Origin of the sequence: Bradyrhizobium sp. LB11.1 (assembly GCF_040549385.1) — a bacterium.
Taxonomy (GTDB): Bacteria; Pseudomonadota; Alphaproteobacteria; order Rhizobiales; family Xanthobacteraceae; genus Bradyrhizobium.
Genome location: NZ_JBEPTH010000002.1, coordinates 54,539 through 111,166, shown reverse-complemented (window position 1 = coordinate 111,166; position 56,628 = coordinate 54,539). Strand labels below are relative to the sequence as shown.

Genomic DNA, 56,628 nt, shown 5'->3' with positions numbered 1-56,628 from the left:
GAAGAGCCGTTCGAGATGCTCCTGACCGACATCGTGATGCCGGAGATGGACGGTATCGAGCTCGCCCGCAGGGCCTCGGAACTCGACCCCGACATCAAGATCATGTTCATCACCGGCTTCGCCGCGGTCGCTCTGAACTCGGATTCGGACGCCCCCAAGAACGCCAAGGTGCTGTCCAAGCCCGTGCATCTGCGCGAATTGGTCAGCGAAGTGAACAAGATGCTGGCGGCGTAAATCGGCCCCCTTCCGTCCTTGCACCGGCTCCCCCGAGCCGTTATAGGGACCCGACCCGATCTAGACGACATCTAGGGCGCGTAGCTCAGCGGGAGAGCACTACCTTGACATGGTAGGGGTCACAGGTTCGATCCCTGTCGCGCCCACCATCCTTCGCTCGCGAAGCGAGTGAAGGATGTCACGCCGAAGCCCGAAGGGCGCAGGCGGACTTGTTGCCGCGAGCTACGGCTGGGCAAGCCACGATCCAACTAATCATGGCGAAGGGTGTCCGGCGAAGCTCGCAGAGCGAAGACGGACTGGAACGTCATTCTCCGCTACCTTGGAACACGCCACCACACCCGGCATTGTTCGGCCATGCCCAAACCCTTCAAGCGCGGCGATCACGTCAGCTGGAATTCCGAGGCCGGCCGCGTGCGCGGCCATATCCTGCGCGTGCACACCAAGGACGTCGACTACAAGGGATACACACACCACGCCACGGCGGACGATCCGCAATACGAGATCAAGAGCGACAAGACCGATCACGTCGCCCTGCACAAGGGCCGGGCGCTGCGGCTACTGCGCTCCTGATCTCCCGCCGCCGCACTCACGTCAGCGGCAACAGATGTTCCGGGATCGGCACTGGCGCAGCCGGCACCAGCGAGGCGACGGAGACGTGCGGCCAGGTCAGGCCGTTGAAATCCAGCATGACCTTCTGCGAATACTGGATCTGCGTCGTTGCCACCCGGACGCGGCCGCCGGCAAAAGCCTTGTTCGGCACGAACGGAAACGTGGCGACGAAGCTCGGCACCAGCGGCACCGTGCCCTTCTGCAACGGCTGGAGGATGACTGGCGGCTGGCCTGACGCGATGCGCGGCACATCGATGTCGTAGATGACAGTCTCGATCCAGAACACGGCATCCATCTGGAACGCGTTGGCGTTGGCGCCATTGCCGCCCGGCGGCGGCACGGGCACGCCCTGCAGGAATGCGATGTTCGCTATGCCGCCGGCGAAGTTCGGGGCCTGCGGATGTGGTCCAGCCGTTGGGACGGCCGGTAACGGACCGCCTGATAGCGGCGAGTTGGGTCTGGTCGAGGTCTCGATGATGATGGTCTGGCTGATGGTCTGATGCGCGATCTGGTTGCGCAGCACCGTGTTCGGATCGGTGATCATGGCCTGGGTGAGCTTGCCGGAGGCGATCAGCGCGGTGAGGTCCTGCGGCAGCCTGCGTGTCGTCTTGTTGGCCGCGGTCTGATTCTGGAACGTGAACTTGTTGGCTGGATTGCCGCCGAAGAACGGCGTGATGTCGACGGCCGCAATGGCCGGCTTGCCGGCGACGGCCGGCAGCGCGGTGCCTTGCGCGGTGATCGTCGTACCGTGCGGTATCGAGGCCATGCGCGCGACGGTGAACGGTTCGTGCGGATGGGTGCTGGACGGCACCGCGAGCCAGATGCCGGGCTCGAAGTGAATACCGATCGGCGTCCCCGTGGTCACGTCGTTGATGGTCTGAAGATACGGCACGCCGTTCAGGAAGCCATCCGCCTGCGGCCCCGAGCCCCGATTGGGAATCGAGCCGAGACTGTTCGAGAACGACATCGTCTCGTCGGTGAGGTTCAGCTCCAGCACGTTGTCGGGCGGGTCGGTGGTGTTGATCGGCCCCGGCATCTGGGTCGGCGTCGCCGCGCTGTCGGGCCGGAAGATCGTGTTGAATCCCTGTCCCGTGAACGTGCCGGTGAAGGCCGATAGCGGCCCGAGTGTGGGTGGCAGGGCGAGCGGCACCGCGGCGGGAGCGGCGGCGGCATGCGCGGCAACCCTGAACACGCTGTCGACCTGGTGGATGGAGAAGTTCGCTATTCTGTTGAAGGCGCTGGTGAGCGGCTTGGGTTCGTCCATGGGGCGTTCCTTGTCTTTGGCCGCAAGCGCGACTGTCGATGCCGTCGCATCGCCCGGGGTCGGCGAGACGTCGGAATTTTTCGAAACTGATCGCGATCTCTCGGGGCGCTGTTCGTCGCAGGGCTCGTTTGTCGCACCCTGCGCGGGACTCCAACTCTGTGCTCGAGAATGAAATAATCGAGGAATGGATGCGGGGGCGTACGTCGCGTTAGCCTTGGTTACATCTTGGATATGATACAACCTAGAGGGAGTTTCGAATGTGTTCCATTTCACAGGCGGGCTCACCCGTATGCAGACCATTGTGCAAGGCGCCGATCATTGCGACTTTCGCCACCGGCGCGTTGCTGACGGATAAGGGAAGGGAAAGTGAATGATGCGGACGATTTGTATTGCCGCGGCGGTATCGGCGCTGATGGCATCAAGCGCCGACGCTGCGATCATCGACTGGCAGGCGGAGCTGCAACGCTGCCGCGCACTGCGCGAGACCGTGGCGCCGCTGCTTCAGGCCGGAGAGGGGATATCCGCGGTGGGGCGCTCCAATCGATCCGTCCGTCGCTGCATCTGGATCCAGCGCATGGCGGTGCGCAAGAAAATTCCCGGCGCGGAGATGTGGTAGGTCCTTCCGTCGGGGCGCGTCGGAGCTCCACATTCCGTCATTGCGAGCGCAGCGAAGCAATCCAGACTGTATCGGCGGAGGGATTCTGGATTGCTTCGTCGCAAGGGCTCCTCGCAATGACGACGCTAGGTCGTTGTGCGCCAAAACGCCGTTTGCAGCGGCAATTGCTGCCGGATCATCGCGACACCATCGACGACCTTCAGGCCGCGGCCAGCGCAAGCTTCCATGAATTCGGTGCGTCGGCCGGCGATGATGTCGAATACGGCGCAATCCTTCGGCAGCTTGGCCGGGTCCATCGGCAGCGCATCGGTCGCCTTCAGGCCGAGCGAGGTCGCGTTGACACAAAGACCAGCATCGTCGAAGCTCGCCTCGAGATCGACGTCGAGATCGGGAAATTGTCCGCGCAACTTTGCGGCCAGTGTCTCGACCGGGCCGGGGACCTCGTTGAGAATACGCAGCCGCTTCAAGCCGCCCGCAGCCAGCCCATGGCAGATCGCGCGGCCGGCGCCGCCGGCGCCAATCACCACGATGCGGCGCTCGGGATCGAAGATACCGGCCTCGCGCGCGGCGTTCAGAAAACCCTCGCCGTCGTAGGACTCCCCGACGAGCCTGCCGTCGGCCAAGATGCGGATGGTGTTCGCTACGCCCTCGAACCTTGCGGCAGGTCCGACCTCGTCGCAGAGCTCGAATGCGGCCGGCTTGTGGGGGATCGTGATGTTGAAGCCGGCGGTGCTCGGCGATTTCGCTAATGTTCGGATGGTCTCGGCGAGGTGCTTCGGCGCCACGTCCATCACCACCATGTGCCAGTCGAGGCCCTGCTCGGCAAAATAGGGCGTGTAGTAGCGTGGCGCGGCGACATGGCCGGAGGGGTGGGCGAGGATGAAAACGGTGCGCGAGGCGCCGGTTGGAAACGTCATTGTCTCAGCCTTTGACGGCGCCGGCCGTGAGCCCGGAGACGAGATAGCGGCGCACCGCGAGCGAGAAGATCAGCACCGGCGCCATTACCAGTGAGCCGCCGGCGGCGATCTTACCCCATTCCCAGCCCTCGTAGTTCATGAAGTTGACGACGGCGACCGGCGCGGTGCGCGCATTGGTGCGGGTCAGGATCAACGCGAAGAAGAAGTCGTTCCAGGCATAGAGAAAGCACAGGATCGCGGTCGCGGCGATGCCGGGCGTCACCATCGGCAACACGATCCTGGTGAACACCGTGCGCGTCCGCGCGCCGTCGACCAGAGCCGCTTCCTCCAGCGAGACGGGGATAGTGTCGAAGAACGGCTGCATCATCCAGATCACCAGCGGCAGGTTGAAGCTGGTATAGACCAGCACCAGGCCGGTGATGGTGTCGAGCAGTCCGATCCAGCGATAGAACAGGAAGAAGGGGATGGTGAACGCGATCGGCGGCGCCATGCGCGTCACCAGGATGGCAAAGCTCAAACCGTGCTTGCCACGCCCGGACCAGCGCGACAACGCGTAGGCGGCGGGCACGCCGAACAGCAGCGCGAGTGCGGTCGAGAGCGAGGCGCTCAAAAGGCTGTTGACGAAGGAGGCCGAGAACGCGCTATGCCAGAGCGCGATGTAATTCTCCAGCGTCGGGGAGAAGATCAGCGGCGGCGGGAATTGCAGGATCTGGTCGTTGGTCTTGAAGCTCATCTGCAGCAGCCACAGGAACGGCGACAGCAGGATCAGCAGCGTGACCGTGATCGCGATCAGCCGGCCGGGCGTGGCCTTGCGGAGGGACGACGACTCGCTCATGCCAGCGCCTCCCGGCGGCGGCCCATCCAGACCAGGCCAAGGCTGATGCCGCAGACCAGGAGCAGCATCACCACCGTGACCGCACTGGAATATCCGATCTCGTTGGTGTCGAAGGCGAGCAAGTACGCATAGTAATTCGTCACCTCGGTGAGCGTGCCAGGCCCGCCGCCGGTCAAGAGGAAGATCAGCGGAAACGCCTTCACGCTGTCGATCAGGCGGAACATGCCGGATATGACGAGGATCGGCGTGATGAAGGGCAGCGTCACGTACCAGAAGATCTGCAGCTTGTTGGCGCCGTCGACGAGGGCGGCTTCCGAATATTCGTCGGGAATCGTCTGCAGCGCTGCCAGCACCATCAGGAAGGTGAAAGGCAGCCATTCCCAGGTGTCGGCGATGATGATCGACGTCAGCGCGAAATCGACGCTGGAGGTCAGCGCCGGCAGGGTGAAATGCAGTGCTTGCGCGGCGTAATAGAGCGGGCTGATGTCGGGCGCGTAGATCAGCTTCCAGATCACCGCGACGACGATCGGCGGCAGCACCATCGGGATCAGGAAGAAGGTGCGCGCGAATTCGACGAAGCGCGACGGCACGTTCAGCAGCAGCGCGAGCAGCATCCCGAGCAGCACCTGGAACAGCACGCTGGAGACCGAAAGCTTGGCCTGCACCCACAGCGAATTGACGAAGCGGGGATCGCCCGGAAGCAGGCGATAGTTGCGCAACGGCTCGCTGAAATCGGTGGCCGAGCCCGGAATCGTCAGCTGGAACGGCGTCAGGCTGGTCACGACGAGATAGATCGCCGGCAGCACGGCGACTGCGAACAGCACGATCAGGCTTGGGGTGAGCGCCCAGGCGATGAACCTGCGGCGCTCCAAGTCAATTCCGCTCTCGCTCAAAGCTTCGTCCCGGCGCGGCGGAGTGCGGCGATGGCCTGGTCCTGGGCCGCGTTCATCGCGTCCTTGGCGGGCAGCTGGCCGGTGGCGACCTGCTCGAACGCCTTGTTGAGGACGTCGCCGACGATCGGGAACTCCTTCGACGTGCGATATGCCATGTAGTTCTCGCCCTTGCCCGGCTGCTCCAGCACCTCGAGATAGAGCGCGCCGAGGTCCTGGCCGTTCACCGTGTTGAGCTTGCGATAGTCGTCGCTGGTGATGATCGAGCGGCGGCACACCGAGGAGTGGCCGTGCTCCCTCACGAGCTTCATCGAGATCTCACGGCTGAGCGCCCATTTGATGAATTCCCACGCAGCCTTCTGGTTCTTGGCGTTCTTGGGAATGCCGAGGCCCTGGCTGTTCGAGGCCGGATAGTCGTGCACCGGACCGGCGGGCGAGCGCACCACGCGCGAGGTCTCCTTCACCTTGCTCTCGTCGGAGAGCAGGATCGGCGTCACCCACGCGCTGGAGTGGATGAAGATGTTGGAGCGGCCCGTCAGCATCGATTGCCGCGCCTGGTCCTCGGTGTAGGTCAGCACGCCCTTCGGTGCGCTCTTCAGGAGGTTCGCATAGAACTCGACGCCCTGGATCGCCTCGGGCGTGTTCAGCGCCGGCATGACGTCGCCCGGCGGATTCTTGAAGATGTTGCCGCCAAAGCCCTGGATGTAGGGCGGCAGATTCCAGTTGTGCAGGAACCACGACACGATGCCGCTGACGCCATCGGTGCCGTTGATCTCGGAGCAGACATGCTGAAGCTCGGCGAAGGTCTTTGGGATCTTCAGCCCCTTCTTCTCCATCAGGTCCATCCGCGACAGACCCATCAGCATGGCGCCGCCTTCCCAGGAATAGCCGTAGGTCGCCCCCTTGGGGTCGCGATAGGGCACCTGCGCGCCGTCGACGAAATCTTTTGGATTCCACTCGGCCGGCGTCAGATTGGCGTCGCCCGTGAACTCGTCGAGATTGGCGAGCAGGCCTGCCGCGATCCAGCGGGTCGCGAGCGTGAAGGTGACGTTGACGAAATCATAGGCCGAGCCGCCAGAGGACAGTTCGAGATTGGCCTGCTGGTTGTAGACGGGCAGGGCCGAGAGCTGGAGGTCGACCTTCATGCCGGTCTTTTCCTCGAACTCGGGAATGTATTTCTGCAGCAGCGTGAAGAAGCGGTGCTGGAACGAGGCGCCGTGCAGCGTCACCCCGGCAAACGGTTTTGTCTGCGCGATCAGCGGTGCCGGGAATGCCGCCAGCGCCGCGCCTGCGGCACTTGCTTTCAGCAGTTTGCGGCGGGTGATCGAGCTCGCGCGTGATGCATTTGTCATGATGTCCTCCCTCAATATTGTTTGGCTTCAACGCGTCCGCTTGGTGCGAACGTTCCCGTCCTCAGCGTCTTTCTTCTTCTGACGCGACATGGCCGAGACGATGTTCTGTTCGGTGAGATCCATGAGCTTCTGCATGGCCTGGCGTGCGCCGTCGGCGTTGCGCGCCCAGATCTCGTCAAGCACGGTGCGGTGATACGGCAGGCTCTTGCGCGGCGCGCCCGGATTGGTGCTCGACAAATTGAACGACATTCGCAAGGCGGCTGCGACCGTCGCGCCGAAGGCGATCAGAAAATCGTTGCCGGTGGCAATGAGAATGCCGCGGTGGAATTGCAGGTCGGGCTCGGCATAGGCGACGCGGTCCATGCCGGCTGCATCCATGCCGCGATAGGCGCGCTCGATCCGCGCAAAATCCTCGTCGGTGCCGCGCACCGCGCAGATTGCGCAGGCCTCCGGCTCGACGATCCGGCGAACCTCCAAAATCTGCTTGGCGAATTCCTGCGTCGGCAGCGCCGACAGCGTCCAGTTCAGCAGTTCTATGGACTCAATGCCGCGCAGGACAAAACAACCGTGACAAAGCCCCACATCATCCTGGTCATGACCGACCAGCAACGCTTCGACACGATCGCGGCGACGGGCCATCCCCATATGAAGACGCCGAATCTCGATCGCCTGGTGCGCGAGGGCGTCTATTTCGACAATTGCTTCATCAACGCGCCGAGCTGCGTGCCGTCGCGCGCGGCGCTGTTCTCCGGCCTCTATCCGCACGCCTCGGGCGTGCTGAAGAACGGGCAGCACTGGCAGAAAACGTGGGTCAGCAATCTGGCCGAAGCCGGCTATCACTGCGTCAATGTCGGCAAGATGCACACGATCCCCTATGACGCGAAGGCCGGCTTCCATGAGCGCTTCGTGGTCGAGAACAAGGATCGCTTCCTCGAGGGGCGCTGGTTCGCCGACGAGCTCGACAAGGCTTTTGCCGCGCACAAGCTGACCAAGCCGTCACGCGCCGGCTATCGCAGCCTGCCGGACTATGGCGACCGCATGGGCGCTTTCACCTGGGAGATGCCGAAGTCGCTGCACCCGGACATCTTCGTCGCCGAGACCGCGATGTGGTGGCTGGAGACACGCCCTAAGCCCGAGGCGCTGTTCATGCAGATCGGCCTGCCCGGCCCGCATCCGCCCTATGATCCCTTGCCCGAATATCTCGAGCATTACCTCGCCCGCAACGACCTCCCGGTGCCGCAGCCGACCGAGGCGGAGATCGAGGGCCTGCCGGCCTACCTTAAGGAGAAGCGCCGCCACGACACCGAGGTCGACCACGACGCGGTGTCATGGAAGCTCGCACCGACGCACGAGGAAATGCGCCGCCTGCGCGCGCATTACTACGCCAACGTCACCATGATCGACGAGCAGATCGGCCGCCTGATCGATATGTTGGAAACCAAGGGCTATCTCGACAATTGCGTCGTGATCTTCATGTCGGACCATGGCGACAATCTCGGCGAGCACGGCCTCAGCCAGAAATGGTCGATGTACGAGCCCGTCACCCGCATCCCGCTGCTGTTCTGGTCGCCGAGCCTGTTGTCCGACGGCCGCCGGATCCGCGAAAAGTGCCAGCTGTTCGATCTTGCGCCCACCATTCTGGATCTCGCCGGCGCAGAGCATCCAAAACCGTTCCAGGCCCGCAGCCTGCTGCCGGCGTTGAAAGGCGAGGAGTGGGCCGGCCGCGACTTCGTGTTCTCCGAGCAGGCCGGCGACGTCGCCATGACCGGCGCAAGGCTGATCACCATGGTGCGCGACGACCGCTGGAAGGTCGTGTTCATTCACGGCGCCGAGGACGGGCAGCTGTTCGATCTCGCCAGCGATCCGCTCGAGCAGCACAATCTCTGGGGCGTGCCCGAGCACGAAGGCGAGATCAACCGGCTCAAGGACGCCTTCATCGACTGGCGCCAGAACAGCCTGTTAGAGACGATGGACCTGAACGCCGCGGCGCGGTGAGCGGGGCCTTCATGGTTCGAGACGCGCCGCAAGCGGCGCTCCTCACCATGAGGGTTTACTTTCCTGACCGCGCAACAAGACCTCATCCTGAGGAGCCTGCGAAAGCGGGCGTCTCGAAGGATGGCCGCAAGGATTCTTCTTAACTCACCAAATACTTCTTCACCGCCGCCTCGTCCCATTCAATCCCGTTGCCCGGCTCTTCGCCCGGTAGCGCAAAGCCATCCTTGACCTTCAACCGAGACGCCAGCACTGCGTCGGCCCAGTCCACATATTCCAGCCAGTGCGCGGTCGGCGTCACGCAGAGCAGATGTGCGCTGACCTCCGAGAACAGATGCGTCGACATCTCGATGCCGGCGGCGTGCGCGAGTGCAGCGGCCCGCAGCCAGCCGGTGACGCCGCCGATGCGCTGCACGTCGGGCATCACATAGTCGCAGGCCTCGGCCGCCAGTGCCGACTGCATCGAAAACGCGCTGTCAAAATTCTCGCCGATCTGGACCGGCGTGCGCAGTGCGTCCGCAATGCGGGCGCAGCCGGCGTAGTCGTCATGACGGATCGGCTCCTCGATCCAGGTCAGGCCTTCGTCGTCGAGCATCTCACCGCGGCGGATGGCTTCCGCCACCGTCAGAGCCTGATTGTAGTCGCACATCAGCGTGACCTCGTCGCCGACGGCCTTTCGCACCGCGCGCACCACGGCGAGATCGTCGTGCGCATCGGGCCGGCCGACGCGAATTTTTGCGGCATGAAAACCCTCGGCCAGCAGCTTGTGGGCTTCCTCCACCACGGCGCCAACAGGCATGATGCCGAGCCCTTTCGAGTTGTAGGCCCTGACCGGTTTTGGCGCGCCGCCAAGCAGACGGGCCAGCGGGAGGCTCCTGCTGCGCGCCAGCGCGTCCCATGCCGCCATGTCGATGCCGGATTGTGCCAGCCGCTGCAGGCCGGCGAGCCCGAGCAGCGTGAAACGCTGGGTCAGCTTGCGCTCGATCTCGAACGGCAGCAGTTCGTCGCCGGCGAGCAGCTCCGACATTTCCATGACCATCGCGGTCAGCGGCTTCAGGGCCGACGGCGTGATCGAGAACAGATAGGCATGCCCGACCGCGCCCTGGTCGGTCTCGCAGTCGATCAGCACCAGCGGTGCTTTCGCAACGGCCCCGGTGGAGGTCTTGAGCGGCAGGTTCATCGGCACGATCACGGGACGTGCGACGAAGCGCTTGATGCGAATGGTCTCGGTCATGAAGTCTCCCGACGGACTGAATGCAGGTTCATGCCCGATCTTAATCATTCGTCATGAAACGAAAAGGTGCTTGGCCCGACCACCATCAAATGCGGGTTGCGCAGGCTCGCGTTTGTTGGCTCTGCAGGGCGCAGGCTGTACCGCAAATCCCACGAATTTGCGACAACGCGAGGTCATTCCCTATTCGGTCGATGCGCTAAACGATGCGGCGGCGGAGAAAAGCCGGCGTGAGTCGCCTCACCGCGCCGCGCCCTCCGTGAACGCCGTCTCGATCACTGCGCCAAACGGCTGCCACGACCGGCCGTCGAATTGCACCAGCCGCATCTGCTTGATCGGCAGATAGCTGTCCGGCGAGGTGTTCATCCTGATATTGGGGAGCGCAACGGAGGGATGATAATCCCGCAGCGAAGCCGCCTGATGCATGATGTTCTCGTGTGAGAAATCATCGCCGCACTGCTTCAGCACCTGCGTCAGCGCCTCGGCCGCGGCGTAGCCATAGAGCGCCGCGCTGTTGTTGGTGCTTTCGACCCGATGGTATTTGTCCATGAAGGCGAACCAGTCCTTCATGGCGGGATCGTCCTTCCAGGCGGGGTCGCTCGGATCTTTCAGAAACGCCGCCGAGATCACGCCGGATGAATTCTCGAGGCCCGCGGGCGCCATCGCATTGGCGATCGAGGCGGAAGCATCGTTGACGATGAAGACCGGATGCCAATTCAGCGACGCCGCCAGCTGGATCACCTTGGCCGCCGTCGACGGCACGCCGAGAAAGACGAAGATGTCGGCGCCCGCGCGCTTGAGGATCGAGACGTGCCCTTCGAGATGCTCGTCCGAAATGTCGAAGGCGACGTCGACGAGGACGTGACGGTTGAGATCGCCGAGGCCCTCCTGGATGCCCTTGTAGAGCATGCGGCCGAACTGGTCGTTCTGCCAGAGCACCACGATCTTCTTCCGCGGATAATAGGCCTGGATATAATTGGCGTAGATGCGCCCCTCCGACCGGAACGGCGGTTGCCAGCCCATGGTCCAGGGAAACGCCTTGGCCTGGCTCAGCTCCTCGTCGCCGGAGGCAACGAACAGCTGCGGGATTTTCCTCTCGTTCAGATACCAGCGCGTGGCGAGATTGCCGGGCGTGCCGAACGATCCGAACATCAGCTGTATGTCGTCCTTTTCGACGAGATCGCGGGTCAGCTTCAGCGCGGCGGCGGGATCGGACTTGTCGTCGCGGGTGACGAAGCGGACCTTGCGGCCGTTGATGCCGCCGCGATCGTTGATCATGTCGAAATAGGCGGCTTCCGCCTTGCCGATGGCGCCGAATTCCGAGAGCGGTCCCGAATAGGGCACGATGTTGCCGATGCGGATTTCCTTGTCGGAACCGGGTTCGGAATTGGGCTGATCCGAATGCTGCTGCGACATCGCCCCCAATGAGGCGAGAGCGGCGATCAAAACAAACAGCAGTCTGCTGGTGACGCGCATGCTCGACACCTTGTCGTTGGTCCCCAACGAAGTCGGCTCAATCCGCACCGAGACAAGTTGATCTACGTCAAGCGTTTGGCAATCCTGTGGCCGCACTTTGGGACGCCGCATGGCTGCCTGACCGAAATGGCAGCCATGTTGACGCGCTGCTGCTTGAAAAGTGTGCCGGGTGACACCCCTCTTCCAGTCACAGCAGCCTAATCCCCGAACCAGGTCGTGAGAGCCTCCACGAGACCTTCGCTGTCGCCTGTGCTGACCCAGGCGACGTGCCCGTCGGGCCGGACGAGCACGGCGACAGGAGACGGAACGACACCGATCACCGGCATTTCGCAGACGCCTGTGAACGTCGCGCTGACCCGCCTGACCCGTTCGTCCCATCGTTTGGGAACAGCGCTCTCCAGCGTGCCGAGGTTGAGGAAGAGCGGCCGCGCATCGCGCATCAAATTGAACACGCGGGTCGGGCCATCCGCGGTGACGAGGTCCAGGTCGGGCATGCGCCTGCCGAGCAGAGGATGGCAACCTTCCGGGCCGTAGCGGACGTCGAGGCCGGACACCTTGGCGGAATACCATCTCCTGGGCCCGTCCATCTTCATCGTATTGGCGACGAAACCCCGGAGGGCCGTGGTGTGTTCGTCGCCACGGTTGAGAGCGGTGAGCGCCAGGGTGAGCTCGAGCAGCGCGGCTCCAACCGGGTGCCGCTCCGTATGATAGGTGTCGAGCAGGACGTCGGATGAGATCCCTTTCACCACCTGGGCCAACTTCCACCCGAGATTCACGGAGTCCTGCAGCCCGACGTTCAGGCCCTGTCCGCCCACTGGGGAGTGGACGTGCGCGGCGTCCCCGGCGAGCAGGATGCGGTTCTTCCGATACGCTTCCGCTTGCCGCGCCGCGTCCGTGAACCGTGACATCCACGTGACCTCGCGGACGCCCAGATCCGATCCGTAGCCAGTCTTGAGCGCCGCCCTGAGATCCGCTTCCACAGGGATTGCGCTCCGCTCGAGCCGCTCCTCCGTCACGATGCCACGCAGGCGCGGGCCGCCGTCGAGCCGTCCCAGGGCATACAGCCCCCGGTCCCCGTAGCGGATGCCAAGCGGCGGCTCATCCGCAATGTCGGCTTCGAAGATGAGGTAGCTCGCCTGAGGCTCCGATCCGGGAAAGGCGATGCCCGCGGTCTTGCGCACGAGGCTGCGGCCACCGTCGCAGCCGACGAGGTAGCTTGAACCGAGTCTGCGCCCGTCCGTCAGCTGGATGTCCACCTGCTCCGCGGTTTCGACCAAATTCGCCATCTCGCAGCCTCGATAGAGCGTCACGGCGAGTTCCGAGATCCACTCGGCGAGACCGCGCTCGATCTTTTCCTGCCAGAGCCCGAGCGTGTAGTTGTGACGGGTCGGTCGGTCGCGAGCCTCAAGGATAATCCCTGCGAGCGCGACCGCGTAGTGCTTGGTTCCTTGCGGGAGGAATCTGTCCGCTATGCCTCGCTGATCGAGAAGCTCGATCGCCCGTGGATGGAGACCGCTTGCGCGCGAGCCTTCGACGTCCTGGTTCGGACGCCTTTCGACGATCGCGACGTCCACGCCGGCCAGGGCCAGCTCTCCGGCCAGCATCAATCCAGTTGGGCCGCCGCCGACGATGATCACGTCATGTTCAGTCATTTGCCACCTCAGATTTGGTAGGGGCCTGACTTCTACGGGGGAGACGGGGTCTTGAAGCAAGAGCCTTGTGCTCCACATATATGATCTGAAGGACGCGCATGGCCTTGCGCGCACCTCCGCCTCTGCAACGCTCCCGATGCTCTGTGTTTCTCTGGCGTTTGCCGCCTCATCCACGCGACAGGAGTCCGTGGTCGTTCCAGCGTGGCTCACGCGAGGCCGCTGGCCGGTCTGTTCAGCCTGACCAACGTCACGCGCCCGCTACGGCAGCCCCCGCGCCTCCAACTGCCGCACCAGCAACAGTGTCGGCTCGGCAAGACTATCGCCTGAGCCATCCAGCCCGAACGCGGCCGCGATGCCGTCGCGGCTGCGCAGCAGCGTGGTGCGCGGGCAGTGTCCGGCGCCGCAGAGTGTCTTCTTCAGGGTTTCGCCCTGCGCGACGAGGTTCGCGGGATCGTTGGCGGCCCAGGCCAGCACGATCGGCGCGTCGACATTCAGGATGCCGGGAAACACCGAGCGCTTGTCATATTGAGCGGTATCGGCGCCGAGATAGGCCTTCTCGCTGTCACTGGCGTCCTTGCCGGCGCGATAGATGCCGGACACCAGCACCACGGCAGCGACATCGGCGCGGTCGGTCTGGAGCTCGGGATGCGCCAGCAGCGTCGCGACGTGGAACGCGCCGGCACCATAGCCGACTGCGACGATCTCGCGCGCGTCGCCGTTGAACAGATCGATATTGCCATGGATCCAGGACAATGCCGCCGCCACGTCGGTTGCGCCCATCGGCCAGGTCGCGGCCGGCGCCAGGCGGTAGTTCACGCGCACCCCGATCATGCCGTTGCGCGCGGCAAAGCACATCGCCTCGTCCTGGATGTCGCGGGACAGGTCCGGCGCGCCGCGGTCGCCGGCAAAAGTGTCGCCGGCCACGAACAGCAGCACCGGCCGGGGCGTGTCCGCCTTGGTGGCCTCGCTGATCGCGACGTCGAGCACATTGGCTTCGCTGTCGCCATAGCGCAGGCCACGCGAGAAGGTGACCTGCTCGCACAGGCGCGCGACGCCGCCGGCCGTCGTGTCGCTATCGGTGAGGCCGACCCGGACAAGTTCGGACGGCGCCGCCGGCCGCACCGGCACCGGGCCATGCGCGGAGGCCGCTGTCACGGTCAGAACAAGCAAAAATGCGAGACAATTCTTCATCATCGTCGGTGCCGGCCTTAAGCGCTTCATATTGGTGCGCCGGTTTGGCCTGTCTTTTCAATTCGCCTTATTACTTTGTCTTGTTGGTTCATCTTGCGGCGATTTCACGGCACCTTTGGTTCGCCTCGCACGCCCCGTTCAATTTGCCGGCTGGAACGTGCAATCCGCCCCGCTGCCGTCCTTCTGCCTGATCGCGTTGGGGTCGATCGTGCAGCTCAGCTTGCTCAGGCTCTCGAAATTCGATCCCGCCGCGCCATCGGGCGGAATACCGGCCAGCGCCTCGGTCGCGAAGATCTCATTGGCCGTGGATCCGTTCACGTTCCTGACCTTCTTGCCGAAGGCGACCTCGCAGTTGCGCAAGGTGATGTCGACATTGCTGGTGCGGCAGACGATCCTGTCCGCGGTCACCACGATCGGCTTCTTGTAGGGAATGTCGGCATTGGCGGCGAACAGCATCGCCACCGCCTTCTTCTCGGCGCCCGACAGGAGCGGCGACAGCGGCGCGATCACGCCCGCCAGCGCCAGCGCGGTGGAGCCCGAGATTTTCGAAGGAGCAGCACCGGGCGCACCCGCGACGTGTGAGGCGCCGGCCATAAGCATGGCGCCGGCGAGGCAGGCCGACATCGTGAGTTTCATGGGCGTCTCTCCCTGGAAGGATCGCGGCCGCCGCCACCCTGCGCGGCGGCAGGCAGGACAGCTGTTCGAAGGTCTGGCTGGCTATTTTCCGCGAAGCGGACTTCTTCTTGGCTGTCTTCTTCGCGGGCTTCTTGGCCGCCTTCTTCTTCGCCTTCTTCGCGGCCTTCTGGGCGATCAGATACGCCTCGACCTTTTTGGACGAATGGCCGGCGGCGGCGACGGCGGCCTTCAGCCTGGCCGGGGTGATCTTGAATTTCTTCGACCAGTAGCGCACTTCATAGGCTTCGCCGAGCGCGATCCGGCTCTTGTCGGCGGCGCGGTGCTTCTGGAGCTTGATGTACTCCTCGACCTTGCGTGCGGAGTGGCCGACTTTCTTGACGGCGTATTTCAGCTTGGCCGGCGTCACCTTGAATTTCTTCGACCAATAGGCGACTTCGTATTTCTCGGTGAGCGCAATCAGCTTGCGGTCCGCTCCGCCCCGCTTGGTCCTGTCGTCGGCCATGCTTTTCTCCTGCCCTGGATCACGTGCATCGTAGCATGCAATCGGATTTTGCGGCGCAAGATGCGGGGCGCACGGCGATTGCGCGGGCGGCGGTTTTGCTGCGTCAGGTCAAATGGTTGTGGAGCGCGACCGGCCTCGTGTCTGCAAAATCGTTCTACTGTGCATGGGGTTGTTTCGACTTTTTTGCCATTCGCGCGTCCGTGATGGAACCTAATGGCGGCTGAAGCGACTTATCCATGACGCGGGGAGTGAAGTGCGAGGCTGTCATGGCAGAGAAGCATACCGCCGATCCGGCAGAGATCATGCGGGCGACCGGTCATCCCGAGCTGGAATACGCCGCCGGCTGGACCATCGCCGGTCTGGTCACCATCGGCACCATTGTCGCCGCCTGGGTGTTTGCAATCTAGGCCGCGGGAAACTGAAGCTCGAAGGCGACGCCGACGTCGGTCGGCTTCAGCCTGATCGAGCCGCCATGGCTCGCCATCACCGCGCGCCCGATCGCGAGCCCGATGCCGGTGCCGCCTTGGTCGCGGCGGGCGGTGAAGAACGGGTCAACGATCCTGTCGACACGCAGCAGTGGATGCAGCCTGAGGAACTTCGGCAGGCGCGGGATGATGTGCGGCCCTGCAAGACAAACTCGACGCCCTCAAAGCCGACTTCGAGGGCGGTCGTTTCCCCCTCAAGCCAACGAGGGAGGCGCTGGACGCGATGCATCGTGCCACCGCCGAACTGATCGCGAGCGGTCAGGCGCAGCGCGCGAAAAAGGCCGGCGATGCCGCGCCTGAATTCATCCTGAAGGACCCCGATGACAAGCCGGCGTCCTCGCGCGACCTGCTCGCGAAGGGACCGCTGGTCGTGTCGTTCTATCGCGGTGTCTGGTGTCCATACTGCAACCTCGAGCTCCAGGCGCTTCAAGAGGCGCTGCCGGAGATCGTCGCGCGGGGCGCCGGCCTCGTTGCGATCTCGCCGCAGACGGCGCCGAACAGCCGCAAGTCCGAGCGCGACAACAAGCTGTCGTTCCCAATCCTGAGTGACGTCAGGAGCGAAGTCGCCGACGCCTTCGGCATCCGTTTCGCTCTCTCTGGCGAACTGGTCTCGCTCTATAAATCCTTCAAGAACGACCTGCCGATGTTCAACGACAATCCGGCTTGGGTGCTGCCGATGCCCGCGCGCTACGTCATTGGGCGCGACGGCATCATCGCCTACGCGGAAGTGAATCCGGACTACACGCACCGGCCCGATCCGTCCGAACTCCTGCCGGTGCTCGACCGGCTGCGGGCGGGCAAGGCGGCCTGATCGTTACGGCGTCACCGCTCCGCGTGGCACTGCGCGCGGGGCGGTCAGCTCTTTCCATGTCGAATTGGCGACATGCACCGGCGAGAAGGCGGGTCGCTCGATATAATGCCCGTCGCCCGCCTCGGCGCGCAGATCGCCATCCTTCCACACGATACGACCGCGCGAGAGCGCCGCGGCGGGTCCGCCGGTGCAGGCAAAGCCTTCGAACACATTGTAGTCGATCCGGCTCATCTGCCGCTTCGCGCTGATGGTCTTGCTCGCCTTGGGATCCCACACCACGATATCGGCATCCGAGCCGACGGCGATCGCGCCCTTACGGGGATAGATGTTGAGGATGCGAGCGATGTTCGCCGAGGTCACCGCAACGAATTCTTCCCTGGTCAGTCGCCCCGTGGCGACGCCGGCAGTCCATAGCAGCGCCAGGCGATCTTCCAGTCCGCCGGTGCCGTTCGGGATATTTCGAAAGTCGCCAAGGCCGAACCGCTTCTGCTCGGTGGTGAAGGCACAATGGTCAGTCGCAACCACTTGCAGCGAGCCCGCTTGCAGGCCCGCCCACAGACTGTCCTGATGTGATTTGTCGCGGAACGGCGGCGACATCACGCGCTGCGCGGAATGATCCCAATCCTTGTTCTGATATTCGCCGGCATCGAGCAGCAAATGCTGGATCAACGGCTCGCCGTAGACGCGCTTTCCGGCGGCGCGCGCCCTCGCGATCGCCTCATGCGCCTCGCGGCAGCTGGTGTGCACGATATAGACCGGCGCGCCAGTCATGTCGGCGATCATGATGGCCCGGTTGGTGGCTTCGCCCTCGACTTCCGGTGGCCGCGAATAGGCGTGGCCCTCGGGGCCGGTGACGCCGCGTGCGATCAGTGCTTCCTGCATCAGGGCGACGACGTCGCCGTTTTCCGCGTGGACGACCGGCATCGCGCCGAGATGGGCGCAGCGCGCGAACGAGTTGTAGAGCTCGTCATCGTTCACCATCAGCGCGCCCTTGTAGGCCATGAAGTGCTTGAAGGTGTTGATGCCGTAGGTTTTGACCACGGTCTCCATCTCGTCATAGATCTGCTTCGACCACGACGTCACCGCCATGTGGAAGCCGTAGTCGGTCGCCGCCTTCTCGGATTTGTGCCGCCACTCCTGGTAGGCCGCGAGCATCGACTGGCCGGGACTGGGCAGGCAGAAATCCACCACCATGGTGGTGCCGCCGGTCAACGCCGCCTTGGTGCCGGACTCGAAATCATCGGCGGTGACGGTGCCCATGAACGGCATTTCGAGATGGGTGTGCGGATCGATGCCGCCGGGAATGACATAGGCGCCGCCAGCGTCGATGATTTCCGCACCCGTTGGCGCCACGATCGAGGCGCCGACCGCAACGATGGTGTCGCCCTCGATCAGAACGTCCGCACGGCGCGAATGATCATGATTGACGACGGTGCCGCCGCGGATGAGGAGGGACATGGGAACTCCGAGGGAGAGGAGAGGAGAGAGGACGGAACGCGGCGAAGGCTAAGCGCGTCGCTCGCGATGCGACAGGCGAAATTTTAGTCAGTCGCCGCTCCCGCCACCAAGACCGCGATTCCGCTGGATGCGCCCGCCTGACTTGATACCGCGTTTGCGAAATGCAACCGAGCCATGACGGATCGCGCAGGCCCGCGCCCTTGCGCGTCGGCACCTGCCGGAGCACTCTGCCGAGGCGGCGCACAAAAAGAACGCCGCCAATAAAGATGAGCCCACAAGATCTTGGCGAGGAAGCATCCATGGCGGCGACGCGGATCGACTGCGACATCCACCCGGCGGTTGGTGGGACGCGTACGACGCTGCTTCCTTATCTCAGTGACCACTGGAAAGAGCAGGTGGTGAGCCGCGCCATCGACGGCCTCGACCTCACCTCCTATCCGCCGAGCATGCCGTTTTCTGGCCGCTCCGACTGGCGGCCGGCCAATGGCACGAAGCCAGGCTCTGATCTGGCGATGGTGCAGAAAGGCGCCTTCGACCAATTGGGCGCGAGCCACGCGATCCTCAACGTGCTCTACGGCGCCCAGGCCGTGTTCGATTCCTACATGGCGGCAGACTTCTGCAAGGCGATCAACGATTGGATCGCCGCCGAATGGCTCGCGCGCGATTCCCGCTTGCGCGCCTCGATCGTGGTGCCGATGCAGGCGCCTGACCTGGCCATCGAGGAAATCGAGCGCCGCGCCGGCGACAACCGTTTCGTCTCCATCCTGGTGCTGGCGCAGGGCGAGACGCTGCTGGGCCGGCGGCATTTCTGGCCGGTCTATCAGCTCGCTGAAAAGTACAAGCTGCCGCTCGCAATCCACGCCGGCACGCAATATCGACAGGCACCGAGCTCGGCCGGCTGGCCCTCGCATCGCTACGAATATTACTTTGTCGAGGCGCAGGCGTTTCAGGCGCAGATCCTGAGCCTGATCTACGAAGGCGTGTTCGGCAAATATCCCGATCTCAAGGTCGTGCTGATGGAGTCCGGCGTCAGCTGGCTGCCGGCCTTCATGTGGCGCGCCAACAAGACCTGGCGCGGCGTGCGCGTCGAGGTGCCCTGGGTGGAGCGAGAGCCCGCCGCGATCATCCGTGACAATTTTCGCGTCACCATGCAGCCGTTCGATGCGCCGGGCGACGCCAAAAGCGTCGAGGAGATCATCGACCAGATCGGCTCCGACAAGATGTTCCTGTTCGCGTCCGACTATCCGCACTGGCAGTTCGACGGTGACGATCCGATCCCGCCGCACTTGCCGAAGAGCATCATCGACAAGATGTGCGTCGACAATCCGCTGGAGACATTTCCGCGGTTGTCGCTCAACTAGTGCATGATCCGGAAAAGTGGAGACCGGTTTTCCGATAAGATCATGCGCAAACAAAGAACTTGGAGGTTCGCATGAATGAAGTCATCGACCGTCCGCTGCGTGACGACGAGAAACCCGCCGCCGCGCGGCTGCGCATCGTCGATTGCGACGTGCATCCGAGCCTGCATTCCTTCGACGACCTCAACGAGTTCCTGCCGAAGCGCTGGCAGCAGCATCTGAGGGAATATGGCAGCCATCTGCGCACGCCTTATCTGTTCACGACGCCCTATCCGCGCTCATCGCCGCTGATCGCGCGGCGCGATGCCTGGCCGCCGACGGGCGGGCCACCCGGTTCCGATCTTGCTTTCATGCAAAAGCAGCATCTCGATCCGCTCGATGTCGAGTTCGGGATCTTGCAGGTGCTCGATCTCTTCATTTTCTCGCAGCAGAATCTCGAATTCGGCGCCGCGATCCAGCGCGCCATCAACGACTGGCAGCCGGCGTTCTGGTCGCACCGGGACCCGCGCCTGAAGGCCTCGATCCTGGTCGGGCAGGACGGCACGGATCTGGCGATCGCCGAGATCGAGCGCTGCGCGAAAATCGGCGAATACATCCAGATCAATGTCTCGCCGCGCGCCAACGAGCCGCTCGGCCGCCGCCGCTACTGGCCGATCTACGAGCGCGCGCAGGCGCTGGACCTGCCGCTCGGCATCCATGTCGGAGGCTATGGCGGCCACGCGCCGACTGGCGGCGGCTGGCCGTCCTATTATGTCGAGGAGCACCAGTCCAACGCCCACACCATCGCGGCGCAGCTAGCGAGCCTCGTGATCGAGGGCGTGCCGGAGCGCTTCCCGAAGCTGAAGTTCGTCTTCATCGAAGGCGGCTTCGGCTGGATCCCGTCAGCGGTGTGGCGGATGGACCAGCATTTCGAGCGTTTTCGCAGCGAGGTACCGCATCTCAAGCGCAAGCCGTCCGAATATGTCCGCGAGCAATTCTGGTTCACGACGCAGCCAATCGACGAGCCGGACGAGGCGCGGCATCTGCGCTCGCCGATCGAATGGGTCGGTATCGATCGCTTGTTGTTTTCGTCGGACTATCCCCACTGGGATTTCGACGATCCGCGCTTCGCGTTCAAGACGCCGCTGACGGAGGCGGAGCGGAAGAAGATATTCAGCACCAATGCGCGTGCGGTCTACAAGTTCTGATCACCATGGCCCGTCACATCGTCGCGCGCACCACGGAGATCCCGCCCGGCGGCAACAAGGTCGTCGACATCGCGGGCCGCGATATCGTCGTGTTTCATGTCAATGGCGAGTTCTTTGCACTGCTGAACCGCTGCCCGCACGAAGGTGCGCCGCTGGAAAAGGCGGCCTGCGTGGCGCGGCTGACCTCGCCCGAGCCCGGAATCTACGAGCGCTCGCGCGTCGGCGAGATGCTGCGATGTCCCTGGCACGGCTGGGAATTCGACATGCGCAACGGCCAGTCCTGGTTCGATCCAAAACGCGTCAAGATCCGGTCGTATCCGGTTGCGGTGGAACGCGGCGACGAATTGCAGAAGGGCCCGTATGTCGCCGAAACGTTCCCAGTGCATGTCGAAGATAGTTATGTGATCGTCGAGGTTTGAGCCGGCATTGCCGATTGAGATTCGAACGCAGATGCGATATGGCTCTCGCGTTTTCAGAGGCGGAGACGAGCTTTGTCGAAACAATCCCTGCGTGAAGAGGCCGAGCGCCTGATCCGCGAATCGATGGAAAAGAAGACCATCGTCGTCAAGCAGGGCGCCACCCGCATCGAGGCCGTCTGCGGTAAGTGCGGCGCGCCAAACCGGATCCAGGCGGAAAAAGGCCAGAACCGCGTCAAGTTCGCCTGCAAGAATTGCGGGCACCAGCAGGAAACGCTGTAGGCTTCTTATTGCCGAGGCAGCCCTCACCACTCCCTCGCCCTGCAAGAACGGGGCGAGGGAGTGAGACAGCGGTGCAAGCCTAATCCCCCTTCACGAACCTGGCGAACGCATCCCCATAGTCCGGATGCCAGCGCGACAGCGGCGGGCGGTTCTCGACGATATCGCCGGCCGCCCAGAGCATGCGCTTCTCGTCGAGTGCGCGCGGCACGTCATTGTCCGGGCAGAGGATGTAGAAATCGCCGGCCTCCAGCCGCCCGATCATGAAATCGATGGTCTGCTCCGGCGTCCATGCGCCGGCGGGCTTTTCGGTGCGGCCCTTGGCGGTGAGCCCTGTGAACACGAAGCCGGGGATCAGCAGATGTGCTGTGATGTGGCAGTCTTTCGTGTTGCGCAGCTCGTGCTGGAGCGCCTCCGTAAACGCCTTCACGCCGGCCTTGGAGACGTTGTAGGCGGGATCGCCGGGTGGGGTGGTGATGCCCTGCTTCGAGCCGGTGTTGATGATCAAACCGGCCTTGCCGCGCGCGATCATAGGGGCTGCGAAGATGCGCGCGCCGTTGATGATGCCCCACATGTTGACGCCGATGATGCGCTGCCAATGATCCGGTTCGCCGAACAGTGTGCTGCCCGGCTGGATACCGGCATTGTTCATGAGCAGGTCCGTGCCGCCGAAATGCGCGCCCACGGCGCGTTCCAGTTCCGTCACGCTCTCGGCCCGGCTGACATCGACCACGGACGTCATCACATTCGCAGGCCCTGCGATCAATGACAGTTTTGTTGCGGCCTCTGCCAACCGTCCCTCGTCGACGTCGACGATGCACACTCTCATCCCCGCGCGCGCAAACGCTGTTGCCGCCGCAAGACCGATGCCGGATGCGCCCCCGGTGATCACGGCGACATTGCCTTTGGCGATGACGGGATGCGGCATGGCTGTTCTCCGGGACGGGCTGTGGTCGAGCTATAACATGGCGCCCGAGCGACCCTGCACAAGTCGGCATGGGAGGTCTTCGTTCCAGGCCGACTTTACGCCTTTCCGGCGCCGCTGTATTCTGTTTGACCTAACGATCCTGCCCAAATCGAACTCAATCAATCGTCTACCTAGGGAGTGCAGCCATGGCTGTGTCGCAGGCTATTCCGATCACGCGCCATCCGTTCGCCAACGGGTCCTACAAGCAGATGCTGATCGACGGGAAGTGGGTCGATGCTGCCTCGGGCAAGCGCTTCGAGACCCATAACCCTGCCACCGGCGAACTGCTCGCAACCGTCGCCGAGGGCGACAAGGAAGATATCGATCGCTCAGTCGCGGCCGCCCGCCGCGCGTTCGAAGGTCCCTGGAGCAAGGTCAAGCCGTTCGAGCGGCAGAACCTGCTGCTCAAGCTCGCCGACCTCGTCGAGAAGAATTTCGACGAATTGTCGCAGCTCGACACGCTCGACATGGGTGCGCCGCTGAGCCGCACCCGTGCCTATCGCCTGCGCGCCGTCGGCATGCTGCGCTATTACGCCGGCCAGACCACCGCGATCCATGGCGAGACCATCGAGAACTCACTGCCCGGCGAAATCTTCTCCTACACGCTGAAGGAGCCCGTTGGTGTCGTCGGCGCCATCATCCCCTGGAATGGCCCGCTCACCGCGACGCTCTGGAAGATCGGGCCTGCGATCGCGACCGGTTGCACCGTGGTGCTCAAGCCCGCCGAAGAGGCGCCGCTGACCTCGCTGCGCATCGCCGAGCTCGCGATGGAAGCCGGCATTCCGCCCGGCGTCGTCAACGTCGTGCCCGGCTATGGCGAAACCGCGGGCGCCGCGCTCGCCTCGCATCATGACGTCGACAAGGTTGCCTTCACCGGCTCCCACGTCACGGGACAGTCGATCATCCGCGCGTCGGCCGGCAACCTCAAGCGTGTTTCGCTCGAACTCGGCGGCAAGTCGCCGGACATCGTGTTCGCGGATGCCGATCTCGATGCGGCGGTGCCGGGTGCCGCGATGGCGGTGTTCGCCAATTCGGGCCAGATCTGCAGTGCCGGCACGCGTCTGTTTGTCGAGCAGTCGATCTACGAGGAATTCGTCGGCCGTGTCGCCGAGTTCGGCAAGAAGCTACAGGTCGGCAACGGCCTCGATCCCAACACCCAGATAGGCCCGCTGGTCTCCGAGCAGCAACTCGAGCGCGTCACCAGCTATCTCGACATCGGCCAGAAGGAAGGCGCCAAGGCGCTCGCCGGCGGCGGCCGTGTCACCGAAGGCGCGTTGTCAAAGGGCTTCTTCGTCTCGCCGACGGTGTTCGCGGGCGTCCAGGACAACATGCGCATCGCGCAGGAGGAGATTTTTGGTCCTGTGATCTCCGCGATCGCGTTCAAGGACATGGACGAGCTCGTCAAGCGCGCCAACAACACCACGTTCGGCCTCGGCTCCGGCCTGTGGACGCGTGACGTCACCAAGGCACATGCGGTCGCGAAACGCTTGCGCGCCGGCTCGGTGTGGGTGAATTGCTACCAGGCGATGGACCCGGCCGTGCCGTTCGGCGGCTACAAGATGAGCGGCTATGGCCGTGAGTCCGGCAAGCAGCACGTCGAGGAATATCTCAACGTGAAAGCTGTCTGGATCAAGACGGCGTAAGACCTATCCTCTCCTGCGTTCCGCGCGAGGGAATATCTGCTTTTGGTAGGGGCGGCGCCTTTTCCGGCGGCCGCCCCTCGCTATATGATCCGCATCCTTTCAAAGACATCCGGGGACTACATGAAATTCGAAGCGTTGTTTAGACCGTTGCAGGTCGGTCCGTACAAGCTCGCGCATCGCGTCGCGATGGCGCCGCTGACGCGCATGCGCGCCGAGCGCGAGAGCTTTTCGCCGCGGCCGCTCAACGCCGAATATTACGGTCAGCGTGCGACGTCGGGCGGTCTGCTCATCGCCGAAGCCTCGCCGGTGGTTTCGCACGGCCGTGGCAATCCGGCGACGCCCGGCATCTATTCGGAGGCGCAGATCGCCGGCTGGCGCAAGGTGGTCGATGCCGTGCACGCCAAGGGCGGCATCATCTTTCTCCAGCTCTGGCATGTCGGCCGCGTCTCGCACTCGTCTTATCATGGTGGCCAGCTGCCGGTTTCGGCCTCGGCGATCGCGATCAAGGCCGAAGGCATGAAGGCGATGACCGCCGACGGCAAACTCGCCGAATACGAGACGCCGCGCGCGCTGGAGATCGACGAGGTCAAGGGCGTGGTCGAGGCGTTCCGGCAGGGCGCGAAGAATGCGCTCGCCGCCGGCTTTGACGGCGTCGAGATTCACGGCGCCAACGGCTATCTGCTCGAGCAGTTTTTGCAGTCGCGCAGCAACCAGCGCACCGACCAATATGGCGGCTCGATCGAGAACCGGACCCGCCTGCTGCTCGAAGTGACACAGGCTGCGATCGACGTCTGGGGCGCCAACCGCGTCGGCGTGCGCCTGTCGCCGCACGGCATTGCGAACGATTCCCGCGAGCCCGACCCGATGCCCCTCTATACCCACGTGGTGAAGGCGATCGACAAGCTCGGTTTGGCCTATCTGCATTTCATCGAACCGCGCTCCAGCGGCGCGGGCCGCGCAGATGTCCATTGGGAGAACGTGCCATCCGCGATGGTGCTGTTCCGCCCGCACTACAGCGGCGTGCTGATGACAGCCGGTGGGTTCACCGGCGAAACCGCGAATGCCGCGATCGCCGACGGCCACGCCGACATTATCGCCTTCGGCCGCATCTTCATCTCCAACCCCGATCTGCCGCGCCGGCTCGAGCACGACCACCCGATTACGCCGTACAACCGCGCGACGTTCTATGGCGGGGAGGAGAAGGGGTATACGGATTATCCGGCTTATGACGAGCTGACACCGGCTTAGGGACCTTCGTAGCCCGGATGGCGCGCAGCGAAATCCGGGTTTCGTCCCGCGTGTCCAAGGCCCCGAATTGCGCTTCGCTCCATCCGGGCTACGGAGCTATTGTGGTGCTCTCGCAGGAAGACGGAGAGCAACGCACCATGGCCAAAGCCGCAGTCGCCGCAGGAATAGCTACCGGCCAATGCCTCTGCGGCAAGGTCACCTTCGAGATCGACATTCCTGCGCGCTGGGCCTGGCACGATCACTCCGCCGCCAGCCGTCGTGCCCATGGTGCGGCCTACGCGACCTATGTCGGCAGCTGGAAGAAGCGGTTTCGCGTCACCTCCGGCAAGACCGCGCTGACCCGCTACGAGGACAAGGCGACCAAGACCGCGCGCAGTTTCTGCGCCCATTGCGGCACGCCGATCGCCTATGAGCGCCCGCGCGGCCCGCATATGGTCAACATCCCCCGTGCGCTGTTTCGGGAGCGCACCGGGCGCCAGCCGCTCTATCACATCGCGATCGAGGAGCTGCAGGAATGGACCTATACCGGCGAGCCGCTGGTGCCGCTGAAGGGCTTTCCCGGCGTGGTCTGGCAGCGCTCGAAAAAGAAGAAGCGTGCGGGCGGCGAGGATCCGTTTGAGTTGGGGCGCGAGGAGATGTAGCGCGCCGTGCCCGCGCAACGCAGCCATGACCGCGCTTCCTTGCGCGCCTCCTACGATTTCGGCCATCATGCGGCGGTCCTTGCGGCAACGTCCGCTCCTGGAGGAAATATGAAGAACAAGATCACCGGCCGCTCCGCTTTTCTCGCGCTACTCAAGGACGAGGGCATCACGCATCTGTTCGGCAATCCCGGCACCACCGAGCTGCCGATCATGCATGCGCTGAAGGACCATCCTGATCTCACTTATGTGATGGCGATGCAGGAGAGCCTGGTCGTGGCGATCGCCGATGGCTACAGCCGCGCCTCCGGCAAGCTCGTTGCCTGCAACGTCCATGTCGCGCCCGGGCTCGGCAACGCGATGGGCTCGCTCTACAACGCCCAGTTCACGGGCACGCCGATGATCCTGACCGCGGGTCAGCAGGAGCAGGGCCATGGCTTGATGGAGCCGGTGCTGTATGGCCCGCTGGTGCGCATGGCCGAGCCGCTGGTCAAATGGGCGGTCGAAGTGACGCGGCTGGAGGACCTGCCGCGCATCGTGCGCCGCGCCGCAAAAGTTGCGATGACGCCGCCGACCGGACCGGTGTTCATCTCGCTGCCCGGTGACATCCTCAACAGCGAGGCTGGCATTGATCTCGGCCGCTCCACGCGCATTGACGCGCGCACAAAGCCGTCGGACGAAGCGCTGAGGGCGTTTGCCGCGCGGCTGCTGAAGGCCGAACGCCCTGTCATCGTCACCATGGACGAGGTGGTCAAGAGCGACGCGCTGAAGGAGGCCGCCGAACTCGCCGAACTGCTTGGCGCCGCCGCCTATCAATCCTCGACGCCTTATGGCTCGCACTTCCTCTCCGAGAGCCCGAGCTTCGTCGGCACGCTGGCCCGTGTGCAGAAGATCGCGCGGGATACGCTGGCGCCTTACGATCTGCTGATCGCGCTTGGCGGCGATCCCGTGCGCATGTCTGTCTATAGCGAGGTCGAAGCGCTGCCTGACGGACTCGGTATCGTGCAGATCGGTCTCGTCGACTGGGAGATCGCGAAGAACTACGGCGCGGAGATCGCGCTGAAGGCGGATTTGAAGGAAACGTTGCGCGCGCTGATCCCGGTGCTGAAGGAGATGGGTGGCGCGACACTTGCGAGCCGCGCCAGGCAGCGTCTCGCCGAGCTCGCGCCGAAGAACTGGACTGCGCGGCGCACCGCGCTGGTCGAGCAGATCGGCAAGAGCGCGGGTCGTGCGCCGATCGATCCGGATTTTCTGGTGCTGCAAATGGTCGATGCGATGCCTGACCATGCGATCCTCGTCGACGAAGGGCTCACCTCCAGTCGCCAGATCACCGCGCTGCGTCCGCACCGCGACCGCTATGGCTATCACGGTCTTGCCTCCGGCGGCATCGGTTGGGGCTTGCCGGCCTCGGTCGGCGCCAGCATCGCCAATCCGGACCGCCCCGTCGTGTGTTTCTCAGGCGACGGCAGCGCGATGTATTCGATCCAGTCGCTGTGGACCGCCGCGCACCACAAGCTGCCGCTCAACGTCGTCATCGCCAACAATGGCGGCTACCGCATCATCAAGCAGCGCTTGCTAGCGTTCCATGGCGACGACAATTACGTCGGTATGGATTTCGTCGATCCGCCCGTGGATTTCACCGGCGTCGCGAAAGCGCTGGGCTGCGAGGCGATCAAGATCAGCGATCCCCGCGAGCTGAAGGCGACGTTGGCGTCGGCGTTCGGCCGGCCGGGGACGAAGCTGATCGAGGTGATGGTGGACGGGAAAGTGTAGGGCAGTCTGCCCACCGCCGTCATTGCGAGGAGCCCGCGACAAAATTGCGAAGCAATTTTGCGCTGGTGCGACGAAGCAATCCAGGCTGTCTCTGCGGAGGGGCTTCTGGATTGCGTCGCTCCGCTCGCGATGACGAGGAGCCTACCCCTTCTTCCCCACCCGATACCCCGCCGCCGGATGCGGTGCATCGAGCCGCGCGCGGCCATCGCCGAACAGCTTCTCCCGCAGCGTGCCCTTCGCGTATTCCGGCTTGTATCGTCCGCGCTTGGTCAGCTCCGGCACCAGCATGTCGGCGATGTCCTCGAAATCGCCGGGCGAGATCGCAAACGCGACGTTGAGGCCGTCGACATCGGTCTTCTCGAACCAGTCCTCGATCTTGTCAGCAACGCTTTCGGGCGTGCCAACCACGACCGGGCCGGCGCCGCCGATGCCGACATGCTCGATGACGTCGCGCACGGTCCAGACGCGATCGGGGTCGCCACGGGTGACGTTGTCCAGTGCGCTGCGACCGGCATCGTTCTGGACGTGACGGACCTGCTGGTCGAGTTCGTAGCCGGAGAAGTCGATGCCGGTCCATCCCGACATCAGGGCGAGGGCGCCTTCCGGATTGATATGCGACCGGTAGTCGGCGCATTTCGCTGCAGCTTCGGCCTCCGTGTTGCCGAGGATGATCGTCATCATGTTGAACATGAGGATCTCGGCGGGGTTGCGGCCGAGTGCGGCGGCCTCCTGGCGGATCGCAGAGACGCGCGGCGCAATGATCTTGGCCGAAGGCCCCGACATGAACACGCATTCGGCATGCTTGGCCGCGAACTGCCGGCCGCGCGGCGAGGTGCCGGCCTGGTAAAGCACAGGCGTGCGCTGCGGCGATGGTTCGCTCAGATGGATGGTGTTGTTGATGCGGTAGTTCGCGCTCTCATGGTTGACGCGATGAATTTTGCTGGGATCGGTGAAGACGCCGCGCTTGCGGTCGCGCAGCACCGCATCGTCCTCCCAGCTTCCTTCCCAGAGCTTATAGACGACCTCCATATATTCGTCGGCGATGTCGTAGCGGTCGTCATGTCCGGCCTGTTTCTCCTTGCCGGCGCCACGCGCGGCACTATCGAGATAGCCGGTGACGACGTTCCAGCCGATCCGACCCTCGGTGAGATGGTCGAGCGTCGACATCCGCCGTGCGAACGGGTAGGGCGGCTCGAAGGAGAGATTGCTGGTGACGCCGAAGCCGAGATTCCTGGTCACCGCCGCCATCGCCGAGAGGAGCAGCAGCGGCTCGTTCGACGGCGTCTGTGCTGCATTGCGCAAGGCTGCGTCAGGGCTGTTGCCATAGACGTCGTAGACGCCGAGCACGTCGGCGAGGAACAACCCGTCGAAGCGGCCGCGTTCCAGCGTCTTGGCGAGATCGATCCAGTACGGCAGGCGGTTATATTCGGCGGTGCGGTCGCGCGGATGGGTCCATAGCCCCGGTGACTGATGCGCGACGCAATTCATCGCGAATGCGTTGAGCCTGATCTGCTTGGCCATGCTGGTCCCCCGGCGCCCTGTACTGAGCGCTCTTCGAATGATAGATGTGCGCCCCAACTTGGCGAAGTTCTTGCATATAACCGGCCCTTGGCAAGGGCAAAAAAATATAAAGGCTTCGATATTGGCAAGGCCAAAATCAGCGGCGCTTCAGGCCTTGGCAAGCCAATCTCAAGAGAGCAAGAACGAAATCCCAAGACGATCTAAAAGAACGACCCTACTCCCCGCCACTTTCGACGCGCAGTGTAGCTCGCTACGTTTGATCGCCTCGAAACCTTGAAAAGCAAACAATGACCAGAGACGACGCCATCGCCCGCGCCAGGGATGACTTCAAATCCGGTGCGTTCCTCGCTGAACTCGACCGCCGCGTCGCCTTCAAGACCGAGAGCCAGAATCCGTCGCGCGGGCCGGAGCTGCGCGCCTATCTGGAACAGGAGATGATGCCGGCCTTTGCGGCGCTCGACTTTACGAGCCGCCTGGTCGAATCCCCGAGCGGCAAGGCGCCGTTCCTGTTTGCCGAGCACCACGAGGGTGCGTCGCTGCCGACCGTGCTGATTTACGGCCATGGCGACGTCGTCGACGGCATGGAGGGCGAGTGGCGCGACGGCCGCGATCCCTGGCGCACGACAACAGCCGGCATTCGCCTCTATGGCCGCGGCACCGCCGACAACAAGGGCCAGCACAGCATCAACATGGCGGCACTTCGCGCCGTGCGTGAGGCCCGTGGCGGCAAGCTCGGCTTCAATGCAAAATTCATCGTCGAGATGGGCGAGGAGATCGGCTCGCCTGATCTGGGCAAGGTCTGCGACCTCAATCGTGACGCGCTCAAGGCAGATCTGTTCATGGCCTCCGATGGGCCGCGGCTGTCGGCGGATCGGCCGACGCTGTTTCTGGGCTGTCGTGGCGGCATCCGCATCCATCTCGACGTCAATTTGCGCGATGGCGGACATCATTCCGGCAATTGGGGCGGCGTGCTCGCCAACCCCGCGACCATTTTGGTCAACGCGATTTCAACGCTGGTCGACGGCCATGGCCGGCTTCAGCTCGATGCACTGAAGCCGCCGCGGCTCACCAACCAGATCCGCAGCTATCTTGCCGATGTGCAGGTCGTGCCGACCGAGGATGAGCCCGCGCTTGCGGAAAACTGGGGCGAAGACGGCCTGTCCGCGGCCGAGCGGCTCTATGCCTGGAACACGCTGGAAGTTCTGGCGATGTCGTCGGGCAATATCGAGAAGCCGGCCAATGCCATTCCCGGTCACGCCAATGCCGTGCTGCAACTGCGTTTCGTGGTCGGCACCAAGGTCGATGGCCTGATCGACGCTGTTCGGGCGCATCTTGTCGGACGCGGCTTTCCGATGGTCGAGGTGAGGGCGGCCCAGAGCTTTGCAGCCTCGCGCACCGATTTCGACAGCCCCTGGATCAAATGGGCAGCTGATTCAGTCCAAAACACCACCGGCAAGGTGCCGGCGGTGCTGCCGAACTTCGGCGGCTCGCTGCCGAACGATGTGTTTTCCGAGATTCTGGGCCTGCCGACGATCTGGGTCCCGCATTCCTATCCCGGCTGCTCCCAGCATGCGCCCAATGAGCACATCCTGCTGCCATTGACCGAAGAAGCCTTGACGGTGATGGCCGGCCTGTTCTGGGATCTCGGGGAGTTACCAAGGCCGCTGACCTCAGCCGGTTAACTTGAGCCGCGATCCAGCCGAAAGTTACATTCTATTTCGGCCTGATTTGTGCTTGCATCCCGCCGCATCATCCTGAAAGAGGAACAAAAAAGTGAGACATTTCCGTAGCATCGGGCTCGCGCTCGCCGCGACCTTCGCCGTCAGCCAGGCTGGGGCCCAGGAGCTGACCGGCACGCTGAAGAACATCAAGGACACCGGCGCCATCACGCTGGGCTTCCGCGATTCCTCGATCCCGTTCTCCTATCTCGACGACAACCAGAAGCCCGTCGGGTTCGCCATGGACATCTGCTACAAGATCGTCGACGCCGTGAAGAAGGAGCTCAAGCTCGACAAGCTCGAGGTGAAGCTCAATCCGGTCACCTCGGCCACGCGTATTCCGCTGATGGCGAACGGCACCATCGATCTCGAATGCGGCTCGACCACCAATAATGTCGAGCGCCAGAAGCAGGTTGCCTTCACCAACACCCACTTCCTGACCGCCAGCCGCTACGTCTTCAAGAAGGCGAGCGGACTGAAGTCGATCGACGACCTCAAGGGCAAGACGGTGGTCTCCACTGCCGGCACCACCAACATCAAGCAGCTGACCGAAGCCAACGTCGAGAAGAAGCTCGGCGCCACCATCATCCCGGCCAAGGATCACGCCGAAGCCTTCCTGATGGTCGAGACCGATCGCGCGGTCGCCTTCGTGATGGACGACATCCTGCTCGCCAGCCTCGTTGCCGGCTCGAAGACGCCGGGCGACTACGTCATCTCCAAGGATGCGTTCTCCAAGCCTGAGCCCTATGCCATCATGCTGCGCAAGGACGACGCGCCGTTCAAGAAGGTCGTCGATGCGGCAACCGCTGCGCTCTACACTTCCGGTGAAGGCCAGAAGATCTACGACAAGTGGTTCATGGCCAAGATCCCGCCGAAGGGTCTCAACCTCAACACGCCGATTTCGCCCGAGCTGAAGCACGAGTTCGCGAAGCCCTCGGACTCGCCGAACCCGGACGATTACAAGTAAGATCGAACCTCGACCCCTTGCGGTCGGGATCATGTCCGGCCACTCTTGACACCAGAGTGGCCGGACATTTGCATAGACGCCCAATAGCTCTCTGACGGGGCGCGTTCGCGCGGGGGACACGTGAACTACCATTGGAACTGGGGAATTTTCTTCGAGCCGAACCCGATGGGGACCGGCACCTATCTCGACCTGCTGCTGTCGGGACTGGTGCTGACCCTCGAAACCGGGGTGCTGGCCTGGATCATCGCCCTGATCACCGGTTCGATCGTCGGTGTGATGCGTACGCTCCCGTCGAAGGGCGCTAACTGGTTCGGCTTCGCTTACGTCGAATTCTTCCGCAACATGCCGCTGCTGGTGCAGCTGTTCCTGTGGTTCTTCGTGCTGCCGGAATTGTTGCCGAAGGCTGCCGGGCTGTGGCTGAAGCAACTGCCGAACGCGCCGTTCTGGACGGCGGCGATCGGCATCGGCTTCTTCATGTCGGCGCGCGTCGCGGTGCAATTGCAGGCCGGCATCGGCTCGCTGCCGCGCGGGCAGAGGATGGCCGCGACCGCGCTCGGGCTGACCACGATGCAGGGCTATCGCTATGTGCTGCTGCCGATGGCGTTCCGCATCATCCTGCCGCCGCTGACCTCCGAGTTCCTCAACACCATCAAGAACACCGCGGTCGCCATCACCATCGGCCTCTTGGAGCTGACCGGCCAGGCCCGCTCGATGCAGGAATTCTCGTTCCAGGTGTTCGAGGCCTTCACCGCCGCGACCCTTCTGTATCTCCTCGTCAACGCCGTCGTCGTGACCGCCATGCGCTTCCTCGAGCGCTACGTCGCGATCCCCGGCTACATCACGGGGAAATAGCACGATGTTCAGCAATTTCGATTTCGACGTCATCATCCGCGCGCTGCCCTATCTGTTCTACGAGGGCATGAGCTTCACGTTGATGCTGACGGCGCTCTCCGCGCTCGGTGGCCTGATCTTCGGCACGGCGATCGCGCTGATGCGGCTCTCCGGCTACAAGACGCTGGGGCGCATTGCCGGTCTCTATGTCGACTTCATGCGCTCGCTGCCGCTGGTGCTGGTGATCTTCTGGTTCTACTTCCTGGTGCCCTATATCGGACAGTGGCTGACCGGCGCCTCGCGCCCGATCGGCGTCGGCGCGTTTGCGTCCTCGCTCATCACCTTCATCATGTTCGAAGCGGCCTATTTCTCCGAGATCATGCGCGCCGGTATCCAGTCGATCTCGCGCGGGCAGCCGGCCGCCGCCAACGCCCTCGGCCTGACCTATGCGCAGACCATGCGCTACGTCGTGCTGCCGCAGGCGTTCCGCAACATGCTGCCGGTGCTGATCACGCAGACCATCGTGCTGTTCCAGGACACCTCGCTGGTCTACGTGTTGTCGATTACGGATTTCCTCGGTGCGGCCAGCAAGGTCGCACAGCGCGACGGTCGTCTGGTCGAGATGTACCTGTTCGCCGCCGTCGTCTACTTCACCATTTCCTGTATCGCGTCCTTCGGCGTCCGCCGCCTCCAGGCACGCATCGCCATCCTTCGCTAGGGCCCGTCATGATCGAAATCAGCCACGTCGATAAATGGTACACCCCGACCTTCCAGGTGCTGACCGATTGCTCTACCAGCGTCGCCAAGGGCGAGGTCGTTGTGGTCTGCGGCCCGTCAGGTTCGGGCAAGTCGACGCTGATCAAATGCGTCAACGCGCTGGAGCCATTCCAGAAGGGCGACATCAGCATCGACGGGATAAAGGTCAACGACTCCAAGACCAATTTGCCAAAGCTGCGCTCGCGCGTCGGCATGGTGTTCCAGCACTTCGAACTGTTCCCGCATCTGAAGATCATCGATAATCTCTGCCTCGCGCAGCAGAAGGTGCTCGGCCGTTCCCACGACAAGGCGACGGCGAAGGGTATGCAGCTGCTGGAGCGAGTCGGCCTGACGGAGCATGCACAGAAATTTCCCGCGCAGCTCTCAGGCGGCCAGCAGCAGCGCGTCGCCATCGCGCGGGCGCTCGCCATGGACCCCATCGCCATGCTGTTCGACGAGCCGACCTCGGCGCTCGATCCGGAAATGATCAGCGAGGTGCTTGACGTCATGGTCGATCTCGCCCGCGAAGGCATGACCATGATGGTCGTGACCCACGAAATGGGCTTCGCCCGCAAGGTCGCCAACCGCGTGATCTTCATGGACCGCGGCGAGATCGTCGAGGACGCCCCAAAGGACGACTTCTTCGGCAAACCCCGCAGCGACCGCGCGCAGAAGTTCTTGTCGAAGATTTTGTCGCATTAGCTTCGCCGTCAGGGGGCGCGACGCAGTCGCGCGCCCCGGGACCGCGAAGAGGAGGGTTTATCGGGCGCGCCAAATCTCCTATACCGGAGGCAATCCCGCCTTTCCCGCCTGGAGACCTGCCTTGGACTCGATCGCCTACGTCAACGGCTCATTCGTCCCGCTCTCCGACGCCAAAATCTCGGTGCTCGACCGCGGCTTCCTGTTCGCCGACGGCATCTATGAGGTCTCGGCCGTGCTTGACGGCAAGCTGGTCGACAACGCCTCGCATCTGGCGCGGCTGGAGCGTTCGGTTGGCGAGATCAAGCTGAAGCTGCCGGAGACGGTCGAGCGCATCACCGAGATCCAGAAAGACCTTATCGCTCGCAACAAGGTTGCGAACGGCCTCGTCTACCTCCAGGTCACGCGCGGCGCCGACAAGGGCCGCGACTTCGCTTTCCCCAAGGGCGACGTCAAGTCGAGCCTGGTGATGTTCACCTCCGAGAAGGACATCATCAACGCTGCCTCGGCCAGGACCGGCATCAACGTCATCACGGTGCCTGACATCCGCTGGGAGCGCCGCGACATCAAGAGCGTGGCGCTGCTGGCGCAGGTGCTGGCGAAGCAGGCGGCAGCCGAGGCCGGTGCCGGCGAGGCCTGGATGCTGGAAGACGGCTACGTCACCGAAGGCGGCTCGTCGTCAGCCTTCATCCTCACCAAGGACGACGTCATCGTCACCCGCAAGAACTCCAACGCGATCCTGCCGGGCTGCACCCGCAAGGCCGTTGTCGCGCTCGCCGAAGAGCGCCAGCTCCGCGTCGAGGAGCGCTCCTTCACTGTGGAGGAGGCGCTGGCCGCGAAGGAGGCTTTCGCGACGTCGGCCTCGCTGTTTGTCCAGCCGGTGGTGGCGATCGACGGCAAGAAAGTCGGCGACGGCAAGCCCGGCCCGATGGCCACGCGGCTGCGCGAGATCTATGTCGAGTTCGCCAAGGCGACAGCGGTTTAGGCCGCACATTGAGCTATCGGGTGGGCAAAGGCGCACATGCGCCGTGCCCACGTCTTCTATCGCTTTGCTGAAGAAGTCGTGGGCACGCTTCGCTTTGCCCATCCTACGGGACCTGCTTCTGAGGGACGTGCCGCTCTCTCACTCCCTCGCCCCGTTCTTACGGGGAGAGGGTGGGGTGAGGGGCTGTCGTCGCGGATGCGGCTGTAGCGGCGAGCTCACGCAACCGAGGCCTTCACCTTCACCGGGTGCACCGCACGGAACGCGATCGCCAGCCTGTTCCAGGCGTTGATGGCGCCGATCAGCGCAGTCAGGTTCACCGTCTCCGCGTCGGAGAACTGCGCGCGGACCCCTGCGTAGACATCGTCCGGCGCACGCGTCTCGGCGATCAACGTCACCGACTCAGTCCAGGCCAGCGCGGCGCGCTCGCGGTCGGTGTAGAGCGGGGATTCGCGCCAGGCGTTGAGCAGATAGATGCGCTGCTCTGTCTCGCCGCGCTTGCGGGCGTCCTCGGTGTGCATATTGATGCAGAAGGCGCAGCCATTGATCTGCGAGGCCCGGATCTTGACAAGCTCGATCAGCGACTTCTCGAGTCCGGTGGACTGGATCTGCTCCTCCAGCGCCATCAGCGCCTTCATCGTGTCGGGAGCAGCCTGGTAGAAATTCATGCGGGGCTTCATGGTCGTTCTCCTTGTTTTTTCAGTTGAGGTTAGTGTGCGCCGCCGGCCGAGGCGTGGCCGGCTTTCTTTAGAAAGAGGACGGCAATCAGGGCCACAATCAGCGCTATCCCGAGCAGATAGAACGTGTCGCTGAAGGCGAGGATATACGCCTGCTTCTGTACGATATGACCGATCGCGACATAGGCGCGATGCGATGCATCCGCACGATCGAGGACGCCGTGATTGATGAAGTACTGTGTGAGCTGCTCCAGCCGCGTGCGGGTGGCCTGCTCGAACACCGAGACCGACTGCATCAGCACGTTGGAGTGATACTGCTCGCGCTTGGTCAGCACGGTCTGCAGCAGGGCAATGCCGACGGCGCCGCCGAGGTTGCGCATCATGTTGAACAAGCCAGAGGCCGAGCCCGCATTCTCCGGCTCGATGCCGGCGGTCGCGACCGCCGACAGCGGCGCGAGCACCAGCGCCTGGCCGATGGCACGGACGATGTTGGGCCACAACAGCTGGTCGGAACCGTAGTCGTTGGTCATGTAGATGTTCATGAAATTGGAGCCTGCGAACAGCACGAAGCCGATGCCGATAATGATCCGTGCATCGAAGCGCTGCATGAGGCGCGGAACCAACGGGATCAGCACGAGCTGCGGCAGGCCGGTCCATGCCAGCACCATGCCGATCTGCTCGGCATTGTAGCCCTGGATGCGGGAGAGATATTGCGGCAGGATGAACACCGAACCGTACAGCGCAACGCCGAGCAGGAAGTTGGCGAGCATGCCGAAGCCGAAATTGCGGCGGACCAGCAGGCGCAGGTTCAACAGCGGCTTCTTCACCGTCAACTCGATGAACAAGAAGGCTGCGAGCGCGACGGCCGCGATGACCGACAGTTTGACGATGAAGAGCGAGCCGAACCAATCGTCCTTGTTGCCTTCCTCCAGCACGGTCTGCAGCGCAGAGAGGCCAATCGCCATCGTGATGATGCCGGCCCAGTCACCCTCGCGCAGCAGCGACAGCTTCATCGGCTTGGCGTCGAGCGCGTACCAGAGCATGCCGACCATGATCGCGCCGGGGATCACGTTGACGTAGAAGATGTACTGCCAGCCGAAATTCTCGGTGAGATAACCACCGATGGTCGGGCCGATCGCAGGTGCAAACGTGGCGGACAGCGCGAACAGCGCAAGGCCGACCGGCTGTTTCGCACGCGGCAGCAGCGTGATGATCAGCGTGAAAGCCATCGGGATCAACACGCCGCCCGTGAATCCCTGCACGGCGCGCAGCACGATCATCTGTGGCAGATCCTGCGCGAGGGCACAGGCCGCCGACAGAATCAGGAACAAGATTGCGTTGGTGAGCAGATAGATCCGGATCGAGAACACCTGAGCGAGCCAGCCCGACAGCGGGATCACCACGATCTCGGCAATCAGATAGGAGGTCGAGATCCAGCCGCCGTCGTCGATGCCGGCGCCGATCGCGCCCTGGATGTCGGCGAGCGAAGCGTTGACGATCTGGATGTTCAGCACCGCCATGAAGGCGCCGAGCGTGGCGCCAATCACGGCGATCCAGGTTTTGGCCGAGACGGCCGATGTTGCGGGAGCCGCAGCCGGAGCGGGAAGATTGGCGGCGGAAGCGGCGTTGAGGGTCGGTTGAAGCGTGCTCATGGAAGCCTCGTCTCGGTTACAGAGACAGGATGCATTAGGCGGATCGTTTCGATAATCGCGGTAGTCTCGGAAGGATCATCCGGCAGGACTTGATAATCCTGCCGGGCTCTTCCCGCGTCAGCCGCCGTTCGCGCGCGGTGCGTTGTCGGCGATGCGCTTGGTCGTCTCGCGCTCGGCCTCCACGGTTGCCTTGGTGTCGACGGTCGGCACCGCCGACATCCCGGGCCGCAGCAGGCCGGTGAGGCTGTGATCGTCGAGCACGATCTTCACCGGGACGCGCTGCACGATCTTGGTGAAGTTGCCGGTTGCATTGTCGGGAGGCAGCAGCGCGAATTCAAGTCCGCTGGCCGGCGAAAGGCTGTCGACATGACCGTGTAGCGTGCGATTGCGAAAACTGTCGACGTGCAGCTCGACCGACTGTCCCGGACGCACATGCGTGAGCTGCGTCTCCTTGAAATTCGCCACGACATAAACCGCATCGAGCGGCACCACGGCCATCAATTGCGTGCCGGCCTGCACGTATTGGCCGACGCGCAAGCTGCGGGCGCCGACCGTACCGTCGACCGGCGCGGTGATCCCGGTATAGGAGAGGTTCAGCTCAGCCTGATCCGCGACCGCGCGGGCGTGCTCGACTTGCGCGACGGCCTGCGCGCGCTGGGTCGTCAGCACATCGATCTTGCGCCGTGCGGCCATCAGGCCCGACTTGGCGTGCTGCAACTGCGCGTTGCTGGCGCTGAGCGCCGCATCGGTCTGCTGCGCGCGCTGGATCGTGCCGGAGCCCGACTTCATCAGATCGTCATAGCGGGCGCGCTCTTCCTGCGCGAATTTCAGATTGGCGTCGGCAGCGGTGACGTCGGCCGTGCTCTGCTCGATGATCGGCTGTTGCAGCTCGAGCTGGGCGTCGAGGTTGCGAACCGAGGCTTCGGCTGCGGCGACGTCGGCGCGGGCCTGGCCAAGCGCCGCTTTGAAATCGCGGTCGTCGATCCTGGCCAGCACCTGGCCCGCTCTCACCTTCTCGTTGTCGCCGACCAGCACCTGGGCGATGTAGCCCGAGACTTTCGGCGCGATGATGGTGGAATCCGCCTTCACATAGGCGTCGTCGGTCGATTCCAGGTAGCGGCCGGTCGTCAGGTAATTGTAGCCAAAGTCGCCGGCAGCGGCGGCGCCGAGGACCAGTGCCAGAGCGAGGGCGGCCCGCTTGATTGCCTGCCGGGACGGGCGGAATCCGATTTTATCAGTCGGTTCAATGGTATAAGTCGCGTTCGACATGGTGCCCTCGGAATTTCCACGCGCCTGTTTCGAACAGTGCGCTCTTGATGGGTCCAAGATGCGTTGTCCCGGCGGTTGTGATAATCCCGGAATTGATGGAAGCATTATCCAGCAATGGCGGATAATCGGAGCCTCAAACCATGGACCGCTTCAGCAGCCTTACCGCCTTCGTCCGCGTGGTCGAGAACGGCGGTTTCTCCGCCGCCGCCCGTCGCCTCAACATGTCGACGACCATGGTCAGCAACCACGTCCAGGCGCTGGAGGACCGGCTTGGTGTGCGCCTGCTCAACCGCACGACGCGCAAAGTGAGCCTCACCGAAATCGGCAAGGCCTATTACGACCGCTCGACGCAGATCCTCACCGATCTCGAACAGGCCGACGACATTGCCGGCGCGCTGCAATCGACGCCGCGGGGGACGCTGCGCATTCACACTGCCACCCACATGGTGCCGTTCGTCGCGCCCGTGATGGCGGAATTCCTCGCGACCTATCCTGAGGTCAAGGTCGATCTGCGCATGGGCGAGACCCATGTCGACCTGATCGAGGAAGGTTTTGATCTTGCATTGCGCATGATTGCGCCGCCCGACTCCAGCCTGATCGTGCGGAGCCTTGCGACCTGGCGGCACGTGTTGTGTTGCTCGCATTCCTATATCGAGGCGCATGGACGCGTGCACACGCTCGAAGAGCTCGCCGGGCACAATTGCGTACGCCACATCAACTACCCCTTCGACGAATGGCGCTTCTTCGACCGCAAGGGCACGCCGGCCTCGGTCCGCGTTTCCGGCAATCTGATGACCAATAGCGGCGAAGCCCTGCGCGAGGCGGCGCTTCAGGGTGCGGGCGTCAGCCTCGCGGCGGGATTTCTTGTCGGCGAGGATCTCGACGCCGGCCGGCTGGTGCGCCTTCTGCCGGAATATCGGCCGGTCGAGATGTCGATGAACGCGGTCTATCCGCACAAGCATCATTTGTCGGCGAAGGTGCGGACCTTCATCGACATGCTGGTGCATCATAGCGCCGAGCAGCAGAAGCTGATCAATCCGTATTCGTGAGGCCAAGCCGACGGTGCTGTAGGGTAGGCAAAGGCGCAACGCCGTGCTCTCTCCGTCATTGCGAGCGAAGCGAAGCAATCCAGAATACCACCGCGGGGAGACTCTGGATTGCTTCGTCGCAAGTGCTCCTCGCAATGACGACGGCATGTAGCGTGGGCACGCAGTTGCGGATGCATCAGCGCGGCGGTGGCAGCCGCCCAAACACAGCATCAAGTGCCATCCCGATCGCAAGCAATCGCTCATCGCCGCCTGCCGGGCCGTCGAGCTCCAGTCCGATCGGAAGCTCGCTCGTAGCACCCAGCGCAATCGGAATTTGTACTCCGGGAAGGCCGGCATTGCTGCCGGGATCGGTGTTCTGGATGAACAGCCCAAAATTCTCGAGGCTGCTTGACTCGGGATTGGAGGCGATCGCAACCCGTGGCGTGGTCGGGAAAACGATCGCGTCGAGCTTGTTGTTCGTAAAAGTCTGCTGGTAGAGCGCCTGAAGCGCCGGCCTCGCGACATTGACGGCGTGATCGTAAAGCGGCTTCGCGCCAACAAAGCTGCCGTCGGGCGCCGGCAATTTGCGCGGCAGCACCAGCCCCTCATAGGTACCCTTGACGTCGGGGCTCGCGATCTGGGCGACCATTGCCTCGATGGTTATGCCTGTGCCGGTGTGCTTGAGGTAGGCGACCATGTCGTCATAGGCCTCGTACAGCGCGACCGGAAACCCGACTTGGCCGTTGAGCTGGGCAAGCTCCGGCATCTCGACGTCGATCACGGTCACGCCTTGCGCCTTCAATCGGGCGAGGGCGGCATCGAACGCGACTTGCGTGTCTCCGTCGAGGCTGCTCAGCATGCTCTTGACGAGGCCGAGACGGACCTGCTTGAGATCGGCCGGTGCAATCGCATCGCCCCCTGCAATGACCCGATCGAGCAGCGCGACATCCGCCATGGTGGCCGCCATCGGACCCGCGGCGTCGCGGGTGTGCGAGATCGGCGCGATGCCGGTTTGCGGATAGTGGCCGATCGTCGGGCGCAACGAGGCACACCCGTTCAGCGCAGCCGGCACCCGGACCGATCCGCCAGTGTCCGTGCCGAGCCCGCCCGCAACGATCCGCGCGCCGATCGCGGCGCCCGTTCCGGACGACGATCACGATGGGGACGCCGCCGAGCGGCTCGTCCTTGCTAGCCGCCGCGTCGAACGCGGCCGCAGCCTTCAAGGCGCCGGTCTCGTCGAGGGTGACGAAGGCGTTGAGATCAGAGTTGGTCTTGGCGCGGGCAAGAGCTTCTGTCGTGAGCGCGGTGCTCGTGACTTTTCCGGCGCGGAGGTCGGCGGCGGCCTCGCTCAGGGTCAACTGGCTGAAATCCATGAATGGTCACCTGATTGCAGGAGCGCCAACAGGGCGCTCCTCAGGCCCGGAGGCTGAGGCCTCGCCGGAGCCACGTCAACCGGTGGCGTGCATTTTTGGCGATGCCGACATTGCCAGTTCCGTGAGCAGCGTTTCGGTCTCGCATCGTACCTTCGCAATCGCCGCATCTTTCACCGGGCCGTAGCCGCGAATGTCCATCGGCGCTTTTGCGATGGCAATGAGGTCTGGCAGATGCGCTGCGTCAAGCCTGCCGAGAATCCGTCCGATCAAGTCGTCATACCAGACGATCAGCTCCCGCTCGGCCCGCCGTTCGACTGTGTGGCCGAACGGATCGAACGGCGTCCCGCGCAATCCCTTCAGCCGTGCCAGCATGGCGAGCGGCATCTGGATCCACTGACCGAAGGCGCGCTTGCGCGGGCGGCCGCGCGCGTCGCGTTCTGACGGCAGGAACGGCGGCGCAAGGTGGTACTGGACGCTGAAGTCGCCTTCGAATTCACGCTTCAGCTCGTCAAGGAAGCCGCTTTTCATGTGCAGGCGCGCGACCTCGTACTCATCCTTGTAGGCCATCAGCTTGAAGAGGGCGCGGGCTACGGCTTCGGTGAGAGCTTCGCTTTTCAGGGCGGCTTCGGCAGCACGAACTCTTGCGACGAGTGTTCGATAGCGTGCCGCATAAGCCCCATCTTGATAGGCGGTGAGGAAATCGGCGCGCCGGGCGATGAGCTGGTCGAGCGTCTCAGCCGTTGGCGTCCCGTTCGCCTTCGGCAAAAAGTCCGGATCGGCAGCGGCGATGCGGCCCCAGGCAAAAGCCTGCTTGTTGCGCTCGACCGCGACGCCGTTGAGTTCGATCGCGCGCAGCAGCGCCGATAGCGAGACGGGCACCAGCCCACGCTGCCAGGCAAAACCCAGCATGATGATGTTGGCATAGACAGCATCGCCGAGCAAACGCTCGGCGAGCGCGTTGGCGTTGATCGCGCCGAGATTGTCATTACCGATGACCTGCCGGATCGCGCGCAGGCGAGCCGGAGAGGCCAGATCGGCGTCGCGGAAGCGGACGACGTCGCCGGTCGGCATCTCCGCGGTATTGACAGCCGCGCGCGTGCCGCGGCGATAGGTGCCGGATGCCTTGGGCGAGGTGCTGACGACGAGATCGCAGCCGATCAGCGCATCGGCCGAGCCCTGATCGATGCGGACCTGATGCAGCGCCTCGGGTGAGGCGGCAAGCCGGATGTAGCTCAGCACGGGTCCGAATTTTTGCGCAAAGCCGGTGAAATCCAGCACCGAAACGCCGCGGCGTTCCAGATGCGCGGCCATGCCGATCAGCGCGCCCACCGTGATCACGCCGGTGCCGCCGACGCCGGTCACGAGCAAATCGTAGGGACGGTCGAGCGTAGCGGAAGCAGGGAGAGGAAGCGTGGCGGCCCGGCCCACCGCATCGATCTGACTGGCGCCCTTCTTCCGGCGCGTCGCGCCTTCGACGGTGACAAAGCTCGGGCAAAAGCCGTTGAGGCAGGAAAAGTCCTTGTTGCAGGCCGACAGATTGATCTGCCGCTTGCGACCGAAAGGCGTCTCCTTCGGCTCGACGCTGAGGCAGTTGGACTCGACCGAGCAGTCGCCGCAGCCCTCGCAGACGAGATCGTTGATATAGGCAAAGCGTTTGGGATCGGCCATCTGTCCGCGCTTGCGCCGGCGTCGCTTCTCGGTGGCGCAGGTCTGCTGATAGATCAGCACGGAGACGCCGTTGACGTCGCGCAGTTCGCGCTGTACGGCGTCCATCTCCTCGCGCGGATGGATGGTCACGCCACCAGGCAGAACCGCGGGCGAGAACTGCGCGGGATCGTCCGACACCAGCGCGATGCGGGCCACGCCCTCGGCGCGGACGCTGTGCGCGATGGCATGCACGCTCACGGGGCCGTCGACCGGCTGGCCGCCGGTCATGGCGACGGCGTCGTTGAACAGGATTTTGTAGGTGATGTTGGCCTTGGCGGCGACCGCCTGCCGGATCGCCATCGAACCTGAATGGTAGTAGGTGCCTTCGCCGAGATTCTGGAATACGTGCTTGTGGCCGGTGAACCGCGACGACGCGACCCAGTTCACGCCTTCGCCGCCCATCTGGATCAGCGACGAGGTCTCGCGGTCCATCCAGCTCGCCATGAAATGGCAGCCAATGCCGGCCAGCGCCTTCGATCCCTCCGGCACTTTTGTCGAAATGTTGTGCGGACAGCCGGAGCAGAAATAGGGTGTACGCGTCGCGCCCGACACGTTGATCGTGCGCGCGGCCTCCGGCAGCAGTGCGGCGGCACGGGCCGCAAGATTGAGCCCCGGAAACATCGGATCGAGCCGGCGGGTGAGCACGGACGCCAGCGCGCGAGGCGACAATTCGCCGGTCCACGAGATGAGCCGCGCGCCGGTTTCGTCGTGCTTGCCGACCATCCGTTCGGGTTTTGCACCGGGATAGTCGTAGAAATACTCCTTGAACTGGCTCTCGATGATGCCGCGCTTCTCCTCGACCACGAGGATCTCGCGCTTGCCCTTCACAAAATCCATCGCGTCATGCAGCGCCAGCGGCCAGACCATGCCGACCTTGTAGATGTCGATGCCGATGCTGCGGCATGCAATCTCATCGAGCCCCATCAGCCGCAGCGCTTCCATCAAATCGAGATGCGCCTTGCCTGTGGTGACGATGCCGTAGGTCGCGTTTGGAATGTCGTAGATATGGCGATCGATCGGATTGGCTTTGGCGAAGGCGTAGACCGCGTGCTTCTTCGCCTCCAGCCGCTCCTCGATCTGAGGGCCCGGCAGATCCGGCCAACGGTAGTGCAGGCCGCCGGGCGGTGGTGTGAAGTCGGGCGCGCGGAACAGGCGCGGCGGCCGCAGCGCGACGGATGCGCCTGACTCGACGATCTCCGAGATCGCCTTGAAGCCGACCCACATGCCGGAGAAGCGGCTCAGCGCGTAACCATATTCGCCGAACTCGAGATATTCGCTGACACTTGCGGGGTGCAGCGTCGGCATGAACCAGCTCATGAAGGCGACGTCGGACTGGTGCGGCATTGACGACGACACGCAGCCATGGTCGTCGCCGGCGACCACCAGCACGCCACCATGTGGCGACGAGCCATAGGCATTGCCGTGCTTGAGCGCGTCGCCGGAGCGATCGACGCCCGGGCCCTTGCCATACCAGAGCCCGAACACGCCATCGACCTCGCGGTCGGCTTGGGTCTCGACCTGCTGCGAGCCGAGCACCGCGGTTGCCGCCAGATCCTCATTCACGGCGGGGAGGAATTCGATGTGGTCCTGCTTCAAGCGCTGCTGGATGCGCCACAGTTCGAGATCGATGCCGCCGAGCGGTGAGCCGCGATAGCCGGAGATGAAGCCGGCGGTGTTGAGACAGCTCGCGCGATCGCGCCTGATCTGGTCGAGCGCGATACGGACAATCGCTTGCGTACCCGTGAGGAAGACGCGGCCGTCCTCGCGCTCGTAGCGGTCGGATAGTTCGTAGGCGTCGAGTGACGGAATGGCGTCCATGGCGGATCTCGCGCGGCATCCTGCCGACTGGGCGAAGGTTAAGCCTGGGACGCTGGTAGGTCTTACCTATTCATCCCGCCTGGAAGACAAAAACGGTAGTATTTTGCAGGTATGATTAGAATATGGTAGGATTAATCGATTTGAGGGCTTTCGGTGATTGAAGATCAGGATACGCGGATTCTCGCCCATCTCCAGAAGGATGGTCGCGCCACCAACCAGCAGCTTGCCGACGAGGTCGGCATGTCGACGTCGGCCTGCTGGCGCCGGGTGCGTGCGCTCGAGGATGCCGGTGTCATCCGCGGCTATGCGGCGCTGGTCGCGCGCGACCAGGCGGGCTTTGCGATGTCGGCCATCCTTCATGTCTCACTGGAGCGGCACGACGCCAAGTTCGTCGACGAGTTCGTAAGCCGGGTGACCAAGCGGCGCGAGGTGCTGGAGTGCTTCGCGACCACGGGTGATGCCGACTATCATCTGCGCGTCGTCGTGCAGGACATGACAGCTTACAACAAATTCCTCGACGAGTTCATGTTCCGCATTCCCGGCATCCGTTACGTCCGCAGCAACGTGGTGCTGAAGGAAATCAAGACCAGTGTGGCTCTGCCGTTCTGACACAATTTCATTTGGCGCGAGCCGCCGCCGTAGATCACGCCGTCTCCGCCCGGTTGCGCCGGAGCATTTGGCGAAGCGATAGTGCGTGCAGCAGGATCGAGCCGGGGACGACAAAGGCAGGCGTCAGCACGTTCGGAAACGTGTCTACGCCCATGCTCGGGCCGCTTGGAATGATCAACTGAATCGGGCCAGGCGACATGATCATCCCCAAGATGATCGCAACGGCGAGGTCTGCGAGGCCGAAGATGTTCCAAAGGATCGCTCCTTTCTGTCCCTCAATCGTTCCGGCCGCCAAGGCAATCGCCACCGGTACGGCGAACAGGCCGGTCAGCACGTCGCCAGTTCCTGCCGGCACCGCCCATAGGCCCGGCAGCACCCCTCGCAGCCAGTAGACAAGCCACTGGCTGCCAAGGACGCGATAAAGCTGAAGGGCGATGAGCCACGTCACCGGCATGGTATCGAGCAACAGTCCCACTCGCGTCGACAACAGCAACACCGGAGCACCGATGACCACCGGCAGCAATATCGCTGCCGGAAGCAGCGGCAAGGGGTACGCACCGATGCGGAATGCGCCGTTGATGGCTGCCGTCCAGGTGACGGCGGCCCAAAGCGTGAAGGGGATCATGACAGCCAGCCAGGTCGCCTGGCGTTGTCCTGGCGTCAACGCGGTCTTTTCGAGGCCGAGCCACAAGCCAAGTGCTATCAGCCCATGAGCGATCAGCCGAACGGCCAGGGCAAGAAAGCCGCTCTCCGAAAGTGCGGGTAGCGCGTAGATCAACCAGGTCAACAGCATCGTGAATGGAACGATCCACATCAGACTGATCCAGGCGGGACGCGGCGCGATCATGGCGACGGAAACAGCATCGGTATTCATGGGCGTTCCTCCCGTTGCGCCGCTGTGGCTTCTTCCGTCGATCCGGCCCCCAATAGCAGCATGAAGATAAGGATGTGGCTGACGAGCAGCAGCGGCACGTAAAGCGCTGGGATATAAATGCCGGCGCCAAACAGGCCGGGATTCTGAATCTTCGTCGCTCCCAAATAGTACGCGTTCAGGAGATCGAGCGTGCCCCAGACGTTGAATATCCAGACCATCGGAGTTGCGATCGACCATCGCCAGGACAGCGCCGCCATTGACATGAGCGCGAGCGTGGCGGCGATGAGATCGCCCCATCCGACCTCGCTGGCGAAATTGGGGCCCAACTCCGAGGAGACGAACCCGGCGACCATGAAGTTCATCCCGAGGAAGCGGAACGCATGGAAGGCTGCGAGAAGTCTCAGGGCGTCATGGCGCGGCATCGTACGGAGGAAGGGCCAAACATAGATGGAGGCCACCACCGCGCTGGTCAGGAAGGCGCCTGCGACACTGAGGACGAATGGAAGGTTGAAGCCCGGTGGCACGTTCGGATGTCCTTGTAATGGTACGTCCCGTCGGATTAGGTCGAGGCCAGCGGCTGGTCAGGGTTTCGTCATGAGCAGGCGGAGTGGCATCAGCGGGCCAACCGCGATGTATTCGTGGTCGATGAGATCCTGCCTGGCGAGCGGCAGGGCATCCATGGTCGCGTGCGCTTCGGCGACATCCTTGAGATCGAGTAGAAAGACGGCGCCGCGCCCATCGGATCGCGAATACCATTCGCGGATTTTCCCATTGAGATAGAGCTGCACCGTTTGCCTGATTTCATCGGGCATGACGGCCATGATTTGCTCGCGTGTGATGCCCGCCTTGACGGTCAGGATGACCATGACCCCGGTGGTCGTGGGTGACGGTGCTTGTGCTTGAGCGGCGGATGGATCGGTCATGGCGGTAATACCTGTCAGTGTGAGGGCGAGTGTCAGAACGGCGTTGCGGATTGCCTTCATCGGTTTCGCGTCTCCGGTTCGGCTCATTTGCAGTCCGGATGTAAGGCCGCTTTCCGCGGGCGACTATTCGCGATAATGTTGACGGGCCATGAAGCAGAACTTCACAGTCCGGCACGGCGCGCTCGACGGCGTGGAGGCGTTTCTGGGTGTCGCCCAGCACCGCAGTTTCCGCCGGGCTGCGGCTGAGCTTGGGGTGACGCCGTCGGCCATCAGCCAGGCGATACGAGCGCTCGAGGCGCGCGTCGGCGCCGCGCTTTTCATCCGTACGACCCGCAGCGTCGGTCTGACCGAAGCCGGCGAGCGCTTCTTCGCGCGCGCAAGACCAGCCTTCGAAGAACTGGTCGCGGCAAGCGGGGCGGCGCGTGATCTCGGACAGCGACCGGCGGGACTTCTGCGGCTCACCGTGCCGCGCTCGGTCGTGCCGATCCTGTTGGAGCCGCTCATCGCCTCGTTTTGCAAGGCGTTTCCCGAGATCGAGGTGGAGCTTGCCGCAAGCGAAGAGATGGTCGACCTCGCCGCCGGAGGTTTCGATGCCGGCATCAGGATGGGTCAGTTCATCACGCCTGACATGGTCGCGGTGCGACTAACGAAGCCGCTGCCTCTCATCGTCGTCGGCAGCCCGGCTTACCTTGCCCGCTGTGGCCGGCCCGAGCGGCCGGACGATCTGCGTGAGCACGCCTGCTTGAGATTGCGACGATCGAATGGTGCGCTGGCATCATGGTCGCTCAACGACAACGCCCGATCGATCGAGATTGCCGTTTCGGGACCTTTCATCGCCTACGACTTTCCGACAATCCTCGGTGCCGCGCTTGAAGGTGTAGGTCTTGCGCAAGTGCCCGCACCGCTGGCCACCGGCGCCGTGAAGGCAGGAAAACTCGTCCGCGTGCTGGAGCCATTCGCGCCGATGACGCCGGGCGTGTTCCTGTACTATCCCGGTCACCGACAAATCATGCCGAAGCTGCGCGCTTTTATCGACCATGTGAAAGGCCGCCATGTGAAGGGCCGCGCAGCAGCCGCAAGCTGATTTCAATCCGCATCTTGCGCGAGTGTCGACCTCGATCCGGCGCGGACGTTGTTGCGAATGCCGCGAAGCTTCGCGTCTACTGCCCCTCCCGCACAAACCTGTTCCGCAACGTCCCGACACCGGTGATGTCGATCTCCACCACGTCGCCGTGTTTGATATCCGGTGATGCCCCGTCCGTGCCCATCCAGATCACGTCGCCCGGCCATAGCGTGAAATATTTGGTCAGCTCGACCAGGAACGGCACCACGCCAAAGATCATGTCGTTGGTGTGGAAGCGGTTGGTTTCCTTGCCGTTGACGCGGACGACCGTCTCCATCGTCGCGAGATCGGCCTCGGTCTCGATCCATGGCCCCATCGGCTTGAACGTGTCGGCATTCTTCGAGCGCCACAGGCCGCGGTCGGCCTTCTGCCAGGTTCGTTCGCTGACATCGTTGCCGATGGTGTAGCCGAACACGCAATCCATCGCGTTCTCCGCGGTCAGATGCTTCACCTTCTTGCCGATGACGACGGCGAGCTCGCCCTCGTAGTGGATCTTTTCCGTCGCGAAGGCCGGGATCACGACATCCTCGTCATGCGCGATTAGCGCGTTCTGCGCGCGATAGCCGATCTCGGGCCGCTCAGGCACGGCCGGCACTTCGCCACGTTTGTCGGCGGCCTCCTTCAGATGCTTCAGATAGTTCAAGCCGACGCAGTAGAAGGTGCGCGGGATCAGCGGCAGCTCGATCCTCACTTGGGTCAGCGAATGCGTGCGCGAGGTGCGCTGCCAGTCGCCAAAGGGATCGCCGGCGACCGCGATCACCTGGTCGCCTTCGACGAGGCCCCAGGAGGTTTTGCCGGAGGCGGTGAATTTCAGCCAGCGCATATCTTGCCCTCGTCGTTATTCCGCGGCGTCGCGCGGCTGCACTTTCCAGGCGCCGGCGGCTGGCCGCTTCAGCCCGAGATTTTCCCGCAGCGTCTTGCCGCGATACTCCTTCTGGAACAAGCCGCGCCGCTGCAACTCCGGCACGACGTGCTGCACGAAATCGGCATAGGAGCCGGGGACGTAAGTGGCGGCGATGACAAAGCCGTCGCTGCCGCGCTCGACGAACATCTCTTCGAGCTTGTCCGCGATTTCCTTGGGGCCGCCGACCATGGCGTCATGGATCTGGCCGCGGCCGGAGAAGGTGACGAAGTCGCGCGCGCTCGGATTGCTCTTGCCCGAATTCTTCAGCACGCCGTCACGGATGCCCAGAATGCCCTGCATGCTCTTCAACTCGTCCGTGGTCAGCGGCGCGTCGAGGTCCTTGGAGGCGAAGTCATAGTTGAGCGCTTCGGCGAGCAGCGACAGCGCGTCGATCTCGAGCGGCAGCTTGTTGATCAGTGCCATCCTGTCCTCGGCTTCCGCCTTTGTTGCGGCGCAGACCGGCGTCGTCAAATTACAAAGCCGCATCTGGTCGGGATCGCGACCGGCTTTCGCGGCTTCGTTGCGCACGGATGCATAGCCTTCCTTGGCGCCGGCGAGATTGCGCGCGGCGGTGAAGATCACCTCGCCCCATCGCCCGGCAAAGCGCTGGCCGCGGCCGGATGCGCCGGCCTGGATGATGACGGGATGGCCCTGGTCCGAGCGCGGCACGGTGAAGGGACCACGGGACTTGAAGGCAGGCCCCTTGTGATCGAGCCGCTTGACCTTGCTCGGATCGGCAAAGCGGCCACTTGTCTTGTCCATGATGAGGGCGCCGTCTTCCCAGGTGTCCCAATGACCGAGCACCACCTCCATGAACTCGTCGGCCTTGTCGTAGCGGGAATCATGTTCGGGATGGGAGTCGCGCCCCATGTTGAGGGCTTCGCCGTCGTTGAGTGAGGTCACGACGTTCCAGCCGGCTCGGCCACCCGACATCAAATCGAGCGTGGCAAAGCGGCGTGCGACGTCGAAGGGCTCGTAATAGGTGGTCGAGCAGGTCGCTCCCAGCCCGAGCTTGTCGGTGACCATGCCCATCGTCGTCAGCACGATCAGCGGGTCCATCTTGACGCAGCGGATGCCGTATTCGACGGTGTGGGCGTGGTCGTTGCCGTAGCGGTCCGGCATGGCGAGGCGATCATCGAAGAAGGCGATATGGAATTTGCCGGCTTCGAGAATCTTCGCGATCTCCTGGTAATAATCCGCCGACATCGAATCGGCGCGCGAGTCCGGATGGCGCCACGAGCTCGGCAAGTTCGTGCAGTTCTGCGCCTGAAGGAAGCCGACCAAGACCATCTGCCGGTTCATGCTGCTGTTCTCCGAATTGGGTCAGGACAGATCGAGGACGGTGTCGAGCCTGTAGTCGCGCGCCAGCGCGCGCAGTTTCTCCCAGGTCGCATCCTCGACTTCGATGCCGTCGCGCAGGCGTTGCTGCTCGCGCACGCCCTCGAGCTCGCCGGGATAATAGACGCCCTTGCTGCCCTCGGACGGCGGCGTCGATTTCAAGTATTGCGCGAATTCAGCGACATCGCGCTTGAATTCCTTGAGTGGGCGGAATGCGGCGACGTTGAACACCGCCATGAAGCATCCGTCATTGTGCCGCCCCGTGGGTTCGACGCCGAAGCCGAGCCCCGTCAGCAGGCCGCAGAGCACCTCGACCATGGCGGCAAGCCCGCTGCCCTTGTAGCCCTCGGTGCCACCGAGCGGCAGCAGCGCGCCGCCCTTGCGATATTGGGTGGGATCGGTGGTGTGCCGTCCCTCGGCATCGATGATCCAGCCGGTCGGAATCTCCTCGCCGCGGGCGACCGTGAGCTGGATCTTGCCGGCGGCGACCGCTGATGTCGCCATGTCCAGATAGAATGGCGCTTCGAGATCGGACGGCACCGCAATCGAGATCGGGTTGGTGCCGAGCCGCGCCTCCTTGCCGCCGAACGGCGCGACGTGCTTCGGCGACCGGCCGGAGTCTGCCGTCGCAATTCCGATCATGCCTTCGCGCATCGCCATCAACGGATAAGCTGCGAGGCGGCCGACATGGCTTTGCCTGAACACGGTGCAGGCGGCGACGTTCGCCGTTTTCGCCTTTTCGATCGTCAGCGCCATCGCCCTGGCGTTGACGTGGAAGCCAAAACCCCAATGGCCGTCGATAACGGTCGTGGTCGGCGATTCCTGGACGATGCTCCATTTGGCGCCGGGGACGATGTGTCCGGCCTTGATGCGGTCGATATAGGTCGGAACCGCGATCACGCCATGGGAGTCATGGCCGGCGAGATTGGCGTTGACGCAGCCGATTGCGACGGCGTCGGCTTCTTCCTCGGAGGCTCCGGCGGCACGGAGCAACGCAGCGCTGACGCGCGTGAGGCGGTCGGCCTTGACGATGGGCATGGCGTTCCCTCGGCTTGATGCTCTTAACGGGCTGCTTGTTGGACGCCATCGTCTCAAAGCGGGGCTGCGATATCAATCTCCCGTAAACCAATACAGGGCTGCAAATTCGTGAAGAGCGCGCGCCTTTGGTCGTCATTCCTCCCGTGCGACGGCATTCCCGCCAGTTTCGTGCCCGTCATTCGTAGCTCGTTCACTCTGATCGGCGGTTTTCATCACGCAATAACGACCACTTAGGCGATCCCCGTTCATAAAGCCGTCTGGGAAAAAAGGCAGAAATGCCCGGGAGTTGAGATCGTGTCGACGACACTGGCGCGCACCTTTGCGGCTTTGAGCGCCATCAATGAAGCGATCCTCTACGCGAAATCGCCGGACGAGCTGTACCAGATGGTCTGCGACGCCGGGTTTTCGAGCGGGGACTTCATGGCCGTTGCCGTGTTCCTGGTGGAGCCGGATGGCCAGCGCTTGCGCTTTGCTGCCGGCTGCGGCGAGGACGTGGCGCGCCTGAGCGCGATAGAGATCACCACCGAAGCCGGCACGGCCGAAGGCAGCGGCGTCGGCGGCGAGGCGTTTCGCAGCCAGAAGCTCTGCATCAGCAACGACTATCTGAACGATCCGCGCTCGCTGGCGTGGCGTGAGGGCGCGGCCAAGGCGCATATCGGCGCGGCGGCGGGGGTGCCGCTCCTGTGCAACGGCAAGAGCGTTGGCGTGCTGTTCGTGACCCGCAGCGAGGCCGGCTCGCTCAGCGAGCAGATGGTGTCGCTGTTCGAGCGCATGTCGGCCAACATTTCCTACGCGCTGGAGAATTTCACGCGCGAAACGGCGCGGCAGACGAGCGAGCGAGCGACGCGCCGACTCAACCGCATGTTCGGTGCTCTGAGCGCGACCAACGAAGCCATCCTGCGCGCCAAAACCGAACAGGAGCTGTACCAGCTGGTGTGCGATGCCTCCGTGCATGGCGGCAAGTCGCTGGCGACCTTCGTTCTGATGAAGGAGCAGGACTCGCATTGGCTGAAGCCTGTCGCCGGAACAGGCGAGAATATGGCGATTGTGGCGCGGACCCATTACTCCACCGATTCCGACAATCCCTACGGCCGTGGCATTTCCGGCGAGGTATTTCGTTCGCAAAAACCCATCGTCGAGCGCGATCTCGCGCGCCGCACCAGGGGAACGCCGTGGGAGCAGGCCAATCTCAACACCGGCGTCGCCGCAGTTGTCGCGGCGCCCCTGACCAGGCATGGCCAAAGCGTCGGCGTGATCCTGTCCTTCCTCAGCCAGTCCTGGGCCAAGGACGAGGAAGTCGTCGCGTTGATGCTGCGCATCGCCGAGAACGTTTGTTTCGCCATCGACAATTTCGACCGTGAGGCCGAGAAGGCGCGGATCGCCGAGGAAGAGGATCGCCTGGCGCGCATGTATGCGGCGTTGAGCGCGACCAATGAGGCGATCCTGCGCGCGCACTCGCGGGCCGAGCTGCTCGACCTCGTCTGCGAGGCGACCGCGAAGGGGGCAAAATTTACCTCGGCCGCCATTGCGCTGGTCGATCGTGGTGCCGAGCTGCTCCGCGTCGCCGCCTGCTACGGGCCGAACGCGGATACGGTCCGCAGCTTCAAATTCTCCACCTCCGACCAGGTACCCGAAGGGCGCGGGTTGACGGGGACGGCTTTCCGCACGCGCCAGCCCTGCATCAGCAACGACGTGCTGTCCGACGACCGGATCGCGCCTTGGGCGGCCAACGCCCGCCGCAACGGCATCGGATCCTCCGCGGCACTGCCCCTGTTCAACGGCGATAGCGTCGAGGGCGTTTTTCTCTTCAACTCGCCGGAGCGCGGCACGTTCACGCCGGAATTCGTCGAGTTACTGCAACGGCTTCAGGCCAATGTCGCCTTCGCGCTCGAGAATTTCGATCGCGCGGACGAGAAGGCGAAAGCCGAGATGCAGCGCAATCGCCTGCAGGACATGTTGGAGGCGCTGAGCGCGACCAACGAAGCGATCATGCGGGTGAAAACCCGCGCCGAATTGTTCGAAGCGGTCTGCGACGCAGCCGTGCTCGGCGGCACCTTCTCGTCGGCCACCATTGCGATGGTAGACCCGAGCGGCCGCAGTCTCGATATTGCCGTCACCAAGGGCGAGTGTCCGCATCACGTCGAGAACTCGCGCTTCGCCACCTCCGCCGACGAACCGGAAGGGCGGGGCCTCGCCGGCACCGCGTTCCGTACCAGGGCGCCTTGCGTCGCGAACGAGTTGCTCAACGACGTTCGTGCGACGCACTGGCGCCGGATCGCGAAGGATCAAGGGACGAAGTCAGGCGGCTGCTTCCCGCTCTTGAAGAACGGGACTGACGCCATCGGCATCCTGCTGTTCCTGTCGCCGGACGAAGGCACGTTCACGCCCGATCTCATCCAGCTGCTGGGGCGCCTCGCGGAGAACGTCTCCTTTGCGCTCGACAATTTCGACCGGGCCGAGGAGCGGGCCCGGACCGAGGCGCAGAAGGAGCGCCTGACGCGCATGTTCGCGGCGCTGAGCGCCACCAATGAAGCAATCGTGCGCGCCAAGTCACGCACCGAGCTGTTCGATCTGGTATGTCAGGCCGCATCCACTGGCGGCAAATTCACCTCGACGACCATCGCGCTCGCGAGGGCCGACAGCGACCAGCTCGAAATCCTTGCGGCCGCGGGGCCGTCCGCCGAGACCACGAGAAATGTTCGTCTGTCCATCGACGCCGATCGGCCCGAAGGCCGCGGCATGAGCGGGACGGCCTTCCGTACTCGGCAGCCCTGTGTCAGCAACGATTATGTCAACGACAATCGCGTGAGCGCCTTCCATGCCGTGCTGCAGGGCGACGGCGCGCGCTCCGGCGCGGCGTTTCCGCTGATCACGCACGACAAGCCCGTCGGTGTCATGATCTACATGTCGATCGAGCAGGAGACCTTCACAACCGAATTCGTCGAGCTGCTGCAGCGCCTGGCCGACAACGTCTCCTTCGCAATGGAGAATTTCGATCGCGCCGACGAGAAGAACGAGGCCGACGAGCGGATCGAATACCTGGCGTCGCATGACAGCCTGACCGATCTTCCGAACCGTGAGACTTTCAACAGCCTGCTGCGCGAGGCGATCGACGCGGCGCACCGCCACGATCACCGCTTCGCGGTGCTGTTCATCGATCTCGACCGCTTCAAGGTCATCAACGATTCGCTGGGCCACGAGGCCGGTGATCTGCTGTTGCTGGAAGTGGCGATCCGGCTACGCGGTGCGCTGCGGGCCAGCGACGTGGTGGCGCGCCTCGGCGGCGACGAGTTCGTGGTGATCCTCGACCAGTGCGGCGAGATCGACGACGTCCAGCGCATAGCGACCGAATTGCTCGCCGCGCTCGGCAAGCCGATGGAGCTCGCCGGCCACGAGTGTCACTCCACGGCGTCGATCGGCATCGCGATGTATCCGGCCAACGGTGCCGACGCGCAGACGCTGACCAAGAACGCCGACATGGCGATGTACCTCGCCAAGGAAGACGGCAAGAACGGCTATCGCTTCTTCTCCAAAGAGGTGAAGACGCAGTCGATCGAGCGCCTGTCGCTCGAAAGCGCGCTGCGACGGGCGCTGGAACGCGAGCAGTTCTCGCTCAACTATCAGCCCAAGGTCGACATGGAGAGCGGCCAGATCACCGGCGTGGAAGCGCTGTTGCGCTGGAGCCATCCAGATCTCGGCAATATCTCGCCGGCGCAGTTCATTCCGCTTGCCGAAGAGACCGGCTTGATCGTGCCGATCGGCCGTTGGGTGGTGAAGGAGGCTTGCGCGCAGGCCATGGCCTGGCAGCGCCGCGGCCTGCTGCCCGTGTCGATGGCGGTCAATCTGTCACCGCGGCAGTTCGTCGACGAGCATCTGTTGCAGGACGTCGACGAGGCCTTGGCGGCCTCCGGCATGTCGCCGGTGCTGCTCCAGCTCGAAGTCACCGAGAGCATGATGATGCGCAATGTCGGACGCGCGCTGAAGGTGCTCGACGCCATTCAGAGCCGCGGCATACGCCTCGCCATCGACGATTTCGGCACCGGCTATTCGTCGATGTCGCTGATGAAACACTTCCCGATCGACACCATCAAGATCGACCGCTCCTTCGTGCGCGACTTGCCGCAGGATTCGGAAGACCAGGCGATCGCGCAGGCGATCATCAGCATGGGCAAGGCGCTCGGCATGACTGTGGTCGCCGAGGGCGTCGAGAATGCCGAACAGGAGGCCTTCCTGCGCACCCATGGCTGTGACGAGATGCAGGGCTTCCTGATCGCGAAGCCGTTGCCGCCGATGCAGATGGCTGAGCTGCTGCGACCGATGGAGCTGCCGGTCGCGCCGCCGCTCCAGCCGGAGGCGGACCCGGCCGCGGACGAAACCCTGGCGCTACAGCTGAAACGCTCTGTCGTCTGACGGCAGTGGTTGCTCAACGCGATCTGAGCGGATGCGCCTTCTGGTGCCAGGCCCAGGCGGTGCGGATCACGGTCGACAGGTCGGAATGGCCAGGCACGAAGTCCAGCACCTTTCGCGCGACTGAGGGGTCGGCGACGAGATAGGTGGGATCGCCGGCGCGGCGCGGCTTGACCGTGTGCGGCACCTCGCGCCCGGTCTCCTGCTTGATGGCGGTGAGGATTTCGCGCACCGAGAAGCCCGAGCCGGTGCCGAGATTGATGCTGCCGCCGGCATGTCCAGTTTCCAGCAGCTTCAATGCCGCGACATGCGCCGCGGCGAGGTCAGTGACGTGGATGTAGTCGCGGATCGCGGTGCCATCGGGCGTGTCGTAATCGTCGCCGAACACGGCGAATTCGACATGGCCTTGCAGCGCCATCATGGCGCGTGGAATCAGATGCGTCTCGTTGTCACGCAATTCGCCGATGCCGCCGGCAGCATCGGCGCCGCTGGCATTGAAATAGCGCAGGCAGAAGGCGCCGAAGCCGTAAGCCGCGCGGTAATCGGCAAGCATGCGCTCGATCATCCACTTCGAAGCACCGTAGGGGTTGATCGGCGCGCAGGGAAAGTCCTCCGGCAGCGCCTTGGAATCCGCGTCGCCATAGACCGCGCCGGTCGAGGAGAACACGATGCGGTGGCAGCCTGCGTTGCGCATCGCCTGGAGCAGGGACAACGTGCCCTGGACATTGTTGATGTAGTATTTCTGCGGATCGAT

The 56,628-nt window shown here is 63.7% G+C and carries 50 protein-coding genes, 1 tRNA gene and 3 pseudogenes (2 of these 54 only partly in view); 26 read left to right on the top strand and 28 right to left on the bottom strand.

Going from position 1 to position 56,628, the window contains the following annotated elements; all coding sequences use genetic code 11:
• From cpdR to ABIA96_RS04420, 3 genes are all read left to right on the top strand, one after another.
• Positions 1-234, top strand: the 3' portion of a protein-coding gene (cpdR, locus tag ABIA96_RS04430) for a cell cycle two-component system response regulator CpdR (protein WP_007597092.1). The gene continues 126 nt to the left of window position 1, outside the view; the window shows 234 of its 360 coding nt (coding positions 127-360); its start codon lies off the left edge, out of view; the stop codon is at positions 232-234.
• 74 nt (positions 235-308) lie between these two features.
• A tRNA-Val gene (locus ABIA96_RS04425) sits at positions 309-383 on the top strand.
• A 205-nt stretch (positions 384-588) separates the two neighbouring features.
• Positions 589-804 carry a hypervirulence associated TUDOR domain-containing protein gene (locus ABIA96_RS04420; protein ID WP_354135815.1) on the top strand — a complete coding sequence of 72 codons (216 nt, stop codon included), beginning with the start codon at positions 589-591 and terminating at the stop codon, positions 802-804.
• A gap of 16 nt (positions 805-820) precedes the next feature.
• On the opposite strand, the gene ABIA96_RS04415 is transcribed toward ABIA96_RS04420, so the two are convergent.
• The gene (locus ABIA96_RS04415; protein WP_354135814.1) at positions 821-2,107 is read right to left on the bottom strand and encodes a heme-binding protein; all 1,287 of its coding nucleotides are present in this window, start codon (positions 2,105-2,107) and stop codon (positions 821-823) included.
• 370 nt (positions 2,108-2,477) lie between these two features.
• Here ABIA96_RS04415 and ABIA96_RS04410 point away from each other — a divergent pair, with 370 nt between their 5' ends.
• A complete protein-coding gene (locus tag ABIA96_RS04410; RefSeq protein WP_354135813.1) occupies positions 2,478-2,723 on the top strand; it encodes a hypothetical protein in 246 nt (81 codons plus the stop codon).
• A gap of 125 nt (positions 2,724-2,848) precedes the next feature.
• Here the strand turns inward: ABIA96_RS04410 and ABIA96_RS04405 are convergent, their stop codons facing one another.
• From ABIA96_RS04405 to ABIA96_RS04385, 5 genes are read right to left on the bottom strand one after another with little or no spacing between them, the layout of a single operon-like run.
• Entirely contained in the window at positions 2,849-3,640 is a 792-nt protein-coding gene (locus ABIA96_RS04405) for a shikimate dehydrogenase family protein (protein ID WP_354135812.1), read from the bottom strand.
• A 4-nt stretch (positions 3,641-3,644) separates the two neighbouring features.
• On the bottom strand, positions 3,645-4,475 hold the full coding sequence (locus ABIA96_RS04400; protein ID WP_354135811.1) for a carbohydrate ABC transporter permease: 831 nt from the start codon (positions 4,473-4,475) through the stop codon (positions 3,645-3,647).
• The gene (locus tag ABIA96_RS04395; protein ID WP_354135810.1) at positions 4,472-5,347 is read right to left on the bottom strand and encodes a carbohydrate ABC transporter permease; all 876 of its coding nucleotides are present in this window, start codon (positions 5,345-5,347) and stop codon (positions 4,472-4,474) included. The genes ABIA96_RS04400 and ABIA96_RS04395 overlap by 4 nt, the downstream gene beginning before the upstream one ends.
• Positions 5,348-5,364: 17 nt before the next feature.
• The gene (locus tag ABIA96_RS04390) at positions 5,365-6,717 is read right to left on the bottom strand and encodes an ABC transporter substrate-binding protein (protein ID WP_354135809.1); all 1,353 of its coding nucleotides are present in this window, start codon (positions 6,715-6,717) and stop codon (positions 5,365-5,367) included.
• A gap of 27 nt (positions 6,718-6,744) precedes the next feature.
• Positions 6,745-7,299 carry a FadR/GntR family transcriptional regulator gene (locus ABIA96_RS04385; RefSeq protein ID WP_354135808.1) on the bottom strand — a complete coding sequence of 185 codons (555 nt, stop codon included), beginning with the start codon at positions 7,297-7,299 and terminating at the stop codon, positions 6,745-6,747.
• On the opposite strand from ABIA96_RS04385, the gene ABIA96_RS04380 reads away from it, so the two are divergent.
• Complete coding sequence (locus ABIA96_RS04380) at positions 7,285-8,712, top strand: sulfatase family protein (RefSeq protein WP_354135807.1); 1,428 nt, start codon at positions 7,285-7,287, stop codon at positions 8,710-8,712. The two genes, ABIA96_RS04385 and ABIA96_RS04380, sit on opposite strands and share 15 nt — an antisense overlap.
• A gap of 139 nt (positions 8,713-8,851) precedes the next feature.
• Here the strand turns inward: ABIA96_RS04380 and ABIA96_RS04375 are convergent, their stop codons facing one another.
• The 6 genes and pseudogenes from ABIA96_RS04375 to ABIA96_RS04350 all read right to left on the bottom strand — a co-directional run.
• Entirely contained in the window at positions 8,852-9,943 is a 1,092-nt protein-coding gene (locus tag ABIA96_RS04375; RefSeq protein WP_354135806.1) for an enolase C-terminal domain-like protein, read from the bottom strand.
• Between the two features lie 237 nt (positions 9,944-10,180).
• Entirely contained in the window at positions 10,181-11,416 is a 1,236-nt protein-coding gene (locus ABIA96_RS04370; protein WP_354135805.1) for an ABC transporter substrate-binding protein, read from the bottom strand.
• Positions 11,417-11,613: 197 nt separating this feature from the next.
• Positions 11,614-13,068 carry an FAD-dependent monooxygenase gene (locus tag ABIA96_RS04365; protein WP_354135804.1) on the bottom strand — a complete coding sequence of 485 codons (1,455 nt, stop codon included), beginning with the start codon at positions 13,066-13,068 and terminating at the stop codon, positions 11,614-11,616.
• Positions 13,069-13,326: 258 nt separating this feature from the next.
• Positions 13,327-14,259, bottom strand: coding sequence for an alpha/beta hydrolase (locus ABIA96_RS04360; RefSeq protein ID WP_354136412.1), 933 nt, complete (start codon positions 14,257-14,259; stop codon positions 13,327-13,329).
• A gap of 138 nt (positions 14,260-14,397) precedes the next feature.
• Positions 14,398-14,895: a hypothetical protein gene (locus ABIA96_RS04355; protein WP_354135803.1), complete on the bottom strand. Its 498-nt coding sequence runs from the start codon at positions 14,893-14,895 to the stop codon at positions 14,398-14,400.
• A 91-nt stretch (positions 14,896-14,986) separates the two neighbouring features.
• Positions 14,987-15,397 (bottom strand): annotated as a pseudogene (locus tag ABIA96_RS04350) (DUF3606 domain-containing protein); the annotation flags it as partial.
• Positions 15,398-15,432: 35 nt separating this feature from the next.
• Between ABIA96_RS04350 and ABIA96_RS04345 the strand changes: the two are divergent.
• The gene (locus ABIA96_RS04345) at positions 15,433-15,621 is read left to right on the top strand and encodes a hypothetical protein (protein WP_354135802.1); all 189 of its coding nucleotides are present in this window, start codon (positions 15,433-15,435) and stop codon (positions 15,619-15,621) included.
• 42 nt (positions 15,622-15,663) lie between these two features.
• Positions 15,664-15,804, top strand: coding sequence for a hypothetical protein (locus ABIA96_RS04340; RefSeq protein WP_007597071.1), 141 nt, complete (start codon positions 15,664-15,666; stop codon positions 15,802-15,804).
• Here ABIA96_RS04340 and ABIA96_RS04335 read toward each other — a convergent pair.
• Positions 15,801-15,962: pseudogene (locus ABIA96_RS04335) on the bottom strand (ATP-binding protein); the annotation flags it as partial. The gene ABIA96_RS04340 and the pseudogene ABIA96_RS04335 overlap by 4 nt on opposite strands.
• 143 nt (positions 15,963-16,105) lie before the next feature.
• Here ABIA96_RS04335 and ABIA96_RS04330 point away from each other — a divergent pair.
• Positions 16,106-16,693, top strand: coding sequence for a peroxiredoxin-like family protein (locus tag ABIA96_RS04330; protein WP_354135801.1), 588 nt, complete (start codon positions 16,106-16,108; stop codon positions 16,691-16,693).
• Between the two features lie 3 nt (positions 16,694-16,696).
• On the opposite strand, the gene hydA is transcribed toward ABIA96_RS04330, so the two are convergent.
• Positions 16,697-18,151: a dihydropyrimidinase gene (gene hydA / locus ABIA96_RS04325; RefSeq protein WP_354135800.1), complete on the bottom strand. Its 1,455-nt coding sequence runs from the start codon at positions 18,149-18,151 to the stop codon at positions 16,697-16,699.
• A gap of 299 nt (positions 18,152-18,450) precedes the next feature.
• On the opposite strand from hydA, the gene ABIA96_RS04320 reads away from it, so the two are divergent.
• The 4 genes from ABIA96_RS04320 (at position 18,451) to ABIA96_RS04305 (ending at position 21,394) form a co-directional block, all read left to right on the top strand.
• Positions 18,451-19,512: an amidohydrolase family protein gene (locus ABIA96_RS04320; RefSeq protein WP_354135799.1), complete on the top strand. Its 1,062-nt coding sequence runs from the start codon at positions 18,451-18,453 to the stop codon at positions 19,510-19,512.
• A 71-nt stretch (positions 19,513-19,583) separates the two neighbouring features.
• Complete coding sequence (locus ABIA96_RS04315) at positions 19,584-20,696, top strand: amidohydrolase family protein (protein WP_354135798.1); 1,113 nt, start codon at positions 19,584-19,586, stop codon at positions 20,694-20,696.
• A 5-nt stretch (positions 20,697-20,701) separates the two neighbouring features.
• Positions 20,702-21,115: a Rieske (2Fe-2S) protein gene (locus tag ABIA96_RS04310; protein WP_354135797.1), complete on the top strand. Its 414-nt coding sequence runs from the start codon at positions 20,702-20,704 to the stop codon at positions 21,113-21,115.
• 72 nt (positions 21,116-21,187) lie between these two features.
• Positions 21,188-21,394 (top strand): hypothetical protein, encoded by a 207-nt coding sequence (locus tag ABIA96_RS04305; RefSeq protein ID WP_354135796.1) that lies wholly within the window; start codon positions 21,188-21,190, stop codon positions 21,392-21,394.
• A gap of 79 nt (positions 21,395-21,473) precedes the next feature.
• Here the strand turns inward: ABIA96_RS04305 and ABIA96_RS04300 are convergent, their stop codons facing one another.
• Positions 21,474-22,319, bottom strand: a complete 846-nt coding sequence (locus ABIA96_RS04300) for an SDR family NAD(P)-dependent oxidoreductase (RefSeq protein ID WP_354135795.1) — start codon at positions 22,317-22,319, stop codon at positions 21,474-21,476.
• Positions 22,320-22,504: 185 nt separating this feature from the next.
• Between ABIA96_RS04300 and ABIA96_RS04295 the strand changes: the two genes are divergently transcribed.
• The 4 genes from ABIA96_RS04295 to ABIA96_RS04280 all read left to right on the top strand — a co-directional run bounded on the left by ABIA96_RS04295 (position 22,505) and on the right by ABIA96_RS04280 (position 27,660).
• Positions 22,505-24,001 carry an aldehyde dehydrogenase family protein gene (locus ABIA96_RS04295; RefSeq protein WP_354135794.1) on the top strand — a complete coding sequence of 499 codons (1,497 nt, stop codon included), beginning with the start codon at positions 22,505-22,507 and terminating at the stop codon, positions 23,999-24,001.
• 120 nt (positions 24,002-24,121) lie between these two features.
• On the top strand, positions 24,122-25,249 hold the full coding sequence (locus tag ABIA96_RS04290) for an alkene reductase (RefSeq protein ID WP_354135793.1): 1,128 nt from the start codon (positions 24,122-24,124) through the stop codon (positions 25,247-25,249).
• 137 nt (positions 25,250-25,386) lie between these two features.
• Positions 25,387-25,890 (top strand): GFA family protein, encoded by a 504-nt coding sequence (locus ABIA96_RS04285; RefSeq protein ID WP_354135792.1) that lies wholly within the window; start codon positions 25,387-25,389, stop codon positions 25,888-25,890.
• A 108-nt stretch (positions 25,891-25,998) separates the two neighbouring features.
• Positions 25,999-27,660: a thiamine pyrophosphate-binding protein gene (locus ABIA96_RS04280; protein WP_354135791.1), complete on the top strand. Its 1,662-nt coding sequence runs from the start codon at positions 25,999-26,001 to the stop codon at positions 27,658-27,660.
• 141 nt (positions 27,661-27,801) lie between these two features.
• Here ABIA96_RS04280 and ABIA96_RS04275 read toward each other — a convergent pair whose 3' ends face one another.
• A complete protein-coding gene (locus ABIA96_RS04275) occupies positions 27,802-29,181 on the bottom strand; it encodes an LLM class flavin-dependent oxidoreductase (RefSeq protein ID WP_354135790.1) in 1,380 nt (459 codons plus the stop codon).
• 287 nt (positions 29,182-29,468) lie between these two features.
• Between ABIA96_RS04275 and ABIA96_RS04270 the strand changes: the two genes are divergently transcribed.
• From ABIA96_RS04270 to ABIA96_RS04245, 6 genes are all read left to right on the top strand, one after another.
• Complete coding sequence (locus ABIA96_RS04270) at positions 29,469-30,863, top strand: M20 family metallopeptidase (protein ID WP_354135789.1); 1,395 nt, start codon at positions 29,469-29,471, stop codon at positions 30,861-30,863.
• A gap of 91 nt (positions 30,864-30,954) precedes the next feature.
• Positions 30,955-31,866 carry an amino acid ABC transporter substrate-binding protein gene (locus ABIA96_RS04265; protein ID WP_354135788.1) on the top strand — a complete coding sequence of 304 codons (912 nt, stop codon included), beginning with the start codon at positions 30,955-30,957 and terminating at the stop codon, positions 31,864-31,866.
• Between the two features lie 120 nt (positions 31,867-31,986).
• Positions 31,987-32,718: an amino acid ABC transporter permease gene (locus ABIA96_RS04260; RefSeq protein ID WP_354135787.1), complete on the top strand. Its 732-nt coding sequence runs from the start codon at positions 31,987-31,989 to the stop codon at positions 32,716-32,718.
• A 4-nt stretch (positions 32,719-32,722) separates the two neighbouring features.
• Positions 32,723-33,415 carry an amino acid ABC transporter permease gene (locus ABIA96_RS04255; RefSeq protein WP_354135786.1) on the top strand — a complete coding sequence of 231 codons (693 nt, stop codon included), beginning with the start codon at positions 32,723-32,725 and terminating at the stop codon, positions 33,413-33,415.
• Positions 33,416-33,423: 8 nt separating this feature from the next.
• On the top strand, positions 33,424-34,155 hold the full coding sequence (locus ABIA96_RS04250; protein WP_354135785.1) for an amino acid ABC transporter ATP-binding protein: 732 nt from the start codon (positions 33,424-33,426) through the stop codon (positions 34,153-34,155).
• Positions 34,156-34,276: 121 nt separating this feature from the next.
• Positions 34,277-35,137: a D-amino-acid transaminase gene (locus tag ABIA96_RS04245; RefSeq protein ID WP_354135784.1), complete on the top strand. Its 861-nt coding sequence runs from the start codon at positions 34,277-34,279 to the stop codon at positions 35,135-35,137.
• 215 nt (positions 35,138-35,352) lie between these two features.
• Here ABIA96_RS04245 and ABIA96_RS04240 read toward each other — a convergent pair whose 3' ends face one another.
• From ABIA96_RS04240 to ABIA96_RS04230, 3 genes are all read right to left on the bottom strand, one after another.
• The gene (locus tag ABIA96_RS04240) at positions 35,353-35,814 is read right to left on the bottom strand and encodes a carboxymuconolactone decarboxylase family protein (RefSeq protein ID WP_354135783.1); all 462 of its coding nucleotides are present in this window, start codon (positions 35,812-35,814) and stop codon (positions 35,353-35,355) included.
• A gap of 29 nt (positions 35,815-35,843) precedes the next feature.
• Positions 35,844-37,463 (bottom strand): MDR family MFS transporter, encoded by a 1,620-nt coding sequence (locus tag ABIA96_RS04235; protein WP_354135782.1) that lies wholly within the window; start codon positions 37,461-37,463, stop codon positions 35,844-35,846.
• 117 nt (positions 37,464-37,580) lie between these two features.
• The gene (locus tag ABIA96_RS04230) at positions 37,581-38,732 is read right to left on the bottom strand and encodes an HlyD family secretion protein (RefSeq protein ID WP_354135781.1); all 1,152 of its coding nucleotides are present in this window, start codon (positions 38,730-38,732) and stop codon (positions 37,581-37,583) included.
• Positions 38,733-38,872: 140 nt separating this feature from the next.
• On the opposite strand from ABIA96_RS04230, the gene ABIA96_RS04225 reads away from it, so the two are divergent.
• Complete coding sequence (locus ABIA96_RS04225; RefSeq protein WP_354135780.1) at positions 38,873-39,781, top strand: LysR family transcriptional regulator; 909 nt, start codon at positions 38,873-38,875, stop codon at positions 39,779-39,781.
• A gap of 175 nt (positions 39,782-39,956) precedes the next feature.
• Here ABIA96_RS04225 and ABIA96_RS04220 read toward each other — a convergent pair.
• Positions 39,957-41,133, bottom strand: a pseudogene (locus tag ABIA96_RS04220) (amidase family protein).
• A 75-nt stretch (positions 41,134-41,208) separates the two neighbouring features.
• Positions 41,209-44,658 (bottom strand): indolepyruvate ferredoxin oxidoreductase family protein, encoded by a 3,450-nt coding sequence (locus ABIA96_RS04215; protein WP_354135779.1) that lies wholly within the window; start codon positions 44,656-44,658, stop codon positions 41,209-41,211.
• Between the two features lie 153 nt (positions 44,659-44,811).
• Between ABIA96_RS04215 and ABIA96_RS04210 the strand changes: the two genes are divergently transcribed.
• Positions 44,812-45,267: an Lrp/AsnC family transcriptional regulator gene (locus ABIA96_RS04210; RefSeq protein ID WP_354135778.1), complete on the top strand. Its 456-nt coding sequence runs from the start codon at positions 44,812-44,814 to the stop codon at positions 45,265-45,267.
• 34 nt (positions 45,268-45,301) lie between these two features.
• On the opposite strand, the gene ABIA96_RS04205 is transcribed toward ABIA96_RS04210, so the two are convergent.
• The 3 genes from ABIA96_RS04205 to ABIA96_RS04195 are packed head-to-tail and all read right to left on the bottom strand — an operon-like array spanning position 45,302 to position 47,124.
• Entirely contained in the window at positions 45,302-46,141 is an 840-nt protein-coding gene (locus tag ABIA96_RS04205; protein ID WP_354135777.1) for a DUF8737 domain-containing protein, read from the bottom strand.
• Positions 46,138-46,665 (bottom strand): DUF8737 domain-containing protein, encoded by a 528-nt coding sequence (locus ABIA96_RS04200; RefSeq protein ID WP_354135776.1) that lies wholly within the window; start codon positions 46,663-46,665, stop codon positions 46,138-46,140. Before ABIA96_RS04200 ends, ABIA96_RS04205 begins: the two co-directional genes overlap by 4 nt.
• Positions 46,666-46,722: 57 nt before the next feature.
• Positions 46,723-47,124, bottom strand: coding sequence for a hypothetical protein (locus ABIA96_RS04195; protein ID WP_354135775.1), 402 nt, complete (start codon positions 47,122-47,124; stop codon positions 46,723-46,725).
• A gap of 88 nt (positions 47,125-47,212) precedes the next feature.
• On the opposite strand from ABIA96_RS04195, the gene ABIA96_RS04190 reads away from it, so the two are divergent.
• Entirely contained in the window at positions 47,213-48,148 is a 936-nt protein-coding gene (locus tag ABIA96_RS04190) for a LysR family transcriptional regulator (protein ID WP_354135774.1), read from the top strand.
• Between the two features lie 76 nt (positions 48,149-48,224).
• On the opposite strand, the gene ABIA96_RS04185 is transcribed toward ABIA96_RS04190, so the two are convergent.
• The 3 genes from ABIA96_RS04185 to ABIA96_RS04175 are packed head-to-tail and all read right to left on the bottom strand — an operon-like array spanning position 48,225 to position 51,467.
• Positions 48,225-49,010, bottom strand: coding sequence for a fumarylacetoacetate hydrolase family protein (locus ABIA96_RS04185; protein WP_354135773.1), 786 nt, complete (start codon positions 49,008-49,010; stop codon positions 48,225-48,227).
• 15 nt (positions 49,011-49,025) lie between these two features.
• Positions 49,026-50,393, bottom strand: coding sequence for an LLM class flavin-dependent oxidoreductase (locus ABIA96_RS04180; protein WP_354135772.1), 1,368 nt, complete (start codon positions 50,391-50,393; stop codon positions 49,026-49,028).
• 21 nt (positions 50,394-50,414) lie between these two features.
• A complete protein-coding gene (locus ABIA96_RS04175) occupies positions 50,415-51,467 on the bottom strand; it encodes an Ldh family oxidoreductase (protein ID WP_354135771.1) in 1,053 nt (350 codons plus the stop codon).
• A gap of 294 nt (positions 51,468-51,761) precedes the next feature.
• Here ABIA96_RS04175 and ABIA96_RS04170 point away from each other — a divergent pair, with 294 nt between their 5' ends.
• Entirely contained in the window at positions 51,762-55,877 is a 4,116-nt protein-coding gene (locus ABIA96_RS04170) for a bifunctional diguanylate cyclase/phosphodiesterase (protein ID WP_354135770.1), read from the top strand.
• Between the two features lie 13 nt (positions 55,878-55,890).
• Here ABIA96_RS04170 and galE read toward each other — a convergent pair whose 3' ends face one another.
• Positions 55,891-56,628, bottom strand: the 3' portion of a protein-coding gene (galE, locus tag ABIA96_RS04165; RefSeq protein ID WP_354135769.1) for a UDP-glucose 4-epimerase GalE. 255 nt of this gene lie beyond the right edge of the window; 738 of the gene's 993 nt are visible here — the last part of the coding sequence; its start codon lies off the right edge, out of view; its stop codon occupies positions 55,891-55,893.

Bases quoted from the DNA above. Each gene is read 5' to 3' on its own strand.
- ABIA96_RS04420 (WP_354135815.1), top strand. From the start codon at position 589: ATGCCCAAACCCTTCAAGCGCGGCGATCACGTCAGCTGGAATTCCGAG.
- ABIA96_RS04415 (WP_354135814.1), bottom strand. From the start codon at position 2,107: ATGGACGAACCCAAGCCGCTCACCAGCGCCTTCAACAGAATAGCGAAC.
- ABIA96_RS04410 (WP_354135813.1), top strand. From the start codon at position 2,478: ATGATGCGGACGATTTGTATTGCCGCGGCGGTATCGGCGCTGATGGCA.
- ABIA96_RS04405 (WP_354135812.1), bottom strand. From the start codon at position 3,640: ATGACGTTTCCAACCGGCGCCTCGCGCACCGTTTTCATCCTCGCCCAC.
- ABIA96_RS04400 (WP_354135811.1), bottom strand. From the start codon at position 4,475: ATGAGCGAGTCGTCGTCCCTCCGCAAGGCCACGCCCGGCCGGCTGATC.
- ABIA96_RS04390 (WP_354135809.1), bottom strand. From the start codon at position 6,717: ATGACAAATGCATCACGCGCGAGCTCGATCACCCGCCGCAAACTGCTG.
- ABIA96_RS04375 (WP_354135806.1), bottom strand. From the start codon at position 9,943: ATGACCGAGACCATTCGCATCAAGCGCTTCGTCGCACGTCCCGTGATC.
- ABIA96_RS04370 (WP_354135805.1), bottom strand. From the start codon at position 11,416: ATGCGCGTCACCAGCAGACTGCTGTTTGTTTTGATCGCCGCTCTCGCC.
- ABIA96_RS04365 (WP_354135804.1), bottom strand. From the start codon at position 13,068: ATGACTGAACATGACGTGATCATCGTCGGCGGCGGCCCAACTGGATTG.
- ABIA96_RS04360 (WP_354136412.1), bottom strand. From the start codon at position 14,259: ATGAAGAATTGTCTCGCATTTTTGCTTGTTCTGACCGTGACAGCGGCC.
- ABIA96_RS04355 (WP_354135803.1), bottom strand. From the start codon at position 14,895: ATGAAACTCACGATGTCGGCCTGCCTCGCCGGCGCCATGCTTATGGCC.
- ABIA96_RS04345 (WP_354135802.1), top strand. From the start codon at position 15,433: ATGCAATCGGATTTTGCGGCGCAAGATGCGGGGCGCACGGCGATTGCG.
- ABIA96_RS04340 (WP_007597071.1), top strand. From the start codon at position 15,664: ATGGCAGAGAAGCATACCGCCGATCCGGCAGAGATCATGCGGGCGACC.
- ABIA96_RS04330 (WP_354135801.1), top strand. From the start codon at position 16,106: ATGCATCGTGCCACCGCCGAACTGATCGCGAGCGGTCAGGCGCAGCGC.
- hydA (WP_354135800.1), bottom strand. From the start codon at position 18,151: ATGTCCCTCCTCATCCGCGGCGGCACCGTCGTCAATCATGATCATTCG.
- ABIA96_RS04320 (WP_354135799.1), top strand. From the start codon at position 18,451: ATGGCGGCGACGCGGATCGACTGCGACATCCACCCGGCGGTTGGTGGG.
- ABIA96_RS04315 (WP_354135798.1), top strand. From the start codon at position 19,584: ATGAATGAAGTCATCGACCGTCCGCTGCGTGACGACGAGAAACCCGCC.
- ABIA96_RS04310 (WP_354135797.1), top strand. From the start codon at position 20,702: ATGGCCCGTCACATCGTCGCGCGCACCACGGAGATCCCGCCCGGCGGC.
- ABIA96_RS04300 (WP_354135795.1), bottom strand. From the start codon at position 22,319: ATGCCGCATCCCGTCATCGCCAAAGGCAATGTCGCCGTGATCACCGGG.
- ABIA96_RS04295 (WP_354135794.1), top strand. From the start codon at position 22,505: ATGGCTGTGTCGCAGGCTATTCCGATCACGCGCCATCCGTTCGCCAAC.
- ABIA96_RS04290 (WP_354135793.1), top strand. From the start codon at position 24,122: ATGAAATTCGAAGCGTTGTTTAGACCGTTGCAGGTCGGTCCGTACAAG.
- ABIA96_RS04285 (WP_354135792.1), top strand. From the start codon at position 25,387: ATGGCCAAAGCCGCAGTCGCCGCAGGAATAGCTACCGGCCAATGCCTC.
- ABIA96_RS04280 (WP_354135791.1), top strand. From the start codon at position 25,999: ATGAAGAACAAGATCACCGGCCGCTCCGCTTTTCTCGCGCTACTCAAG.
- ABIA96_RS04275 (WP_354135790.1), bottom strand. From the start codon at position 29,181: ATGGCCAAGCAGATCAGGCTCAACGCATTCGCGATGAATTGCGTCGCG.
- ABIA96_RS04270 (WP_354135789.1), top strand. From the start codon at position 29,469: ATGACCAGAGACGACGCCATCGCCCGCGCCAGGGATGACTTCAAATCC.
- ABIA96_RS04255 (WP_354135786.1), top strand. From the start codon at position 32,723: ATGTTCAGCAATTTCGATTTCGACGTCATCATCCGCGCGCTGCCCTAT.
- ABIA96_RS04250 (WP_354135785.1), top strand. From the start codon at position 33,424: ATGATCGAAATCAGCCACGTCGATAAATGGTACACCCCGACCTTCCAG.
- ABIA96_RS04240 (WP_354135783.1), bottom strand. From the start codon at position 35,814: ATGAAGCCCCGCATGAATTTCTACCAGGCTGCTCCCGACACGATGAAG.
- ABIA96_RS04235 (WP_354135782.1), bottom strand. From the start codon at position 37,463: ATGAGCACGCTTCAACCGACCCTCAACGCCGCTTCCGCCGCCAATCTT.
- ABIA96_RS04230 (WP_354135781.1), bottom strand. From the start codon at position 38,732: ATGTCGAACGCGACTTATACCATTGAACCGACTGATAAAATCGGATTC.
- ABIA96_RS04225 (WP_354135780.1), top strand. From the start codon at position 38,873: ATGGACCGCTTCAGCAGCCTTACCGCCTTCGTCCGCGTGGTCGAGAAC.
- ABIA96_RS04215 (WP_354135779.1), bottom strand. From the start codon at position 44,658: ATGGACGCCATTCCGTCACTCGACGCCTACGAACTATCCGACCGCTAC.
- ABIA96_RS04205 (WP_354135777.1), bottom strand. From the start codon at position 46,141: ATGAATACCGATGCTGTTTCCGTCGCCATGATCGCGCCGCGTCCCGCC.
- ABIA96_RS04195 (WP_354135775.1), bottom strand. From the start codon at position 47,124: ATGAAGGCAATCCGCAACGCCGTTCTGACACTCGCCCTCACACTGACA.
- ABIA96_RS04190 (WP_354135774.1), top strand. From the start codon at position 47,213: ATGAAGCAGAACTTCACAGTCCGGCACGGCGCGCTCGACGGCGTGGAG.
- ABIA96_RS04185 (WP_354135773.1), bottom strand. From the start codon at position 49,010: ATGCGCTGGCTGAAATTCACCGCCTCCGGCAAAACCTCCTGGGGCCTC.
- ABIA96_RS04180 (WP_354135772.1), bottom strand. From the start codon at position 50,393: ATGAACCGGCAGATGGTCTTGGTCGGCTTCCTTCAGGCGCAGAACTGC.
- ABIA96_RS04175 (WP_354135771.1), bottom strand. From the start codon at position 51,467: ATGCCCATCGTCAAGGCCGACCGCCTCACGCGCGTCAGCGCTGCGTTG.